Here is a 55669-nt window from a genome sequence, read left to right on the forward strand (position 1 = left end):
TCGTAGATCTCGTCGAAGTACCACTTGTTGAGCAGGAAGCGGTACAGCACGTCGTTCTGCTTGGCGATCGCCTTCGGCACGGCCGTGTTGGCGATGTACATCCAGTAGGCGACGATGAAACCGAGCGCCATCATCACCGTCGGCGCCCACTTCGCCCAGCCGGGGATGTGGTGCATCTCCTCGAGGATCTTGTTCTCCGGCCCCATGAAGATCGACTCGCGGAAGAAATGATCCACGTCCTGCCCCACGAAATAGGGGTACAGGATCATGCCCGCGAAGATCGCCCCGAGCGAAAGCAGGCCGAGCGGGATCAGCATCACCAGCGGCGATTCATGCGCGTGGTCGTAGGTGTGATGGTCCGCGCGGGTCTCGCCGTGGAAGGTCATGAACATCTGCCGCCAGGTGTAGAAGGCGGTCAACGCCGCGGCGGCCACGGTCAGCACCCAGGCATAGGTGGCAAACGGGCTGTGGCTCACGAAGGCGGTCTCGATGATCGCGTCCTTCGAGAAATAGCCGGCCGTGAAGGGGAAGCCCGTCAGCGCCAGGCCACCGATCATCATGGTGGCGTAGGTGAACGGGATCTTCCGCCACAGGCCGCCCATGTGCCGCATGTCCTGCTCATGGTGCATCGCGTGGATGACCGAGCCGGCGGCAAGGAACAGCAGCGCCTTGAAGAAACCGTGCGTCAGCAGGTGAAAGATGCCGACCGAATAGGCGCCGGTGCCGAGCGCGACAAACATGTAGCCGAGCTGCGAGCAGGTCGAATAGGCGATGACGCGCTTGATGTCGTTCTGCACGCAGCCGATGGTCGCAGCGAAGAAAGCGGTCGAGGCGCCGACGAACAGCACGACGTTGAGCGCCGTCTGCGACAGCTCGAACAATGGCGACAGGCGCGCCACCATGAATACGCCGGCGGTGACCATGGTCGCGGCGTGGATCAGCGCCGATACTGGAGTCGGGCCTTCCATCGCGTCCGGCAGCCAGGTGTGCAGACCGAGCTGGGCCGACTTGCCCATGGCGCCCACGAAGAGCAGCAGGCAGATGATGGTCGGCGCGTGCCACTCATAGCCGAGGAACAGGATGTTCTTGTCGAGCAGCGAGGGCGCCGAGGCAAAGATCTGCTCGAACGAGATCGAGCCGGTCATCATGAACACGGCGGCGATGCCGAGGATGAAGCCGAAGTCACCGACGCGGTTGACGATGAAGGCCTTCATCGCCGCCGCGCAGGCCGACGGCTTGTCGTACCAGAAGCCGATCAGCAGGTAGGAGGCGAGGCCGACGCCTTCCCAGCCGAAGAACATCTGCACCAGATTGTCGCTCGTCACCAGCATCAGCATGGCGAAGGTGAAGAGCGAGAGATAGGCGAAGAAGCGCGGGCGGCTGGGGTCCTCGTGCATGTACCCCATCGAATAGAGGTGCACGAGCGAGGAGACACTGGTCACGAGGATCAGCATCACCGAGGTGAGCGTGTCCACACGGATCGCCCAGCGCACGTCGAGCCCACCGGACGCCATCCAGGTGAACAGCTCGACCGTTCCGTCCTGGCCACCGAAGCCGGTCTGGAAGAAGACGATCCACGCGAAGAAGGCGGAGACGAAGAGAAGCCCGGTCGTGACCAGTTCCGAGGCGCGCGCGCCGATCAGCCGGCCGAACAGGCCGGCGATGAGGAAGCCGACGAGGGGGAGGAAGACAATCGCCTGGTACATGAATGCCCGCTCAGCCCTTCATGGTGTTGATGTCCTCGACGGCGATCGAACCGCGGTTGCGGTAGAACACCACGAGGATGGCGAGACCGATGGCGGCCTCGGCGGCGGCGACCGTCAGCACGAACAGCGCGAAGACCTGCCCGGTGATGTTGCCGAGGAAGACCGAGAAGGCGACGAGGTTGATATTCACCGCCAGCAGGATGAGCTCGACCGACATCAGGATGACGATGACGTTCTTCCGGTTGAGGAAGATGCCGAGCGTGCCGAGCGTGAACAGGATGGCCGCGACGGTCAGATAGTGCGGAAGGCCGATCGCCATGGCTCAGAGCCCCTTGCCGGAAGGCACCTTGACGACGTCGATCGCCATCGCCTTGGTGCGCGCGTTCTGGACCGGGATGCTCTGGCGCTTGACGTTCTCCTTGTGGCGAAGCGTCAGCACGATGGCGCCGATCATGGCGACCAGCAGGACGAGGCCGGCCGCCTGGAAGAAGTAGACGTAGTCCGTGTAGAGCACCCGGCCGATCTGCACCGCGTTCGACACGTCCGAAGAGGCCGCGACCGCGCCGGTCACGCCCTCGCCGAAGGTCCACGAGCCGACCACCAGCACCAGTTCGGCGAGGAAGACGAGGCCGACCAGAGCGCCGACCGGCAGGTACTGCAGGAAGCCCTGGCGGAGTTCGACGAAATCGACGTCGAGCATCATCACCACGAACAGGAACAGCACCGCGACCGCGCCGACATAGACGACGATCAGCAGCATCGCGATGTATTCGGCGCCAATCAGGATGAACAGGCCGGAGGCGTTCACGAAGGTCAGGATCAGGAACAGGACCGAGTGAACCGGGTTCCGCGAGGCGATGACCATGAAGGCCGAGGCGACGGCCACCCCGGCGAAGAGATAGAAGAACAGCGCGGCGAGGCTCATGCCCGGCACTCCCCAGTCATCACCGCGCGCGTCTTCCCGACGGCGGCGGCGCGAAGAGCCTTAGCGGCTCGTATCGTTACGGTCTTCACGTACACGACCCCTTGCCCAATCCCCTGCGCGCTCAACGGTACGGCGCGTCCAGCGCCATGTTGCGCGCGATCTCGCGCTCCCAGCGGTCGCCGTTCGCGAGCAGCTTGGCCTTGTCGTAGTAGAGTTCCTCGCGCGTCTCGGTGGCGAACTCGAAGTTCGGTCCCTCGACGATGGCATCCACCGGGCAGGCTTCCTGGCAGAAGCCGCAATAGATGCACTTCACCATGTCGATGTCGTAACGCGTCGTGCGGCGGGTGCCGTCATTACGGCGCGGGCCAGCCTCGATGGTGATGGCCTGCGCCGGGCAGATCGCCTCGCACAGCTTGCAGGCGATGCAGCGTTCCTCGCCGTTCGGGTAGCGCCGCAGCGCATGCTCGCCACGGAAGCGCGGCGACACCGGCCCCTTTTCGAAGGGGTAGTTCAGCGTCGCCTTCGGCTTGAAGAAATAGCGCATAGCCAGGAAGAACGCCGAGACGAACTCGGTGAGCAGCAACTGGCGTGCGGCCAGATCCAACCTCATGACGCTCTCCTCAGTCGGCCAAGGCCGCGGCGAGGCCGAAGCCCACCAGCGGCATCGAAACGGCGAAAACCCGAATAACGGTCTTCCACCATGAAATCACGCCCTCGAGCTGATCAGCGCTCAGCTTCCGGGCCTCCCGGGAACCGCGGATCGACGTTTCGACGACCCGTGGCAGAATGAACCATTCGAACGCACCAAACAGCGCGCCGGCGAGCGCCCCGACCCAACCGATGGCGGATGCCTCGGTAAGAGCCCCGAGCGCGCCTTCCATCTCAGCCTCCCCCGGCCGCCAGGCCGGTGAAGTGCAGCACGCTGGCCACGATCACCACCATCGCCAGCGAGATCGGCAGGAACACCTTCCAGCCGAGGCGCATGAGCTGATCGTAGCGGTAGCGGGGAACCATTGCCTTCACCATGGCGAACATGAAGAAGACCAGCAGAACCTTGAGCAGGAACCAGACGATGCCCGGCACCCAGGTAAAAGGCGCCACCGGCACCGGCGGCAGCCACCCGCCCATGAACAGGATGGTCATCAGCGCGCACATGGTCATGATCGCCACGTACTCGCCGAGCATGAACATCATGTACGGGGTGGAGCCATATTCCACCATGAAGCCGGCCACGAGCTCGGACTCCGCTTCGCCCAGATCGAAGGGCGGGCGGTTCGTCTCGGCAAGCGCCGAAATGAAGAAGATCACGAACATCGGGAACAGCGGCAGCCAGTACCAGCCGAGCAGGCCCCACTGGGTATTCTGGGCCTCGACGATGGCTGAGAGGTTCAGCGAGCCAGCGCAGAGCAGCACGGTGACGATGACGAAGCCGATGGAGACCTCGTAGGATACCATCTGCGCCGCCGCGCGCAGCGCCGACAGGAAGGGATACTTCGAGTTCGACGCCCAGCCGGCCATGATGGTGCCGTACACACCCAGCGACGAGATCGCGAAGATGTAAAGCACACCGACATTGATGTCCGCGACCACCCAGCCGGCATCGATCGGCACCACCGCCCAGGCGGCGAGCGCCAGCAGGCAGGTGACGAAGGGCGCCAGCAGAAACACGCCCTTGTTCGAGCCGTCCGGGATGACCGGCTCCTTGAGCACGAACTTGATCAGGTCCGCGAAAGACTGGAACAGGCCGAACGGCCCGACCACGTTGGGGCCGCGGCGCAGCTGCACCGCCGCCCAGATCTTGCGGTCGGCCAGCAGCACATAGGCGACGATGATCAGCAGCCCGACCAGCAGCGCGAGGCTCTGGGCGACAATGATGAGCACCTGAAGCAGCGTGTCGAACCAGGTCGTTTCGGTCATGTGCTCTCTCCCCTCACTCGGCCGCCGCCGCAAGGCGGCTATGGGCGAGCGCGGAGCATTCGGCCATCACGGCGGACGCGCGGGCGATCGGGTTGGTGAGATAGAACTCGGTGACGGCTGCCTTGAACGGCGCGCTCGCCGGCGTACCGCCGGCATTGGCAAGCGCGAGCACCGCCGCCGGATCGGCCGGCGCGACGTGCTCGATACGGGCCAGATGCGGATGCCCCTTGTAGAGCGCCGCCCTGAGCTCGGAAAGGCTGTCGAAGGGCAGCCGCTTGCCGATGACGTCCGAGAGCGCGCGCAGCACCGCCCAGTCCTCGCGGGCCTCGCCCGGCGGGAAGGCGGCGCGGTTGGCGAGCTGCGCCCGGCCTTCCGTGTTCACATAGGTGCCGGACTTCTCCGTATAGGCCGCGCCCGGCAGGATGATGTCGGCGCGGTGGGCGCCGCGGTCGCCATGGGTGCCGAGATAGACCACGAAGGCGCCGGGGGCGATGTCGATCTCGTCGGCGCCGAGCGCGAAGAGGACGTCGACGCCGCCCGGATTGGTCATCGCCACGGCGTCGAGACCGCCCTCACCCGGCACGGCGCCGAGATCGAGCGCGCCGACCCGCGAAGCCGCGGTGTGCAGCACGGAGAAGCCGTTCCAGCCATCCTTGACGGCACCGACCGCCACGGCCAGCCGCGCGGCGAGCGCCAGCACGGCGGCACCGTCGGGACGCGAAAGAGCGCCCTGCCCGATCAGGATCAGCGGATGCTGGGCGTTCTTCAGCGTTTCCGCGAAAGTGCCGCTGCCCACGAGATCGACCAGCGTGTCGGAACCGGCGCCGAGATAGTCATAGGGATAGGTCAGGTCGACATGCTCGCCGATCAGGCCGATCGGGAAATTGCCCTGCAGCCAGCGCTTGCGGATGCGGGCGTTGAGCACGCTCGCCTCACGGCGCGGATCGGAACCGATGATCAGCAGCGCGTCCGCCTGCTCGATGCCGGCGATGCCGGCGTTGAACAGGTAGCTGGCGCGACCGAGCGACGGGTCGAGCTTGGTGCCGTCCTGCCGGCAGTCGATGTTCGCCGATCCCAGCGCCGTCAGCAGCGACTTGAGGGCGAAGGTCTCCTCCACCGAGGCGAGGTCGCCGACCAGGCCGCCGATGCGGTTGCCGGGAACACCCTTCACCTTCTCGGCGATGGCGGCGAAAGCCTCCGGCCAGCTCGCAGGTTTCAACTTGCCGCCAACCCGCACATAGGCGCGGTCGAGACGCTGCGTCTTCAAACCGTCCCAGATGTAGCGGGTCTTGTCGGAGATCCACTCCTCGTTCACGTCCTCGTTGAGCCGCGGAAGGACGCGCATGACCTCGCGACCGCGCGTATCGACGCGAATGTTGGAGCCGACGGCATCCATCACATCGACGGACTCGGTCTTCACCAGTTCCCACGGACGGGCGTGGAAGGCATAAGGCCGCTGGGTAAGCGCGCCGACCGGGCAGAGGTCGGCGACGTTGCCCTGCAGCTCCGAGGAGAGCGCCGCCTCGAGATAGGTGGTGATCTCCATGTCCTCGCCGCGCCCGATGGCGCCGAGCTCGGCGACGCCCGCCACTTCCGTGGTGAAGCGCACGCAGCGGGTGCACTGGATGCACCGCGTCATGGAGGTCTTGATGAGCGGGCCGATATACTTGTCCTCGACCGCGCGCTTGTTCTCGGCATAGCGGGACGTATCCACGCCATAGGCCATGGCCTGGTCCTGCAGGTCGCACTCGCCGCCCTGGTCGCAGATCGGGCAGTCCAACGGGTGGTTGATGAGCAGGAACTCCATCACCCCTTCGCGCGCCTTCTTCACCATGGGGCTCTTGGTGAGCACCACGGGCGGCTCGCCATTGGGGCCGGGGCGCAGGTCGCGCACGTTCATGGCGCAGCTCGCCGTCGGCTTGGGCGGCCCGCCCTTCACCTCGACGAGGCACATGCGGCAGTTGCCGGCGATCGACAGGCGCTCATGGAAGCAGAAGCGCGGAATCTCCGCGCCGGCCGCCTCACAGGCCTGGAGGAGCGTGTATTCCGGCGGAACATCAAGCTCGATGTCGTCGACGATGATCTTGGCCATGATGCTTTCTCACTCCGCCGCGACCGGCACCGGGACCGGATCGGAATGCGGGTTCGCCGCGTACTGGTCGATCCGACGCTCGATCTCGCCGCGGAAATGCCGGATCAGGCCCTGCACCGGCCACGCCGCCGCGTCGCCGAGCGCGCAGATGGTGTGGCCCTCGACCTGCGTCGTGACCTGGAGCAGCAGGTCGATCTCGCGCTTCTGCGCGCGCCCCTCGACCATGCGGTCGAGCACGCGCCACATCCAGCCCGTGCCCTCGCGGCAGGGCGTGCACTGGCCGCAGCTCTCATGCCGGAAGAAGTACGAAATGCGGGAGATCGCCTTAACCACGTCCGTGGACTTGTCCATCACCAGCACGCCGGCGGTGCCGAAGCTCGACTTCACCGCACGGCAGCCGTCGAAGTCCATGATCAGGTCTTCGCACTGGTCCGCCGGGACGATCGGGCAGGACGCGCCGCCGGGGATGATGGCGAGCAGGTTGCCCCAGCCGCCGCGCACGCCGCCGCCATGCTTCTCGATCAGTTCCTTGAACGGGATGCCCATCGCGTCTTCGACGACGCAGGGCGTGTTCACATGGCCGGAGATGCCATAGAGCTTGGTGCCGACATTGTTGGGCCGGCCGATGGAGGAGAACCACGCCGCGCCGCGCCGCAGGATGGTCGGCGCGACAGCAATGGACTCGACGTTGTTCACCGTCGTCGGGCAGCCATAGAGGCCCACATTGGCCGGGAACGGCGGCTTCAGGCGCGGCTGGCCCTTCTTGCCTTCCAGGCTCTCCAGCAGCGCGGTCTCCTCGCCACAGATATAGGCGCCGGCGCCGTGGTGGACGTAGACGTCGAAGTCCCAGCCGTTAACGTTGTTCTTGCCGATCAGGCGCGCCTCATAGGCCTGATCGACCGCCGCCTGCAGGCGCTCGCGCTCGTGGATGAACTCGCCGCGAACATAGATGTAGGCGGCGTGGGCACCCATGGCGAAGCCGGCGATCAGGCAGCCTTCGACCAGATGATGGGGGTCGTGGCGCAGGATCTCGCGATCCTTGCAGGTGCCGGGCTCCGACTCGTCGGCGTTGACGACGAGATAGTGCGGCCGCCCGTCATTGTTCTTGGGCATGAACGACCACTTGAGGCCGGTCGGGAAGCCGGCGCCACCGCGCCCGCGCAGGCCCGAGGCCTTCATGTGTTCGATGATCCAGTCGCGGCCGGCTTCGAGAATGGTCTTGGTGCCATCCCACGAGCCGCGCTTCAGCGCGCCCTGCAGCCCCCAGTCGTGGTGGCCGTAGATGTTGGTGAAGATGCGATCCTTGTCAGCAAGCATGGTTCGCTCCTCAATCCGACGCCTTCTCGCCCGGCGGCGGAGCCACGGGCTTGGCGGGCTTCTCGCTGTCGGCGCTGCCGGCAGCCTCGACCGCCTTGGCCGGCGGCGGCGCGGCCGGAGCCGGATCGCTCTTGGGCGGCGCCGGGGGAGCCGCGGCGGCAGCGGCCGGCGGCGGAGCCGGAGGGGCCGTCTCGCCATTGGCGCGGGCGGCAATCGCCTCGCGGGCAAGCGCAAGGCCGGCCCCCTGCCCCACCATCGAGCCGTCATAGAGTTCCGGCGAGGTCAGCACGCGCAGCCCCGTGACCGGAGCCGAGGTAATACGGCCGTTCTGCGGGCCCGACGTCGGCTTCTCGCCGCGCTCGAACGCATCGAGGATCTTGTCCAAGTCTTCGGGCGTCAGGTCCTCGTAGACATCCTTCCAGACCTGAATCATGGGCGCATTGGTGCAGGTGCCGGCGCACTCCACCTCTTCCCACGAGAAATCGCCGTTCTCGGAGAGATGGAACGGCTCGGCGTTGATGCGCCGCTTGCAGACCTTCATCAGGTCGCCGGCGCCCTTCAGCATGCACGGCGTGGTGCCGCAGACCTGAATGTGCGCCTTCCTGCCGACCGGCTGAAGCTGGAACTGGGTGTAGAAGGTGGCGATCTCGTAGACGCGGATCGGCGCCATGCCGAGCATGTCGCCGACATACCGCATCGCCGGCTCCGAGACCCAGCCGCCCGCCTGCTCCTGCGCGCGCATCAACAGCGGAATGACCGCGCTGGCCTGCCGGCCGGCGGGATACTTCGCGATGGTCTTCTCGGCCCAAACAAGATTCTCGGCCGTGAACGCGAAGCTCTCGGGCTGAACCTCTTTTGGCGCAAGCCTACGGACAGACATGCCGTACCCTTCCGATCGAACCGCTGGCCGAACCCGGCTCAGCGGTCCACTTCACCGAACACGATGTCGAGCGACCCGAGGATCGCCGACACGTCCGCGAGCATGTAGCCGCGGCAAAGGAAATCCATCGCCTGGAGATGCGCGAAGCCGGGCGCGCGGATCTTGCAGCGATAGGGTTTGTTGGTGCCGTCGGCGACGAGATAGACGCCGAACTCGCCCTTGGGCGCTTCCACCGCGGCATAGACCTCGCCGGCGGGAACATGGAAGCCTTCCGTGTAGAGCTTGAAATGATGGATCAGCGCTTCCATCGAGCGCTTCATCTCGCCACGCTTGGGCGGAACGACCTTGTTGTCCACGGCCGAGACCGGGCCGGCTTCCTTGAGGAGACGCTCGCAGCACTGGCGCATGATGTACGCCGACTGCCGCATCTCCTCCATCCGGATACAGTAGCGATCGTAGTTGTCGCAGTTCTTGCCGACGGGAATGTCGAATTCCATCTCGTCGTAGCACTCGTAGGGCTGCGACTTGCGCAGGTCCCACGCCGCGCCCGAACCGCGCACCATCACGCCCGAGAACCCCCAGGCGAAGGCGTCCTCAAGGCTCACGATGCCGATGTCGACGTTGCGCTGCTTGAAGATGCGGTTGTCGGTCAGCAGCCCCTCGAGGTCGTCGCAGACCTTCAGGAAGTGCGGGATGAAATCGCGGATGTCCTCGACGAGCTTCTGCGGCAGGTCCTGATGCACGCCGCCGGGGCGGAAATAGGCCGCGTGCATGCGCGAACCGGAGGCGCGCTCGTAGAAGACCATCAGCTTCTCGCGTTCCTCGAAGCCCCACAGCGGCGGGGTGAGCGCGCCGACGTCCATCGCCTGCGTGGTCACGTTGAGCATGTGGGAGAGGATGCGGCCGATCTCGGAATAGAGCACGCGGATCAGCTGGCCGCGCTTCGGCACCTCGATGCCGAGCAGCCGCTCCACCGCCATGCAGAAGGCATGCTCCTGGTTCATCGGCGCGACGTAGTCGAGCCGATCGAAATAGGGCATGGCCTGCAGATAGGTCTTGGTCTCGAGCAGCTTCTCCGTGCCGCGGTGGAGCAGGCCGATATGCGGATCGACCCGCTCGATGATTTCACCGTCCAGCTCCAGAACGAGGCGCAAAACACCATGCGCTGCAGGATGTTGCGGTCCGAAGTTGATCTGGAAGTTGCGGACGTTCGGGTCGATCTTGCCGGGTGCGTTCATCGCTCGGACCTCACCTCAACCCGCCTTCGGGGCGGTTGCCTTCTCGTCACCCGGGAGCACGTATTCGGGCCCCTCCCACGGCGACAAGAAGTCAAAGTTACGGAACTCCTGGGCGAGTTTCACCGGCTCGTAGACCACACGCTTGCGCTCGTCGTCGTAACGCACCTCGACGAAGCCGGTGGTCGGGAAGTCCTTGCGCAGCGGATAGCCGTCGAAGCCGTAATCGGTCAGCAGGCGCCGCAGCTCGGGATGGCCCGAGAACAGGATGCCGTACATGTCGTAGGCTTCGCGCTCGAACCAGAACGCGCCCGGGAAGACGGCGGTCGCGGAGGGAACGGGCGTCGTCTCGTCGGTCTCGACACGCACGCGGATGCGCGCGTTCAGGGTCGGGGACAGCAGATGGTACACGACGTCGAAACGCTTCTCGCGCTTCGGCCAGTCCACGCCGCAGACATCGATGAAGCTGACGAAGCGGCAGGACGGATCATCGCGCAGGAAAGCGAGAACCTTCAACACCTCGGCCGCGGACGCAACGAGGGTGAGCTCGCCATAAGCGACGATTACCTCCCCGACGGCGTCGGGGAGGGCTTCCTGAACATGCGCGCCCAGCTCTTTCAGCGTCTCGTCCATTTCGCCTCGAACCCTCAGCGCTCGATCGTGCCCGTGCGGCGGATCTTCTTCTGCAGCAGCAGCACGCCGTACAGCAGGGCCTCTGCCGTGGGCGGGCAGCCCGGAACATAGATATCCACCGGCACGATGCGGTCGCAGCCGCGCACGACCGAATAGGAGTAGTGGTAGTAGCCGCCGCCATTGGCGCAGCTGCCCATGGAGATGACGTAACGCGGCTCCGGCATCTGGTCGTAGACCTTGCGGAGCGCGGGCGCCATCTTGTTGGTCAGCGTGCCGGCGACGATCATCACGTCCGACTGGCGCGGGGACGCGCGCGGAGCGAAGCCGAACCTCTCCACGTCATAACGCGGCATCGAGGTCTGCATCATCTCGACCGCGCAGCAGGCAAGGCCGAAGGTCATCCACATCAGCGAGCCGGTGCGCGCCCAGTTGATGAGCTCGTCCGTCGCGGTGACGAGGAAGCCCTTGTCGGCGAGCTCAGCATTGACCTCGACAAAGAACGGATCGGTCGCACCGATCGGCCTGCCGGTATTGGGGTCGATGATTCCCTTGGCCGCCGGGGCGACGAGAGGGCTATTCGCGCTCAATCCCATTCGAGCGCTCCCTTCTTCCACTCATAGACGAAACCGACGGTCAGCACGCCGAGGAACACCATCATCGACCAGAAGCCGAAGCTGCCGAGCTCCCCGAAGGTGATGGCCCACGGGAACAGGAACGCCACTTCGAGGTCGAAGATGATGAAGAGGATGGAGACCAGATAGAAGCGGACGTCGAACTTCATGCGCGCGTCGTCGAACGCATTGAAGCCACATTCATAGGCCGACATCTTCTCCGGATCCGGGCGGCTGAAGGCGACCAGAAACGGCGCCACCAGCAGGGCGATGCCGATCACCGCCGAGACGCCGATGAAGATGACAACGGGCAGATAATCCTGAAGCAGACTGCTCATGGATGGGATCCTCCCCGGCCAGCGTAGGTCATCGGTCGTGCCTATCGCAGTTGCGAAATATTCAAAGCACGCGGCAGGCTTATCTCACCGCCCTGACTGAGGCAAGGGCATCCGCAGCCAATCGCGCAGGTCTGGCATACAAGATTCACAGCCTGCACGCGAACATTGCCGCTGCGCGGCGCACCGGCCTGCCTGCGCGCGCAAAATATGGGCGGGACAGGGGATTTGGCGCGCGGCTTTCGCACGGCGTCGATCAGAAATTTTTCCGCGGCGACGCTAGCTGAGAGATCGTGACGGTATCGTGATCGGCGGGCAGGTCCGGCCTTCGGAAGCTGAACGCCCATCCGCCGCTGGCGGCTCACAAGCTATTCGACGAGATCCTGCGAGCCGCCCGAACTGGTTCACCCGCACCCGACTGACGTTGCGGCAGGATCGACAAAGCCGCATGCCGGCGCGAAAGTGACATTCGTTCAAGAATAGCAGGGTGCTGGCTCAAGACGTCCCGGAGGCACGTCGCGCATGACCTTTCCCGCCACGCTCGTCGACCTCGCCGGCTTCATCGCGCTGCTGCTCTGGGGCACCCATATGGTGCAGACCGGCGTGCAGCGCGCCTTTGGTCCGCGACTCAAATCGATCCTCGGCCATGCGATGGGCGACCGCTTCCGGGCGTTCCTGGCCGGCTTCGGCGTCACGACCCTTCTGCAAAGCAGCACCGCGACCGGGCTGATGGTGACGGGCTTCGCGGCCGAGGGGCTCGTCGACCTCGTTCCGGCACTGGCTGCCATGCTGGGTGCGAATGTCGGCACAACGCTGATCGTGCAGGTGTTCTCCCTCGACATCGCGGCGCTCGCCCCGGCGCTCGTCCTCGTTGGCGTGCTGATGTTCCGGCGCGATTCCTCTTCGCAGACCCACGATCTCGGCCGCGTGATGATCGGCCTCGGCCTGATGCTTCTCGCCCTGCACCAGTTGCTCGACCTCCTTCAGGATTACGAAGACGCGCCGAGCCTGCGCATCCTGCTCGGCAGCATCTCCACCCTCCCCCTGCTGGCCGTGCTGATCGGCGCCGGCCTGACCTGGGCGGCCCATTCCAGCGTCGCCGTGGTGCTATTGATCATGTCGCTGGCGGCGAATGGGGTCGTGCCGCCGAATTCCGCCTTCGCGCTGGTGCTCGGGGCCAATCTCGGCACCGCGATCAATCCGCTGCTGGAAGGGGCCTCCGGTGCCGATCCGGCCGCCAGGCGCGTGCCCCTCGGCAACCTGATCACCCGCCTCGCGGGGATCGCGATCGCCCTCGTGGCCCTGCAGCCGATAGGCCGCTTCATGGTGACGCTGCAGCCCGACAATGCGCTTGCGGTCGCCTATTTCCACACGCTGTTCAATGTGGCCACCGCGGCGCTGTTCTTTCCGGTCCTCGGGCCTCTGTCGCGGCTGCTGTGCCGCTTGCTGCCGGATCAGGCCGCGGCGGACGACCCCTCGCGCCCGCGCTATCTCGACCCGGCGGCCCGTGAAACGCCCATCGTGGCGCTGGGCGGAGCGGCCCGCGAGACGCTGAGACTGGCCGACGCGCTGGAGACGATGCTGTCCGGTGCCCGCGAAGGGTTGCAGAGTGGCGACCGCCGCCAGATGGCCGAAACGCGTCGTGGGGACGATGTGCTTGACCGGCTGAATCTGGCCATCAAGTCCTATCTGACGTCGATCGACCCGGATGAACTCGGACCCCACGACCATCGACGCATGAACGAGATTCTCGCCTTCGCGATGAATCTTGAACAGGCGGGCGACGTGATCGATCGCCAGTTGCTTCCCCACGCAGCAAAGCGGTTGAAGCGCGGACTGGCCCTTCAGCCCGCCCAGCAGGATGAGCTTCTCACGCTCATGGATCGCCTGATCGCCAATCTGCGCACCGCCGCCTCGCTCTTCATGACCGAGGATCCGCGCGCCGCGCGCCTGCTGGCCGATGAGAAGGTGGTCTTTCGCGATGCGGAGGCGAACGCGACGCAGCGGCATTTCGGCCGCCTGCGCACCAGCTCGCTGATCACCGCGCAGGCGAGCGCGCTCTATCTCGACCTGCTCCGCGACATGAAACAGATCAACAGCCACATCGTGGCGGCCGCTGCCTACCCCGTCCTCGAACGCAGCGGCGCCCTGTTGGCGAGCCGCGTGGCCGAAGGTCCGGCCTGAGGCGATAGGAGGCGCCCTTGGAGAGAGAGCCGGCGCTCAGGCCGCCCGCTCCCCGGCGCCGTCGACTTCCTCGACATCCACGACGACGACGCGGCTGGCGTCGGAAATGTCGGACTGCCAGTCGACGTCGAGCGCGGTGCCGTTGCGCACCTGGCTGCGCGCAATGCGTTCCGCCTCACCGAGATCGGCGGCATCCACAGTGACCTGACCGGTTTCACGCGTCGTGACGGTACGCTCGAGCGTGATGTTGAAAACGGACATGGCTGAAGCTCCGAAAAAGCGGTGCGGCGGATATGCGCCCATCCGGCGGGATGGTCTTCGCAATTCGCACGCGCCTTACCGACGCGCACCGCGCCAGACCGATCGGGATGCAGGAGGAAAATAGTGTCGCGAAGCCAGACCAGATGTCTCTTCGCGCCTGCTCGATCGATGTGGGCTTGTTGATGTGAGTGGCGGGAGTGACGGGGCTCGAACCCGCGACCTCCGGCGTGACAGGCCGGCGCTCTAACCAACTGAGCTACACCCCCAACGACGGGTCCGCGCTGGACCGCTCGTCGAGTGCGGCGGGTGTTAAGGCAGGCCCCAGCGGGTGTCAAGCGGGTGCGGGCAGCCTTCCCACGAATAGTGTCAGCCGGGCAGCTGCGGACGCCGCTTTGCGAGCACGCCATCCACAAGCGCCATCGCCGCGATCAGCAGCGGCACGGCAAGGAAGGTGCCCGCCGGTCCCCACAGCCACGTCCAGAACGCCATCGACAGGAAAACGGCGAACGGGTTGAGCGCAACGCGGCGTCCCACGATCAACGGCGTGAGGAACTGTCCCTCGATGCTGGTGATGACGAGAAAGGCCACGGCGGGAAGAAGCGCCGGCACGATGCCGGGAAAGGTGACGATGCCGGCCATGGCCAGAACCAGCGTCATCACCGCAGGGCCGACATAGGGGATGTAGTTCAGCACCCCGGCGAGCACGGCCCACAGCAGTGGATTGGGAAGGCCCAGCAGCCACGTCATCAGCCCCGTCGCGATACCGAGGCCGATATTGATGAAGGTCGCCGTCACCAGATAGGCGCCCAGCCGCCCCTCGATCTCGCGGAACACGCGCAACGCCGTCAGCCGCGTCGAACGCGGTGTCATCACCTGCACGACCCGCCGCTTGATCTGCACCCGGCCGGCAAGGAAGAACAGCAGCGAGCCGAGGAACAGGATGAACTCGCCGATCACCGGCGTGACCAGCGTGACCATGCTCTCCAGCATGCGCGAGTCGGCGATCTCGACCGCCATGGGCGGCTCGGAGACGCGGCCGATCGATTGGATCGATTCGATCATCGACGCGACGGTCCGCAGGCTCGGCTTCAGCGCGGCGAATCGTTCCTGCAGGATGGCGCCGATCTCCGGCGCCCGCGCCGTCCAGTCGGCCAGCGGTCCCGCCAGCGCCAGCGCCATGGCGTAGAACAGCCCGACGATGGCCAGAACCATGAGGACGGCGCCGAACGCGGTGGGAATGCCACGCCGCGCAAGCCCCTCGATGGCCGGGCCGATCACGCTGCCGATGATGGCCGCCGCGACGATGGGGATCAGCACCGCACGGGCCACGAACAGAGCCGCCGCGAGCACGACGATGGCGACGGCGATGATGGCCGTCTGGGTAAGGCGGCGCCACAGGCGCTCACGGCGGTTCTCGGTCGGCTCGCTCCACAGCGCGCCCGCCTCCTCCGCCGCGCTACGCCTCATTTCCATGACCGGCCTCGCTCATCCGCCCCTACCATTCGCGGCATCACAACGTGCGCCCGCCACGGGCGGTTCCCGGCGCGGTCTCCCCTGCCCTCCATTGCATCGCGGCCGATTGGCGCTTATTGACGCGCAGGCGTGGCCCTGGACGGCGCGCCGTCCGCTTCCCGGCGGACGGACGCCGCAAGCAAGGGAGTATGGCCTTGGGCATGGCCCAGTCGCAGAACACCCCCGTCACCGGCACGCCCCGCCGGGACGAAGCCTTGCGCGAGAGCGTGCGGCGTACCCTCGCCATCGAAGCCAAGGGCCTCGCCGCGCTGAGCGCGACGGTCGAGGGCGAGCTCGGCGATGCCATCGAGCGCGCCACCGGCCTCATCGAAGGCGCGCGCGGGCGCGTCATCGTCACCGGCATGGGCAAGAGCGGCCATATCGGCCGCAAGATCGCCGCTACCCTCGCCTCCACCGGCACCCCCGCCCTGTTCCTGCATGCCGCCGAAGCGAGCCATGGCGACCTCGGCATGGTGACGCCGGACGACGTACTGCTGGCCATCTCCTGGTCGGGCGAGACCGCCGAACTCGGCGACGTCGTGCATTACGCGCGGCGTTTTGACGTGCCGCTGCTCGCCATCACCTCGAATGCGGAGAGCACGCTCGGCCGCGCCGCCGATACCGTGCTGGTGCTGCCGCGCGTGGAAGAGGCCTGCCCGAACGGCCTCGCGCCGACCACCTCCACCCTCATGCAGCTCGCCATCGGCGACGCTCTGGCGGTGGCGCTGCTGGAGCGGCGTGGCTTCTCGGCCTCCGACTTCCGCGTCTTTCATCCCGGCGGCAAGCTGGGCGCGCGGCTGCTGAAGGTCTCCGACCTCATGCACCAAGGCCCCGAAATGCCGCTGGTGACATTCGGCACGCCGATGAGCGACGTCCTGATCGAGATCACCGGCAAGCGCTTCGGCTGCTGTGGCGTCGTCGACGGCACGGGAAAGCTGGCCGGCATCGTGACGGACGGCGACCTGCGCCGGCATATGGGCGGCGAGCTTCTGGCGCAGCCAGTCGAATCGGTGATGACGCGGTCTCCGCTGGTCGTCCAGCCCGATGTCCTGGCAAGCGCGGCGCTCGGCCTCATGAACCGGCGGCCGGTGACGGTCGTCTTCGCGGTCGCGGACGACGCGCCGGTCGGCATCCTCCACATTCACGACATTCTGCGCGCCGGCGTTGTCTGACGCCGCGCTTTCCTCTCCAAGGAACCTCACGATGAGCGGCCATACCGCCAATTCCGTCGTTTCCATCGGTGATGTGCGCTTCGGCAATGACCTGCCGCTGGCGTTGATCGCCGGCCCCTGCCAGATGGAAAGCCGCGAGCATGCGCTGGAATGCGCCGCCGCGATCAAGGAGATCGCGGTCCGTCGCGGCATCGGCGTCGTCTTCAAGACCTCCTTCGACAAGGCGAACCGCACCTCGATCAAGGGCACACGCGGCATGGGGCTCGAGGCGGCCCTGCCCGTCTTCGCCGAGATCCGCGAGCGCTACGGCATGCCGGTGCTGACCGACGTGCACGAGAACGACCAGTGCGCACCGGTCGCCGAGGTCGTCGACATTCTCCAGATCCCGGCCTTCCTGTGCCGGCAGACCGACCTTCTCATCGCCGCCGCCGCCACGGGGCGCACGGTGAACGTGAAGAAGGGGCAGTTCCTTGCGCCGTGGGACATGAAGAACGTCGTCGCCAAGCTCACCGAGAGCGGCAATCCGAACGTGCTCGTCACCGAGCGCGGCGTCTCCTTCGGCTACAACACGCTCGTCACCGACATGCGCGCCCTGCCGATCATGGCGGAGACGACCGGCGCTCCGGTGATCTTCGACGCCACCCATTCGGTGCAGCAGCCCGGCGGTCAGGGCACCTCGTCGGGCGGGCAGCGCGAATTTGTGCCGGTGCTGGCGCGCGCTGCCGTGGCGGTCGGCATTGCCGGCGTGTTCGTCGAGACCCATCCAGATCCCGACAAGGCGCCGTCCGACGGACCGAATATGGTGCCGTTGAACCAGTTCGAGGAATTGGTGGCGCGCCTGCAGGCGTTCGACCGGGTCGCCAAGGACCGCTCGAACTGACGGCGCCATCTCCGGGGCGGTGTCTAGTCCGCCTCGGTCGCCTTGCGCAGCGTGCGGGCACCCCTCCAGAGCCGCCACAGGCGGCTGAAGGCCGACGTGGCCGGTACGGCCACGAACGGGTCGTGCGGCCGCTCCATGCGGGCGAGATCGCCGGGAACCAGCGTCAGCGGCAGGAAGGCGGGGAGCTCGGCGGTATCAACGTCCCCAAGCGCCTCGATCGCCGCCTCGTAATGGCGCCGGGCCAGCACGCGCATCTCGGCCAGCGCGGCCCGCAGTCCGGGGCTTGCCGGGCCGGACACGGCATCCTCGCGGGTCAATCCGTGCCTCTTGAGCAGGTCCAGCGGCACATAGCACTGGCCACGCCGCGCATGGATGGGAAAGGCGCGCAGCAGACCCGTCACCGCATAGGCGACACCCGCATGGCCGGCAGCCTCGGCTGAGGCCCGGCCGGCCTCCCCCGAAAGAATCAGCGTTGCCAGCCGGATGAGGGCCGACGAGGTCTCGCCGGCATAGCCTTCGAGATCATTCACGGTCGGCATCGGATCGTCGTAGAGATCGAAGATGCGCGCGTCGAGAAGCGCGAAGAAGGTCTCGCGCGGCAGGCGATAGGTCTCAATGGCGTCCAGCAGCGCCGCAGCGACGGGGTTGGCGCGGACATCGCCGCGTGCCCCGCCGATCAGCGCCTCGCTCCACCATTGCAGCCTCACCTCCCCGGCCATGGGATTGGTGATCGCCTCGCGCACCCGCGCCACCTCGACATTGAAGGCATGGAGCGCGAACAGCGCTCCTCGCCGCCCGGCGGGCGCGAACAGATCCGCGACATAGCGGTCGCGATCGAGTTCACGAACGAGACGCGCGCAATAGTCGGCGTCCGAAATCACGCCCGGCCCGTTCATGATCCGGGCTCCCAGGGGAACACGCGCATCGCCCTGCTCATGGCAGCGCCAGCAGCGCGGCGGCAACCGCGCGGCCTTCCGCCAGAAGCACGTTGTAGGTGGAAGCGGCCGCGCGCGTCGGCATGGCATCGACCGATATGCCGACATCCCTCAACCGCCAGCGCAACGCATCGGGCACTGGCCAGGGATCCGGCCCGGTACCGATCAGCAGCAGCTCGATGCCTGCCGATTGCACGATGACGGGAGCGAGCGCCGCCGCGTCGACATCGGCCGGCACGCGCGCTGCCCAGGCGTGGATGCCGGACGGCAGGGCGAGAATGGAGCCTTCCGACGCCATGCCGGCGAAATGGAAGGACCAGCGGCCATAGCCATCGATCGGCACCTGGCGCGGCAGATGGGCGTCGGGTGTCGCCATGGGCCTTCCGTCAGATGGGTCTCACCCCGCCGGGGATATCCCGGTCAGGGCGTGACGCGCTCCGCCTTGGCATTGGTCTCCTTCGTCTCCGCCTTCTCGGCCAGCGTGCGTGTGGTCACACCGAGATAGATCAGCAGCGGCGAGGCGATGAAGATCGAGGTGTAGGTGCCGACCAGCACCACGCCGAACATCATCGTCACCGAGAAGCTGTGGATCGCCCGGCCGCCGAAGAGCACGAGAGCCAGCAGCGCCAGCGTGACGGTCACGTGGGTGATGACCGAACGCGACAGCGTGGAGTTGATGGAGGCGTTGAGCAGCTCGTCCGTCGGCATCTTCTTGTAACGACGCAGCATCTCGCGGATGCGGTCGTAGATGACGATCGTGTCGTTCAGCGAATAGCCGAGGATGGTCAGCAGCGCGGCGACGCTCGTCAGATCGAAGTCGATCTGGAAGATCGCCATGAAGCCGATGGTCAGCACGATATCGTGGAAGTTCGCGATCGAGGCACCGAGCGCGAACTGCCATTCGAAGCGGAACCACAGGTAGATGAGAATCGCGAACACCGCGAGCATCAGCCCGACGATGCCGTAGCTGAGCAGTTCCTGGGACACGCGCGGACCGACCACCTCGACGCGGCGGTATTCGACGCCGTCGCCGAGCGCGGCCCGCACCTTGCCGACGACCGCCTGCTGGGCGCTTTCGCCGCCCGGCTGCTGGGCGACGCGGATCAGCACCTCGCCATCGGTGCCGATCTCCTGGATCTGCACCTCGCCGAGCTCAAGCGACTCGAGCTTGGAGCGCACATCGGCGATGTTCAGCGTGTTGTTCGGGTAGCGAACCTCAAGCAGCGTGCCGCCCTTGAAGTCGATGCCGAAGTTCAGGCCGAGGGTCAGGAAGGCGACGAGTGCCACGATCGACATCAGCGCCGAGATCGGGAAGCTGATGCGCCGGAAGCGCATGAAGTCGAAATGGGTGTCGTCCGGGACGATGCGGAGCAGACGCATGGGGCTCTCGCCTTTCTCAGATCGGCACGTGCTGGGGACGGCGCCAGCGCACCCACATCGCCACCATGAGCCGCGTCAGCGTGAAGGCGGTGAACACGGTGGTGATGATGCCGATGCCGAAGGTGATGGCGAAGCCGCGCACCGGGCCGGAGCCGATGTAGAACAGCACCGCCGCCGCGATGAAGGTGGTGATATTCGAATCGAGGATGGTCGCCAGCGCGCGCGAGAAGCCGGCGTCGATCGCCGAGATCGCCGAACGCCCGGCCCGCGCTTCCTCACGGATGCGCTCGTAGATGAGCACGTTGGAGTCCACGGCGATGCCGACGGTGAGCACCACGCCGGCGATGCCCGGCAGGGTGAGCGTGGCCCCGAGCATGGCGAGCACGCCGAAGATCAGGCCGACGTTCACCGCCACGGCAAGCACGGCGATGATACCGAACAGGCCGTAGGTCGCGATCATGAACAGGGCGACGGCGGTGGCGCCGACGATCGACGCCACGAGGCCCGCCCGGATCGAATCCGCGCCGAGGCCCGGACCGACGGTACGCTCCTCGACCACCTGCAGCGGCACCGGCAGGGCGCCGGCGCGCAGCAGGATGGCGAGATCGTTCGCTTCCTGAACCGTGAAACTGCCGCTGATCTGGCCCGAACCGCCGAGGATCGGCTCACGGATGACCGGAGCCGAAATCACCTTGTTGTCGAGCACGATGGCGAAGGGCCGCCCGACATTGGCCTGCGTCGCCTCGGCGAAGCGGCGCGCGCCGTTGGTGTTGAAGCGGAAGGTGACGACCGGTTCGCGGGTGGTGGGATCGAAGCTCGGCTGGGCGTCGGTGAGATCTTCACCCGCTACCAGTACGCGCTGCTCGATGAGATAGGGGACCGGCGGCTCGCTCTGCGAATAGAGCACTTCCGTGCCCGCCGGCGGACGGCCCTGCAACGCCTGCTGTGCGCTCATCGTGGTGTCGACGAGACGGAAGGTCAGCTTGGCGGTCTGGCCGAGCAGTGCCTTGAGGCGCGACGGGTCCTGAAGACCGGGGACCTGAACCTGAATGCGGTCGGCGCCCTGGCGCTGGATCGACGGCTCGGTGGTGCCGAGCTGGTCGATACGCTTGCGGATGATCTCGATGGACTGCGACACCGCCTGAATGGTGCGCGCCTGCACGCCCGTCGCGGTGGGCGACAGGGTGATCAGGTTGCCGTTGCGCGTCACGTCAGTATCGAGCTGCCCGGTCGCGGACATCGCGCCGCCGATCGGCTGCGCCAGCGTACGCAGCTGCGTATAGGCAGCGTCCGCATCCTGACCGTCGCGGATGCGTACCTGCACCTGATCGCCCTGGATGTTCAGGCCGGTATAGCCGACCTTGGCATCGCGCAGCACGCGGCGGGCATCGTCGCGCAGCTGCTCGAGCCGCACCTTGCGCACCTCGGCAGCATCCACCTGAAGGACGATGTAGGAGCCGCCCTGCAGATCGAGGCCAAGCACGATCTTGCGCTGCAGGAAACTGGGCAGGCGTTCATAGGCCGTCTGCGACAGCAGGCTCGGCACCACCATCAGACAGATGATGGCCGAGAACGCCACGATCGCGAGGGCCTTCCATTTCGAGAAGTGGAGCATGTCTTTCCTTCCGGCCGCCTACCGAGAGACGGCCGCAAGAGGTCAGCGTCAGGACTCGGCTTCTTCCTTGGCAGGCTCGCCCTTCGAGCGAACCTCGGAAATCATCCCGCGCAACTGGCGGATCTTCACGCCCTCGGCGAGCTGAAGCTCGATCTCGCTGTCGTCGATCACCCGCGAAACCTTGCCAATCACTCCACCGGAGGTCACCACGGTGTCGCCGCGACGGACGTTCTTCACCATCTCCTGGTGCGCCTTCACCTTCTTCTGCTGCGGGCGCAGGATGAGGAAGTACATGATCACGAAGATCAGCACGAAGGGCAGCAGCGACATCAGCATGTCGGTACCACCCGCGGCGGGGGCACCCTGCGCAAAGGCGGGCGTGATGAACATCTCGGTTCCTTGTCCGTCGATCAAAGGCGGGCGAAAGGCCCGGCGAAGCGGCGCGGACTATACTGACGCGCCCGCCGATTGCAAACGCCGTCCGTTCGACGCTGTGTCACGTCTGCGACAGGGAGTAACACGCGTTACGGTCGGGCTTGTGCCAGCGTCTCGTGATGGCTATTCCGGCTCTGCCAAGGAGCCTCACGATGACCCATATACCGGACGATCTCGGCGCCGTTCTGACCCGCATCGCCGAAGCACTGGAGCGCATCGCGCCCACGCGTGCCGCCACCGTCGACTTCACCGAGGCCGACGCCTTCGTCTGGCATGCCGAGGAGCGCCGGCTTGAGCCTGTGCCACGCGTCAGCCGCGTCGACATGGGGCTCCTCAAGGGGATCGACCGTACCCGCGACATGCTGGTCGACAATACGCTGCGCTTTGCTCGCGGCCTGCCGGCCAATAATGCCCTGCTCTGGGGCGCGCGCGGCATGGGTAAGAGCTCGCTGGTGAAGGCCTCGCACGCCGAGGTGAACGAGGAAATGGCCCGCGAGGGCAAGCTGCCGATCAAGCTCGTCGAGATTCACCGCGAGGACATCGAGACGCTGCCGGCGCTGATGAGCCTCACACGCGCCTCGCAGTACCGATTCGTCATCTTCTGCGACGACCTTTCCTTCGACGCGGACGACACCTCCTACAAGTCGCTCAAGGCGGTTCTCGAAGGCGGCATCGAAGGACGGCCGGAAAACGTCATTTTCTACGCCACCTCCAACCGTCGCCACATCCTGGCGCGGGAGATGGTCGAGAACGAGCGCTCGACCGCGATCAATCCGGGCGAGGCCGTGGAGGAGAAGGTGTCCCTGTCGGACCGCTTCGGTCTGTGGCTCGGTTTCCATAAATGCAGCCAGGACGAATATCTCGCCATGGTCGAAGGCTACATCGCCCATTTCCAGGTGCCGATCGATCCCGAAACACTGCGTCGCGAAGCGCTGGAATGGTCGACCACGCGCGGCGCGCGTTCCGGCCGTACGGCCTGGCAATATGTGCAGGATGTCGCGGGGCGGCTGGGCGTTTCGTTGTCCGAGCCGCCGGCCGCCCCGCGCTGACCGGCGCCAAGGTCCAAGAGTCGCGCCGGTAAAACGTGCGAGGCCCCTGACGGTCGGATTGGACGGTCAGGGGCCTTGCTTGTCAGGCAAATCGAACGGTCAGAGACCGGCGAGGTACTGGGACGGATCGACCGGCTGCGAACCCTTGCGGATCTCGAAATGCAGCTGGGGCGAGGTGACGCTGCCGGTCTGGCCGGCCTTGGCGATCACCTGACCACGCTTGACCGTGTCGCCCTTCTTCACATCCAGCGCACTGTTGTGTGCATAGGCGGTGACGTAGCCGTTCGAGTGCTTGATCAGCACGAGGTTACCGTAGCCCTTGAGCTCGCTTCCTGCGTAGGCGACGACGCCATCCTCGGCCGCCTTGACCGAGGTGCCTTCCGGCACCGAGACGTTGATGCCTTCATTCTGCTGCCCACCGGGCTTCGGCCCGAAGCCGGAGATGACGCGGCCACGCACCGGCCAGCGGAACTGCGAGCCACCGTCCGAGCGCGCGTCGTCCGGCGTTTCGGACGGCTTCACGGCAGCGATGGTCTGCGGCTTCTCGGCCTGCGCCGCCGGAGCGGCGGCGACCGAAGCGGGTTTGGCGGCTGCGGCCGCCGGCGCAGCCGCGACAACGGGGGTTGTGGCGGCCTGCTTGGCGGCCACGGGAGTCAACGCGGGAGCGGCCGCCGGCGTCGTCGGCTTCGGGGCAGCGGCAACCATCGTGGAACCGGCACCCGGAATGGTCAGCTTCCGGCCGATCTGCACCTGCGCGTTGGGATCGAGACCATTGGCAGCGGCGAGAGCGCTGCGCGAGAGGCCGTAATTGCGGGCGATCGAGCTCAGAGTCTGGCCGGAGGTGACGACATGCGAGCCCCCGCCCGTCGCGGCAGCCGCAACCTGCGGAGCGGGCTTCGGTGCGGCAAGAGCCTGCGGCTGGGAACCATAGAGCGGCTGCGTGCCGCCATAATTCGACGAAGCGGAAGGCGGCGCGTAGGTCGGCGCAGCGCTGGCCACACGCGGCGCGCTGTAGGGCGCAGTGGCGACGGCCGGCGTACCGTAGGGCGCCGAAGAACCGTAGGTCGAGGGGTACGCAGCGGCGACCGGCTGGCTGGAAATCGGCGCCCGCTGCACTGTCCCCGTGGGAGCGGACGCCACTGACCCCGTATAGGCCGGCGAACCTGAAAAGGGATTGGCATTGGGGTCGTTGAAGCGGCTCACGTCGGAGCTACAGGCGGCTGCCCCGCTCGCAACGAGGGCAACGATGGAAAGCCGCACCAGTGGACCGGAACCGGACGCCGACAAAAGATTACGCATCGCACCACACCCGAACGCTAGACTTGAGGATGATTAATGCGGCGTACAGGTAAACGTCGGCTTAAGTCCGACGCATCAAAGCAGGAAAAATGACGGATTCGCGGCGACTTCAGAGCACGGCCGCGACGCCGCTCAGCATCGGGACGAAGCGCACCAACCCGAGCTCGCGCTGCTCCAGCCCCTCCGGCCCGCGACGGTAGCGCATGAGCGCCTGCGTCCCCTCCGGCGGACCGACGGGCGCGACGAGGATGCCGTTGGGAGCGAGCTGGTCGAACAGGGCGGACGGCACTTCTTCCACAGCTGCTCCCAGCACAATGCGGTCGAAGGGCGCGCGGGCGCGATAGCCGAGCCTGCCATCGGCAAGGAACACCTCGACATTGGCGAGGCCGAGCGATCCGATCCGCCGCGCCGCCGCCTCGGCCAGCGTCCGGAAGCGCTCCAGCGTGACCACATGGCCGGCGATGTGTCCGAGAATGGCCGCGTAGTACCCGGTCCCGGTCCCGATCTCGAGCACGGTATGCGTGCCTTCGAGTTCCAGCGCCGTCGTCATCAGCGCGAGCACGGTGGGCTGGCTGATGGTCTGGCCGCAATCGACCGGCAGCGCCTGGTCGTTCCAGGCGAGGTTGCGGAAGACCGGCTCGACGAAACGCTCGCGGGGCACCTGCTCGAAGGCGCGCATGACCAGCCGGTCGCGTATGCCGCGCTTGCGCAACGCCAGCAGCAGCTCGGCGCGCTCGACAGCTTCGTCCTTGTCGGGTCCGGTCAAGGGCCGTCTTCCTCCCCGTCGCTTTTACCGCAGGGGTATCAGCGGGAGAATAGCTGCGCGAGCCGCGTCATCATCGGCTCGTCGGTCATGTCGAGCCGCAGCGGCGTGACCGAGATGCAGCCCTGATCGAGCGCATGGAGGTCCGAGCCGTTCACGGTATCGAAGATGCGTTTCTCGAAGGCGATCCAGAAATAGGGATTGCCGCGCCCATCCGCCCGCTCGTCGATGCGCAGCAGGTCCTGATTGCGCCGCCCCTGCGCCGTGACCGCGATGCCCTTCACCTCGTCGACGGGACGGTTGGGGAAGTTCACGTTGACGAGGATGCCCTCCGGAATCCCTTCGTCCAGCAGCGTGCGCACGACCTTCGGGCCCCAGTGCTCCGCCACGTGATAGGGAGGCGCCTTCCGCGTCTCGAGGCCATAGGCTTGCGACAGCGCGATGGAAGGAATGCCGAGCACCGTGCCTTCCATGGCGCCGGCGACGGTGCCGGAATAGCCCACATCCTCGGCGACGTTCTGGCCGCGATTGATGCCCGAGAGCACGAGGTCGGGCTTGGCGTCCTTCAATATGTGCCGGACGGCCATGATCACGCAGTCAGTCGGTGTCCCTTTCACGGCGAAGCGCCGCTCCTCCACCTGACGCAGGCGCAGCGGATCGGAGAGCGAGAGGGAGTGCGACACGCCCGACTGATCGAACTCGGGCGCCACCACCCACACATCGTCCGACAGCGCGCGCGCGATCCGCGCGCAGGCGTCGAGCCCCGGAGCATGGATGCCGTCGTCGTTCGTGACCAGGATGCGCATCGCCCGTTCCGTCCCCTTCTCGCTCTACCGCTCGATCTTCGTCAGCCCGCCCATATAGGGCACCAGCACGTCCGGCACCGTCACCGAGCCGTCCTCGTTCTGGTAGTTCTCGAGGATCGCCACCATGGCGCGCCCCACCGCCACGCCCGAACCGTTGAGCGTGTGGACGAAGCGCGGGGACTTCGCGTCCTTCGGACGGTAGCGCGCGTTCATGCGGCGCGCCTGGAAATCGGAGCAGGTCGAGACCGACGAAATCTCGCGATAGGCGTCCTGCCCCGGCAGCCACACCTCGATGTCGAAGGTACGGGCCGAGGCGAAGCCCATGTCGCCGGTGCACAGCGTCACCACCCGGTGGTGCAGGTCGAGCTTCTTCAGCACCGCCTGCGCGCAGGCGAGCATGCGCTCCTGCTCCTCCAGCGATTTCTCGGGTGTGGTGATGGAGACCATCTCCACCTTGTTGAACTGGTGCTGGCGGATCATCCCGCGCGTATCGCGCCCCGCCGCACCGGCCTCGGCGCGGAAACAGGGGGTGAGTGCGGTGAGGCGCAGCGGCAGCTCCTCCTCCGAGAGAATGGACTGGGCCACAAGGTTGGTCAGCGGCACCTCGGCGGTGGGAATGAGCCAGAAGCCCTCGCCCGCCGGAAACTGGTCCTCGCGAAACTTCGGAAGCTGCGCGGTTCCGAACATCGCCTCGTCCCGCACGAGCACGGGCGGTGCGACCTCGGTATAGCCATGCTCGGTCGTGTGCGTGTCGATGAAGAACTGGCCGATGGCGCGCTCCAGCCGCGCCAGCCTGTTCTTCAGGACGACGAAGCGGGCGCCGGAGAGCTTTGCCGCGGCTTCGAAATCCATCTGGCCGAGCGCCTCGCCGATCTCGAAATGCTGCTTCGGCGTGAAGGCATAGGCGCGCTTCTCGCCGAAGCGCGTGAACTCGACATTGTCGTGCTCGTCTTTGCCGAAAGGAACCTCGGCCAGCGGCGCGTTCGGGATGGCGGAGAGCTTTTCGAACAGCTCGGCCTCGGCCGCCTTCACGTCCTCTTCCAGCGCGGGAATGTCGGTCTTGAGCGCGGCGACCTCGGCCATCAGCGCCTCGGCGCGGTCGTTCTGGCCGTCCTTCTTGGCGGCGCCGATCTCCTTGGAGGCGGCGTTGCGACGGGCCTGTAGCTCTTCCAGCTTGCCGATGCCGCTCCGGCGGCGCTCGTCGAGCGCGATCAGGCCATCGACCAGCGCCTGCGCCTCGGCCTCGATCGTGCCGCGCCGCACCAGCGCGTCGACAAGACCGCGCGGCTCCTCGCGGATCCACTTGATGTCATGCATGGAAGTCCGTCCTTCAGAACCATCCGCCTCAGGCGGCGGAACTCTCCGTCGCCTCTGCCGCCGAGCGCTTCTTCTCGATGACGCGCACGAGGTAGACCGAGACCTCGTAGAGAAGCAAGGTCGGGATGGCCAGAGCGAACTGGCTGACCACATCCGGCGGCGTCAGCACCGCCGCCAGGACGAACACGCCGACGATGGCGTAGCGGCGGAACTTCTTGAGCTGGTCGGAGGTGACGATGCCGATCCGCGCCAGAAGGGTCAGGACCACCGGCAGCTGGAAGCAGATGCCGAAGGCGAAGATCAGCGTCATGATCAGCGACAGATATTCGCTGACCTGCGGCAGCATGGAGATTTCCGCCGAGCCGGGCCCCGCCATCTGCTGCATGGAGAGGAAGTAGGTCATCGCCAGCGGCATGGCGACGAAATAGACGAAGCCCGCCCCGATGAGGAAGCACACCGGCGTCGCGATGAGATAGGGCCGGAAGGCGTTACGCTCGTGGCTGTAGAGGCCCGGCGCCACGAACATGTAGATCTGCGTCGCCACGATGGGGAAGGAGATGAACGCCGCCCCGAACATGCCGAGCTTGATCTGCGTGAACAGGAATTCCTGCGGCGCCGTGTAAATGAGCTTCACGTGCTCCGTCCCGCCGGCCGCAAACTCATAGGGCCAGAGCAGGATGTTGTAGATGAACTTGCCCAGCATGAAGCAGGCAATGAAGGCGATGAAGAAGGCGATCAGCGACTTGATCAGCCGCGCGCGCAGCTCGATCAGGTGTTCGATCAGCGGAGCCTTGGAGGCGTCGATGTCATCCTGGCTCATGCGGCCGGCCCTTCATTGCCGGTATCAGGCTTCGCCTTGGCGCGCGGCTTCGCCGCCACCTTGCCGATCGCCTTCGGTTCGGCCTTCGAGGCCGGCTTGCGCGCGGGTGCCGGCGCGTCGAGATCAGCGACGGCAGCCGACACTTCGGGCTCGACGGTAGCGCTCTTGCGCGGCGCGCGCCGGACGGCAGGTTTCTTCGGCGTCGCTTCGGCCGATGCCGCAACCTTCGCCGGCGGCTTGGCGGCAATCCGACTACGCTTCGGCTTAGCGTCCGCCGCGGCCTGCGCGACGGCCGGCTCCGTCTTTGCGGCCGCGGTCTTGCCCTCGGTCCCGGCGGGCTCGCTCTTGGCGGCTTCCGCTTTGACCGGCTCGGTCTTCGCCGGCTCCAGCTGAGCGGCAGCGGTGCGCACCTCTTCTTCGATGGTCTCGAAGGGGTGCGGCTCCAGATCGCCCGGGGGCGGAAGCTGGTCCGCCACCGCATCCGATGCCGACGCGGTGCCTGCCACCGGCAGATCGGCGCGTTCCACGCTGCCGGTCGGTGCCTTCAGCTCCGTCTCGATATCCTGCAGGGGGTTGGTCGGAATCGCGTTCGAGATGGAGTTGCGTGCATCCGCGGCGAGGCCGGAAAGATCGTTCTTGAGCGCGCTGACATTATCCTTGAGGTCGGACAGCTCCGCCTCGCGCAGCGCCTCGTTGAACTGGCCCTGGAACTCGCCCGCCATGCGCCGCAGCTTGGCGACGCCCTGCCCGACGGTGCGCAGGACGCGCGGCAATTCCTTCGGCCCGATCACCACGAGGGCGACGACGCCGATCACCAGAAGCTCGGACCAGCCGATATCAAACATGCGTTAAGCCGGGGCCGCGATCCGCGGCCCTCCCCGATCCGTGAGGCCGACAGGCTGAAATCAGCTGACCTTGGTCTGCTCGGCTTCCACCTTGGACGGATGCTCGATCGAACGCACCGGCTCCGCCGGCTTCGCCGGCGTCTCTTCGTCGTCAGCCATGCCCTTCTTGAAAGCCTTGATGCCCTTGGCGGCATCACCCATCAGCTCGGACAGCTTGCCGCGACCGAAGAGGAGGAGCACCACCACCAGCACGATGATCCAATGCCAGATGCTCAACGAACCCATAACACCAACTCCCTGTCCGAAACGCCGCAGGCCCCTCGCGGCCGCGCATCGCAATTGAACCCGGACACTAGGGCCGGCCCGTGGCGAAGACAAGGACCTCCGCCGGCTCGATGTTCACTCCGACGTCATGCCCACGCAATAGGCCCGCCTTGGTGCGACGTCTTGCGACCAAAGGGCGATCCAGCCCCGCCACGGCCACCTCGTAGAGGTCGAGTTCACCGAGAAAACGGTGATTGACGATTCGACCCGGCACGCCCGAGCCGGGGGCCATGAGCTCGATCCCCTGCGGCCGGATGGCGGCAACCGCCGGCGTACCCTCGGCGAGGCCGGGTGCGGCGAAAGACCCGAGCGGGGTCACGACGTGGCCACCGGTGACGTCTCCCTCCACCTCGTTGGTTTCACAGAAGAAACGGGCGACATCGAGGTCCACCGGGTGGAGGTAGAGATCCTCCGGCGTGCCCACCTGAACCAGCACGCCCTTGCGCATCAGCGCGATACGGTCGCCCAGCCGCATGGCTTCCTCGGGGTCGTGCGTGACAATGATGCAGGTCGCGCGGGCGTCGCGCAGCACCTTGAGCGTTTCGGTGCGCACACTGCTCCGGAGCCGACTGTCGAGCCCGGAGAACGGCTCGTCCATAAGGAGAATGCCGGGGCGCGGCACGAGCGCGCGGGCCAGGGCGACGCGCTGCTGCTCGCCGCCGGAAAGAGCATGTGGATAGTCGCCCGCGTGCTCCTCCAGCCGCACTCTCTGAAGCGCGCGGACCGCCTCGTCATGCGCCTCCGCCGGCTTCAGCGCCCGCAGACCGAAGGCGACGTTCTGCACGTTGGTGAGATGGGGAAACAGCGCATAGTCCTGGAAGACGAGGCCGATATTGCGCTTCTCCGGCGGCACGAAGATGCCCGGTCCGGCCACCACCTGCTTGTCGAGCAGGATACGCCCGCTCGACGGGCGCTCAATACCGGCGATCAGCCGCAGCAGCGTGGTCTTTCCGCAACCGGACTGACCGAGCAAGCAGATGATCTCACCCGGCTCGATGGTGAGGGAGACACCGCGCACGGCCTCCACCTCGTCATAGCCATGACGCACGTCTTCGAGCGTCAGGCGGCTGGCGAGGGAGACCGGGGTGCGGGCCAGCGCGTGATACATGCGGGTTCTCCTGTCGCTGGCGAGGATTGGAAGGCGTCAGCCTTCCTCGTCCTCGCCCCCGTACTCTTCGCCCTCGTCCGGCTCGGGCGCGAAGGACAGGTCGAATTCCGGCTCCAGCGGATCCTCATCGTCCTTCAGCGCCGGATCGTCGCTCGGCAAGGGCACCGTTAGGCCCGCGGAGACCCGCGCGTCAATCAGGCCGGTGCCGCGCAGTTCATCGAGGCCCGGCAAGTCGCCGATGCTGTCCAGCCCGTAGTGAACGAGAAAGGTCTCCGTCGTCCCGTAGGTCACCGGCCGTCCGGGGCTGCGGCGGCGGCCGCGCAACCGGATCCAGCCGGACGCGAGGAGCACGTCGAGCGTGCCCTTGTTGGTCGAGACACCACGGATTTCCTCGATCTCCGCGCGCGTCACCGGCTGGTGATAGGCGATGATCGCCAGCGTCTCGAGCGCCGCACGCGACAGGCGGCGCGGCTCCGGTTTGTCGCGCGCCAGCAGGAAGCCGAGATCGGGCGCGGTGCGCAGCATCCACTTCCCGGCCACGCGAACGAGATTAAATCCCCGGTCGGCATAATCGGCCGAAAGGTCGGCGAGCAGCCCGCGCACATCCGCGCCTTCCGGCAGCCGCGCAGCGATAGTCGCCTCGTCGAGCGGCTCGCCGGCGGCGAACAGCATGGCCTCGAGCAGGCGCAATGCCGGATCGCGCCCCGGCCGCGACACCACAGCCGGCGCTTCCTGCTCAACATCTTCATGTGCCGGGCGAACGGAACGGGCGGCCTCCGCGCTCATGCCCCCTCCTCCGGCCCGGCGTCGCCTCGGCTCCGGATCCAGATCGGCGCGAAAGCGTCATCCTGCTGCACCTCGATCAGCCCCTCGCGCACCATTTCCAAAGTCGCAGAGAAACCCGAAGCGAGCGCCGTCGCCCGCATCTTGGGATCGGCGATCCAGTTCAGCAGGAAGCCGTCGAGGCGCGCCCATTCGCCGTGCAGCGCCAGACGGCCGAGCAGCCGCTCCAGCCGCTCGCGCGCATCGGCCAGCGAGATGACGTTGCGGGGCGCGAAGCGCACATGGGAAAGCGCCATCTTCTGGCGCTGGGCCCCGTACGCGGCGAGCAGGTCATAAAGCGTCGCCTCGTAGACCACCGGGCCGGAAGGCACCAGCGGCTCCGGGGCGCCACGCGGGAAGACCTCGTGGCCGATACGGTCGCGGGTGGCGAGATGGGCGGCGGCGGCGCGGATGCGCTCCAGCCGGCGCAGCCGCTCGGCGAGATCAGCCGCGAGTTCGGAAGCGCTCGGCCCCTCCTCCTTCGGAGGGTCCGGCAACAGCAGGCGCGATTTCAGATAGGCGAGCCAGGCCGCCATGACGAGGTAGTCGGCAGCGAGTTCCAGCCTTATGCGTCGCGCCTCGTCGACGAAGTGCAGATACTGCTCGGCAAGTTCGAGGATGGATATCCGCGAGAGGTCCACCTTCTGCGTGCGCGCCAGCGCCAGCAGCAGGTCCAGCGGCCCTTCGAAGCCGTCGACGTCGACCACCAGCGCGGGATCGCCCGCCTGGCGCACGGCATCCGCTTCGAACGAGAACTGGCTTTGAACCATGGCAGACCGCGGCTGGCGTTCACGACGCCGCGATCATATCCGAAAAACGCGCGCGTGCCTCGCTCAGCACCATTTCCTCGACCGGCGCGATCCGCGCGAGGGCCGCAGCGCAGCGTCGTGCCGCCTCCCCCTCCAGTACCGGCGAGCGCGACGCCACTTCGCGCATCTCGTCGATGCGGCCATTGCAGTGCAGAGCCAGGTCGCAGCCGGCGGCAAAGGAGGCCTCGGCCCGGCTGGCCAGCGAGCCGGCAAGGGCGCCCATGGAGAGGTCGTCGCTCATCAGCGCGCCATCGAAACCGATATGGCCGCGGATGATCTCGTCGATCACGCGCTTCGACGTCGTCGCCGGACGGTCCGGGTCTATCGCCGTGTAGACGACATGCGCCGTCATGCCGAGCGGCAGGTCCGCCAGCAGGCGGAACGGCTCGAAGTCCGTGGCCTCCAGTTCCGCCCGCGACGTCTCGACGACCGGCAGGCTCTCATGACTGTCGGCACGCGCCCGGCCATGGCCGGGAATGTGCTTGAGAACCGGCAGGACACCACCGCTCATCAGCCCTTCCGCCGCCGCACGGGCGAGCGCCGCGACCTGCACGGGCGTCGAACCATAGGCCCGGTCTCCGATGATGCCATGGCCCTCCGGCAGGCGGAGATCGGCACAGGGAACGCAATCCACATTGATGCCGACGGCCGCGAGGTCGGTCGCCATCAGCCGCGCGCCGAGCCGCGCCGCGGTCGCCGCAGCCTGCGGATCGCCATCCTCGGCGCGGCGGGCGAACACTTCCGCCGGCGGGTAGACCGGCCAGTGCGGCGGCCCGAGGCGCTGCACCCGCCCGCCTTCCTGATCGATCAGCACCGGCGCATCCTCGCGCCCGACGATGGCGCGGAAGGCATTGACCAGCGCGGCTACCTGCGCCGGCGCCTCGACATTGCGGCGGAACAGGATCAGCCCCCAGGGGGCGGCTTCCCGCAGGAAGTCGACCTCGTCGGGCGTGAAGAAGGTGCCGGCGCACCCGGTAATGAAGGCGCGCGGCGCCGTGGACTGGCTCATGTCGGGAAACGCCGCCGGATCAGTTACGCTGAACCATGCAGTCGCCGCCCTGCGCACGCAGCGCCTCGCAGAGAGCCACCGCACCGTCACGCGAGGAGAACGAGCCCACCTGGGCGCGATAATAGACGCCACGGTCGCCGAGATCGGCGCGACGGACGGCAAAGGGCTGGTTGCCGAGAATGCCGGGATACTTCGACTGCATCGAGCGCCAGGTCGACTGGGCCTCCGCCTCCGAACGCACCGACGCGATCTGGACGACATAGTTGCCGGCCGGAGCCGGCGCAGAGGCCGCTGCCGGAGCCGGAGCCGCCGCCACACGCGCCGGCTGCGTATTGGCCGAAACATTGTCGACAATGGACGGCGTGGAGGCGAGCGGCGTCGGATCGGTGGACACCGGCTCACCCGTGCCCGAGTTCAGCGGGATCGGCGCCGAAACCGTCGGCTGCGCGGAAGACTGGACCGGAGCGGCGGCGACGGGAGTCGGGGCGGAATCGGTGCCGTCCTCCACGATGGTTCCGTCCGCCCGGACGGTGAGCGTACGCACGCGCTTCGGCTCGGCGGCGTTGGCGGGAGCAGCCGAGGACGGCGCGGCCGCGGGCGGCGCCGTCTGGATCACGCGCGGCTGCGGCTGGGCAGCCTGCGAGACATCGACCGGCTGCTCCTCGCTGGAGACCACCTGCTCGTTGCCCGTCGTCGGGCTGCCGCCCACGCGATCATAGATGAGCTTCTGACCGTCGCTCGTCGGCTCCTGAACCGGCTGGCTCGGCACGACCTTGTTCGGCCCCTGGTCGGCCCGGATCACCGGCGGCTCACCGCTCGCCACCTGCGTGCCCTTCGGCCCGGACAGGAACATGATGGCACCGGCGCCGGCGGCGACGAGGGCAATGACGGCCACACCGACCAGAAGCAGCCGGCGACGCCCGCGCCGCGGCAGGTCTTCGTCGACCTCGTAAACCTCGTAGGAATCCGGCTCGCCCGCGTCGCCGTCATCGTAATCAGCGGCGGAGCGTCCATAATCATAGGCGTCCTCGTCCGGCTCGAAGGCCTGACCGGGGCGCGGCGCCTGCCCTCGGGCAGTGGCCGAGGGGGCGGAGGCCGGCGCCTCGGCCGCACGCGCGGCAGCGGCGGAACGGGCCATCCAGGACGGAAGACGCGCCTCGGGCGGAGCGCCCTCTTCAGCTTCGCCCCGCGCGGCAGCCGCACGGGGCGCATCCTCGACCCGGGGTGTCTCGGCACGAGGCGCTTCAGCGCGCGGGGCATCGGGACGCGGGGTTTCGGCGCGAGCCTGCGAACGCGGCGACGGCGCCGCCGGATCGAAAGGCTGGCCCAGAGCGCGCGAGACCGCGTCGGCGATGTTGTCGGAGAACTGCTCGCTGTCGAACGATGCCGAAGGCGCGGGACGGCGCGGCTCGGTCGGCTGCGGACGCGGCGGCACATAGGGCGCACGAGGCTCGGCGGGACGCGGTTCCGGGGCACGAGCCAGCGGCGCACGCGGCTCGGCGGGACGCTCCGCGACGGGGCGCTCGGGCGGACGCGGCGGCGGGGATGCCGGGCGATGGGTGCCCTCGCTATAGACTTCGGCGGCAAGCGCGGCGAACGAGCCCGGCGCCGGACGTCTGGCTTCAGCAGGCGCGCGCGGAGCAACGGGGCGCGGCGGAGGCGCAGCCGGCTGCGGCGCACGGGACGCGGGAGTCGCCGGACGGCGCGCCGCCTGAGACTGGCGCAGCAGATCGGCGAACTCGTCTTCCTGCCCCATCATACGGGCAAGTTCGGCGAGCGGATCCTCGGCCGGAACTTCCTGCCGATTGCGCATGGTGTCGTTGCCCATTTCACAGAACCTGTTCGCAGCGCGTTATCGATAACCGCCCGGAGGGCGGCCTAGCGGCGGCGGCAGGTCGAACGATCCGTCGCGCGACGCGCTCACCGCATTTCTTTGGGAGCATCGACCCCAAGAACGGAAAGTCCCGAAGCGATGATCAGCGCGACTGCGTGCACAAGCGCCAGCCGCGCGTAGGTTGACTTTCGATCATCTTCGATAATGAAGCGTAAATGTGGCAGGTCTTTCCCGCGATTCCACTGTGCATGCAGGGCGCTGGCGAGCTCATAGAGGTAGAAGGCCAGCCGGTGCGGCTCGCGGGCGACCGCCGCCTGCTCGATGATCCGCGGATAGCTGGCGATCTGCTTGATGAGGGTGATCTCCCCCTCGTCGCTCAGCAGCGTCAGGTCCTCGCCGGCGAAGGCGGATGCCGCGTCCGGCAGGTCCGCGAAAGCCTCCTTCGCGTTGCGCAGGATCGAGCTCGCCCGGGCATGGGCGTACTGGACGTAGAAGACCGGGTTGTCGCGCGTCTGCTCGATCACCTTGGCGAGATCGAAGTCGAGCACCGCATCGTTCTTGCGGTTGATCATCATGAAGCGCACCGCGTCGCGGCCCACCTCGTCGACCACATCGCGCAGGGTCACGAAGTCCCCCGCCCGCTTCGACATCTTCACCGGCTCGCCGTTCCGCAACAGCCGCACGAGCTGGCACAGCTCGACGTCGAGGCTGCCCTCGCCGTTCGTGGCCGCCTTCACCGCCGCCTGCATGCGCTTGACGTAGCCGCCATGATCGGCGCCCCAGACGTCGATCATGCGCTTGAAACCGCGATCGAACTTGTCCTTGTGATAGGCGATATCGGCCGCGAAATAGGTGTAGGCGCCATCCGACTTCATCAGCGGACGGTCGACGTCGTCGCCGAACTGCATAGCGCGGAACAGCGTCTGCTCGCGGTCCTCCCAGTCCTCGACGGGCTGGCCCTTCGGCGGCGGCAGGCGGCCTTCATAAACGAGATCGCGGGCGCGCAGGCTCTCCAGCATGCGGTCGATGATGCTCGGCGCGCCGTTCGGCCGGGCGTGCAGCGTGCGCTCGGAGAAGAAAACCTCGTGATGGATGTTGAGCGCGGCAAGGTCGCCGCGGATCATCGCCATCATTGCGTCGATCGAAACGTCGCGCACCAGCGGCAGCCATTCGTTCTCGGGCTTGTCGAGCAGGGTGCGGCCGTACTTCGTCACCAGCGCCTTGCCGACCGGAACGAGATAGTCGCCGGGATAGAGCCCCTCGGGAATCGAGATCGCCTCCCCCAGCGCCTCGCGGTAGCGCAGGAAGGCCGAACGGGCGAGCACGTCGACCTGCGCACCGGCATCGTTGATGTAGTACTCGCGCGTCACCTTCCAGCCGGCGAAAGCCAGAAGGTTCGCCAGCGCATCACCGAACACGGCGCCCCGGCAATGGCCGACATGCATGGGCCCGGTCGGGTTCGCGGAGACATATTCCACATTGATCGCTTGTCCGGCGCCAGCATCCGTGCGGCCATAGCCGCTCCCCGCCTCGAGCACGGCGGCGACCACGCGCGGCCAATAGGACGCATCGAGCGCGATGTTGATGAAGCCGGGGCCGGCGACATCCACCTTCGCCACGCCGGGCAGGGTCACCAGCCGGGCGACGAGCTTCTCGGCGAGATCGCGCGGCTTCAGGCCCGCATCCTTGGCCAGCACCATCGCCGCGTTGGTGGCGAGGTCGCCATGGCTGGGATCGCGCGGCGGCTCGACCACCACGCGCGCCGTATCGATGCCGGCGGGCACGGCGCCCTCGGCGATAAGCTGGCCGACGGCATCGCGGACGTGATCGGCGAAGATCGCGAACAGGTTCATTCTGGAAAACTCCCGGCACGGCAGGCCCGACAAGGGGTGGCTGGCGCTACCGCAGTTCCGCTGCCCTGTCAAAGAGACGGGCATGCTCGGCGAGCGCATAGCGGTCGGTCTGCCCGGCCAGAAAATCGGCGATACGACGCGCCCGCGCCGCCTCCGTCCGGCCTTCGACGCTGGCACGCCACTCCGGCGGCAGCGCATCGGTGTCCGCCATGTAGCGCTCGAACAGCTCGCGCACGACATCACCGGCCGCTTCCATGGTCCGCACCACACGCGGATGACGATACATCCGGGGAAACAGGAAGGACTTGATGGCCCTCTCCGCCTCGGCCGTCCCGGCCGAGAAGCCGACCATCGGCCGGCCGAGTCGGCGAATATCATCCGCACTCGAAGGACCGGCCGCAGAAATGCGCCGGTGCGCCTCGCCCACCACGTCGGCGATGAGCGCCGTGATCATGCGGCGCCCGAGCTCATGGATGAAACGCGAGCGGTCGAGGCCCGGCCAGCGCTCCTCGATACCGGCGATGATGGCGCCGACCAGTGGCAGGTCCTTCAGCTCATCGATCCCGAACAGGTCGGCACGCAGCCCGTCGTCGAGATCGTGCACGTCATAGGCGATGTCGTCGGCGATGGCGGCGACCTGCGCCTCGGCCGATGGCCAGCTCCACAGCCACAGGTCCTGCCGCTCGGCATGCACCTCGATGGCGTGCGGCAACGGCGCCTGCTGCGGGCCGTTGTGCTTCACGATGCCCTCGTGAACCTCCCAGGAGAGGTTCAGCCCGTCGAAATCGGGATAGCGGTTTTCCAGCCGGGTCACGACGCGCAGCGACTGGGCATTGTGATCGAAGCCGCCATAGGCACGCATGCAGGCATCAAGAACGCGCTCGCCGGCATGGGCGAAGGGGGGATGACCGAGATCATGCGCCAGCGCCAGCGCCTCGCTCAGATCCTCGTCGAGGCCCAGCGCACGGGCGATGGAGCGGGCGACCTGCACCACCTCCAGCGTATGGGTCAGGCGCGTGCGGTAATGGTCTCCCTCGTGATAGGAGAAGACCTGCGTCTTGTAGGCGAGACGGCGGAAGGCACTGGAATGAATGATGCGATCGGCGTCGCGCCGAAAAGCACTGCGCGCATCGGCGCCCGGCTCCGGATAAAGCCGGCCACGACTATCCTCCGCCCTCGACGCCCATGGCGCGCGCGGCTCCGCCCCGGCCACCGCCATGCGCGATCTCCCTGCCAAACCCTCGTGAAGCCCCTTTGACTCGGGGGCGGCAGCACTTAACTATTCGGACAGGTCATATTCAACCCGAAGTACGCGACATGAGCGCAAACCCTTCGACAGACAACGCTTCTCCCGAAGTCGCCGCCGTTTCGGTCGGCGTCACCGCCAGCGCAGCGCGGCGTATCGCGGAGATTCTCAGTGCCGAGCCGCCTCAAAGCATGCTGCGCGTCAGCGTGGAAGGCGGTGGCTGCTCCGGCTTCCAGTACAAGTTCGACATTACCCGCGAGCGCGAGGCGGACGACATCGTCATCGCCGAAGGCAAGGCGACAGTGGTGATCGATCCCGTCTCGCTGGAATTCATGTCCGGCTCGAACATCGATTTCGTCGACGATCTGATTGGCGCCTCGTTCCGCATCGAGAATCCCCACGCCACGGCCTCCTGCGGCTGCGGCACCAGCTTCGCCCTGTGATGGGGCCGGTCGCCGTTCTCTGCGCCATTCCGCAGGAATTCGCCTTCCTCGCCGACAATCTGACCGGCGCCGAGGTTACCGAGCGCGCCGGCATGGTCTTCCATGCCGGCCGGCTCGACGGTCATGCGGTGGTGCTGGCGCGGGCCGGCATGGGCAAAGTGAACGCTGCGGTCGCCGCCACGCTGCTGATCGAGCGTTTCGATTGCCGCGTCCTGCTGTTTTCCGGCATCGCCGGCGGTCTCGATCCGGAACTCGCCATCGGCGACGTGGTGATCGCCGATCACGTCGTGCAGCATGACGCCGGCTATACCGCCGAGGATGGCTTCGTCGTCTATCAGGCGGGCCACCAGCCCTTCTTCAACCCTCACGACGAACTCGGCCATGCCGCCGATGGCGACCTGATCGCCCGTGTGCGTGCCGCTCTGGAAGAACTCAGCCTTGCCCCGCTCTCGGCCGGCGGCGGCAAAAAGCCGCCACGCCTGCACTATGGACGCATCCTCACCGGCGACCAGTTCGTGAATTCCGAGACGCTGCGCGAGCGCCTGTTCCGCGAACTCGGCGGCGCGGCGGTGGAGATGGAGGGCGCGGCGATGGCACAGGTCTGCGTCGCCTTCGGGGTGCCGTGGCTGGTGGTGCGCGCGCTCTCGGATCTCGCCGGCAGCCAGTCCCATTTCGATTTCCGCCAGTTCGTGGACGAGGTCGCCCTCTCCTCCGCGCTGATCGTGCGCCGGCTGCTGCCGGTGCTGTAGACTGGCGGCCCGATTCACCGCCCCGCACGAGGTCCCGATGCGCATCGCCACCTGGAACGTCAACTCGATCAAGCAGCGGCAGGAACACGCCGTCGCCTGGTTGCAGGAGACGAAGCCGGACGTCGTCTGCCTGCAGGAAATCAAGTGCGTCGACGAGGCGTTCCCCCGCGAGGCCTTCGAAGCCCTCGGCTACAATGTCGCGGTGCACGGGCAGAAGGGCTTCAACGGCGTCGCGGTGCTCTCGCGCCTGCCCTTCGACGAGGTGACCTCCGGCCTGCCGGGCGACGATGACGACGTGCAGTCGCGCTTCATCGAGGTCGTGGTGTCGACGAGCGAGGGCGTGCTGCGCGTTTGCGGCATCTACCTGCCGAACGGCAACCCCGTCGACACTGAGAAATACCCGTACAAGCTCGGCTGGATGAAGCGGCTGAAGGCGCACATCGCAAGCCGCCTCAGCTATGAGGAGCCACTGATCGTCTGCGGCGACTACAACGTCATTCCCGGCCCGGAGGATGCCGCTCATCCTGAGGCGTGGGTGAACGATGCGCTTTTCCTGCCGCAAACCCGCGCGGCCTTCCGCGAGATTCTCAATCTCGGCATGACGGATGCGCTGCGGACGACAACCGACGCGCCCGGGCTCTACAGCTTCTGGGATTATCAGGCCGGAGCCTGGCAGCGGAACAATGGCATCCGCATCGACCACCTGCTGCTGTCGCCGCAGGCTACCGACCGGCTAAGGGCGGTCGGTATCGACAAGGACGTGCGCGGCTGGGAAAAGCCGTCCGATCACGTGCCCGTCTGGGCGGAGCTGGCGCTCAAGGCCTGAGCCCCTCGGCGAGGCCTAAACCGCTCAGCGGTCGGCCTTCATGTATTGTTCGAGATAGACCAGCGCCATGGCGCGCTCGTCGGACGAGGCATTGGCGAAGGCGTCCTCGTAGAGTTCCACCACCCATTTGTCGTCCGGGCCGGCGGCCGCGTCGCGCGCCAGGGTCAGCCACATCAGGCCGCGCGCCGCCTGACGCGGTATCCCGTCATCGCCCTTGAACAGCAGCCCACCGAGCGCCGCCTGCGCCTGGTACTGGCCCTTATGGGCGGCAAGCCCGAGCCAGCGGGCCGCGAAGCGCGGATCGCGGTCAACGCCGTCGCCGTCGATATAGAGGCGCGCGAGATGGTACTGCGCGGCCGGGTCACCGAAATAGGAGGCGGCGTAGGCGAACATGTCCCGCGCGCGGGTCGTGTCGCGGCGCACCTTGCTGTTGGGGATGCCTACCAGATAGTAGGCGCCGAGCGCGACGAAGGCGTCCGCCGCGAAGCGGGCTTCCGGCGCCGCCGGGTTGTCGTCGGCGTGCATGTTGGCGATCTGGCTGAAATATTCGAACGCCTTGATGTCGTTGCGCTCGACGCCCTCGCCTTCCGCATACATACGGCCGAGCTTCCACTGCGCGCCCGCATGGCCCTGATCGGCCGCGTAGCGCAGCGAGTCGATGCCCTTCTCGGTCTCGCCCGAGCGCAGCGCCTGCGCGCCAAGACGGACGATCTCCTCCACCGTGCGCGGCTTGCCGGCCACGCCGGACTTCACCGGCCCGCCGTCGCTGCCCGGCGTGCCGTCAAAGGCCGAGGCCAGCGACGGCGCCAGCGCGACGGCGATCACAACGAGGAATGGCCTGAGGGCCGAACGGTCAAATATCCGCATAGCACGTTGTCTCGGCCGCGCCGCCGGGATGGGTGACCGCGCCCTCACGGGCGGGCCCCACGGCCTGCGCGAACTTCCAGATGGCCCCCGAGCCGACGGGCGAAGGACGGGGCTTCCACTCCGCCTTGCGGGCGGCGAGTTCCTCGTCCGAGAGCGCCACGTCCAGCGTGCCCTCGATTGCGTCGATAGTGATGATATCGCCGTCGCGGATCAGCCCGATCGGGCCGCCGACGGCCGCCTCCGGCCCGACATGGCCGATGCAGAAGCCGCGCGTGGCGCCCGAGAAGCGTCCGTCCGTGATCAGCGCCACCTTGTCGCCCTTGCCCTGTCCATAGAGCGCGGCGGTGGTGGACAGCATTTCCCGCATGCCGGGACCACCCTTGGGCCCCTCATAACGGATGACCAGAACCTCACCGTCCTCATAGGCACGGTTGGTCACGGCCTCGAAGCAGGCCTCCTCGCCATCGAAGCAGCGCGCCGGGCCGGTGAACCTCAGATTCTTCAGCCCCGCCACCTTCACGATGGCTCCATCCGGAGCGAGATTGCCCTGAAGGCCAACCACGCCGCCGGTGGCGGTGATGGGATCGTTCGCCGGGCGCACCACGTCCTGGTGCGGGTTCCACTTCACCGAGGCGAGGTTCTCCGCGATGGTGCGACCGGTCACGGTGAGGCAATCGCCGTGCAGGAATCCGTGTTCCAGCAGCGTCTTCATCAGCAGCGGGATGCCGCCGGCCTCGAACATGTCCTTGGCGACATAGCGTCCGCCCGGCTTGAGGTCGGCGATATAGGGCGTGCGCTTGAAGATCTCGGCGACGTCGAACAGGTCGAACTTGATGCCGGCTTCGTGCGCCATAGCCGGCAAATGCAGCGCGGCGTTGGTGGAACCGCCCGAGGCGGCGACCACGGTCGCGGCATTCTCCAGTGCCTTGCGGGTCACGATCTCGCGCGGGCGGATGTTGCGGGCGACCAGGTCCATCACCTGTTCGCCGGCCGCCATGCAGAACTTGTCGCGGATCTCGTAGGGCGCGGGTGCGCCGGCCGAATAGGGCAGCGCGAGGCCGATCGCCTCGGAAACGGTTGCCATCGTGTTGGCGGTGAACTGGGCGCCGCAGGCGCCGGCCGACGGGCAGGCCACCTGCTCCAGCTCGTCGAGATCGTCGTCCGACATGGCGCCGACCGAGTGCTTGCCGACCGCCTCGAACAGATCCTGCACCGTCACCGGCTGGCCCCGGTAGGAGCCGGGCAGGATCGAGCCGCCATAGATGAAGATCGACGGCACGTTGAGGCGCAGCATCGCCATCATCATGCCGGGAAGAGACTTGTCGCAGCCGGCGAGGCCGATCAGCGCGTCATAGGCGTGGCCGCGCATGGTCAGCTCGACCGAGTCGGCGATGACCTCCCGCGACGCCAGCGAGGCCTTCATGCCCTCGTGGCCCATGGCGATGCCGTCGGTGACGGTGATGGTGCAGAACTCGCGCGGCGTACCGTTGGCCGCCGCGACGCCCTTCTTCACCGCCTGCGCCTGGCGCATCAGCGAGATGTTGCACGGCGCGGCTTCGTTCCAGCAGGAAGCGACCCCTACCAGCGGCTGATGAATCTGCTCGCGGGTCAGGCCCATGGCATAGAGATAGGAGCGGTGCGGGGCACGCGCCGGACCTTCCGTCACATGACGGCTCGGCAAGTTCCGCTTGTCGATGATGGTCCTGACGTTCATGTCTACTTCACGCATCCCGGCGCGGAGGTTCACTCGGGTAACTGCACCCGGACACTACTATCCTCCGTCTATCAGTCGGATTTCGTGCCGGTTTGTGGCGGCTTCGCGGCGCCTCGGCGTTCGGCTCGGGTTATGGTTGCGAATGCGTGACACTGTTGCAGCTTCGACACGGCTGCGGAACGCCCTTGCACGCTTCCCGCCCGCGACACAGCGCCGTCAATGCCGCACTCGGAAATCCCCATAAATCACTGTTTTATAATAAAATCTCTTTCGAGATACCCATCTCCCGCGCGCTGTCGGCGGCAGCGCTTTCCTTCAAGTAATCGCCCCGAGGCTTGTCAGGCAGACACGGCTCGCGCCCTCGGCCTCACTCCCGATCGCCGGCGGACGATCCGGCGTCATTGTTCCGTCATATGGGGCCGAGGCGGGTATGTTATGCCCCGTGGACCGCGCGCCGATGCGCGGCTGCAAAGGGAGGAAGAACCACATGTCGAGCGGCAACATCGTCGAGCGGCTGAGGGCCATGGCGGCGGACCTCGAACGGTTTCCGCGCGACAAGGTCGAGGATGAACTGTCCGAAGCGGCGGATGTGATCGAGCGCCTGCGCGCCGAGCTCGACCGGCTGCTGCCCCCGGCTTCCACAGATGCCTCACATCCTCCGGTGCCGCCGAACCCGCAGGCGAGCTGAAATGCTCCCTCGTTAGTCGGAACTGCTCCGCGTCCAGTCGCCCGACGCCACACCGGGTAAAGTCCGCAGCTTCGCCACCACGGCGTCAAGCTCGGCCGAGCGTAGCGAGGTATTGACCAGCGTGGCGCGCACCTCGCTCTCGCCGGATGGCCGGTCGGTGATCTCCACCTCGTCCACCGGCAGCCGCGCGGCCTCCAGCTGGGATATCAGCCGGGCGCGGGCATCGGAGGCCTGCGCCGCCGGCACGCGGATGCCAATCTCGTAGACCGCCTCGGTTGCCTCGTCGTCGCGCGGAAGGCGCTCAAGGGCCGTTACCAGCGGACGCAGCATCGTGTTGCCCGCCAGCACGAACAAGGTGAGCAGAACCGCCTGCGCCAGCAGGTCGGCCCCCGCGCAGGCGCCGACCGCTGCCGAACACCAGAGCGTCGCCGCCGTGTTCAGGCCGCGAATATTGGTGCCTTCCTTCATGATCACGCCGGCACCGAGGAAGCCGATGCCGGAGACCACATAGGCCACCACCCGCACCGCTCCGTCCGGGCCGGCGAGATGCATGGCCATGTCGACGAACTGGCAGGCGCCGACCGCCACCAGCACGTTCGTGCGCAGGCCGGCCGTCCGCTGGCGGTACTGCCGCTCGGCCCCGATCAGCGTCCCCATCGCGAAGGCAACGAGGAGGCTGATGATGGTCGAGGCGAAGTCGCTCGCCTCGAAAGCCTCGATGAACGCCATTGCGGCCCCGGCCCCCGTCCGCAGTCCGCCGTCAGGCGGCCTTGCCCAGACGGACGAGCGCCTCGCGAATCTTGGCCGCCCGCGCCTCGGCACTTTCGCGCCGCTCGCGCTGCTCCTCGATCACCTCTTCCGGCGCCCGTCGGATGAAGTCGGCATTGCCGAGCTTGGCATCGACCTTGGCGATATCGTCGGCAGCCTTGGCGAGCTCCTTCGAAAGCCGCGCCGCTTCCGCATCCATGTCGATAATGCCGGCAAGCGGCAGCGCCGCCGTCTCGCCACGCACGACGACTTGTACCGACCCAGCCGGCGCTTCCGGCTCGAAGGCGATGGCGGACAGGCGGGCGAGCCGGACCAGAGCATCCTGCCAGGCGCCCACCCGGTCGATGGTGAGGGCGTTCGCTCCCACGAGCACCAGCGGAATCTGGGCTCCGGCCGGCACGTTCATCTCGGCACGGACGGAGCGGATCTCGGTGACCAGATCGACCAGCCAGCCGATCTCAGCCTCCGCCTCGGGGGCTTCCATCCCGTCGAGCTTCGACCAGGCAGCAAGCGCCAGAAGGCTCGCGCGGGCAGCGCCGCCCTCGGCGGTGCGCGCCCAGAGCTCCTCGGTGAGGAACGGCATGAACGGGTGCAGCAGCTTGAGAATCTCGTCGAGCACGAAGGCCGTCGTCGCCCGCGTCTCGGCCTTCCACTGCGCGTCACCGCCGGTGAAGACGGGCTTGGCGAGCTCCAGATACCAGTCGCAGAAGATATTCCACACGAAACGATAGGCGGCGCCCGCCGCCTCGTTGAACTTGTAGGCCTCCAGTGCCTCGGTGATCTCCAGCCCGGCCCGCTGGGTCTCGCCGAGAATCCAGCGGTTCAGGGTCGTCTCGACCTTGTACGGATCGAAAGCCGGATCCCGCCCACACCCGTTCATCTCGGCAAAGCGCGCGGCGTTCCAGAGCTTGGTCGCGAAGTTGCGATAGCCCTCGACGCGGCTGGTCGCCAGCTTGATGTCGCGCCCCTGCGCGGCCATGGCCGCGAGCGTGAAGCGCAGCGCGTCGGCACCGTACTTGCCCACGAGATCGAGCGGATCGATCACATTGCCCTTGGACTTCGACATCTTGGCGCCCTTCTCGTCGCGGACGAGGGCGTGGATGTAGATGTCCTTGAACGGCACTTCGCCGTCCATGAAATGCAGGCCCATCATCATCATCCGGGCGACCCAGAAGAAGATGATGTCGAAGCCGGTGATCAGCACCGAGGTCGGGTAGTAGCGCTTCAATTCCGGCGTCTCGTCGGGCCAGCCAAGCGTCGAGAACGGCCACAGCGCGGAGGAGAACCACGTGTCGAGCACATCCTCGTCGCGGGTGATCAAGTTCGCGCGCTTGTCGGCGTCGACGGCCAGTTCCTTGGCCTCGGCGTCGGTGATGATGCCGGCCTGCACGCAATGGGCGAGCGCGGCGGCGACGGCCTCCTCCTCCGTCTCCTCGACGAAGACCGTCCCGTCCGGCCCATACCAGGCCGGGATCTGGTGGCCCCACCAGAGCTGGCGCGAGACGCACCAGGGCTGGATGTTCTCCAGCCACTCGAAATAGGTCTTCTCCCAGTTCTTTGGTACGAAACCCGCGCGACCCTCGCGCACGGCGGCGAGCGCCGGCTGGGCGAGCGTATGGGCATCGACGTACCACTGGTCGGTGAGCCACGGCTCGATGACCACGTTGGAACGGTCGCCATGGGGAACCATGTTGGTGTGCGGCTCGATCCGGTCGAGCAGCCCGCGCTCCTCCATCAGGGAGACGATGGCCTTGCGCGCCGCCTCGCGGCTCTGACCTTCCAGCGCCAGCACGGCGTCGAGATCGGCGCCCGTCACGGCGTCATCGAGAAAGTCGGCGTTGCCGGCCAGAGTCAGGCGCGCCTCGGCGTCGAGCACGTTGATCATCGGCAGGTCGTGCCGCCGGCCGACCTCGAAGTCGTTGAAGTCGTGCGCCGGGGTGATCTTCACCGCGCCCGTGCCCTTGGTCGGGTCGGAGTATTCATCCGCGACGATCGGGATCAGCCGGCCGACCAGCGGCAGCCGCACCTTCGCGTCGGCGGCGACGAGGCCCTGATAGCGTGGGTCCTCCGGATGGACCGCAACCGCGGTGTCGCCCAGCATGGTCTCAGGTCGCGTGGTGGCGACGACGATGTAGTCGCGCGTCTCGAACTCGGTCGGCTGGCCGTTCTCGTCGAAGGCGACCGGGTGCGGATAGGTGACGCCGTCGGCCAGCGGATAGCGGAAATGCCAGAGATGGCCCTTCACCTCGACCTGAAGCACCTCCAGATCGGAGATGGCCGACTGGAACTTCGGGTCCCAGTTGACCAGCCGCTTGTCCTTGTAGATCAGCCCTTCCTTGTAGAGCTGCACGAACACCTTGAGGACGGCGCGCGACAGGCCCTCGTCCATGGTGAAGCGTTCGCGCGACCAGTCACAGGACGCGCCGAGCTTCTTGAGCTGGTTGATGATGGTGCCGCCGGATTCTTCCTTCCACTTCCAGACGCGCTCGACGAAGGCCTCGCGGCCCAGTTCGCGGCGTCCGGGAAGCTGGCGTTCGGCGAGCTGGCGCTCGACCACCATCTGCGTGGCGATGCCGGCGTGGTCGGTGCCGACCTGCCAGAGCACGTCCTTGCCGCGCATGCGCTCGAAACGGCAGAGAATGTCCTGCAACGTGTTGTTGAGCGCGTGCCCCATATGGAGCGAGCCGGTCACGTTCGGCGGCGGAATGACGATGCAGTAGGGATCGGCCCCTGCCCGCTCGGGACGCCCGGCCTTGAACGCATCGGCATCCAGCCAAGTCTGGTAGATGCGGTCTTCGACTGCGGCGGGATCGAACCTGTTGTCGAGCATTTTGGCTCCGGCACCTCGAATGAAGAGGGTGCGAGAGAAAGCGGAGCCGATGGCTCAAGTCAACACGCCAAAGGACAGGTGGCGTGTGGAAGAGGCGGAATCAGCCCCGCCTCTCCTTCATGTTTCACTGGCCCTGACGGGCGACGCGCTCGATCTCGGCACGCACCAGACGCTCGACCAGCGTCGGGAGGTTCTCGTCGAGCCAAGCCTTGAGCATCGGCCGGATCGCTTCGGTCACGAGATCGTCAACCGTGCGAGAGTTCGACGTCACCGTCCGCTGCAGCGAGCCGAAAGCCGCCGAAACAGCGTTGCTGGCCGAGCCGGAAACAAGCCGCTCGCGGGTCGCCTCGGTAGCCGCCGGCTCCGTGCTGGTGGCCGGACGGCTGGCGGCGCCGAAGCGCGGTTCGACGGGACGCGTCTCCAGACGCGACGGCGCCGTCGTCCGCGGGGGGAAAGGCACCGGCGTCTCCCGCGTGGGAGTGGTGGCGATCACTTCCGCCTCGTCCAGGACGGACCGCGCGGCTGCTTCGGACTTGGCCTGCATCTCGATGGTCTCCTCTACGAGGGTCGAACCGACCGGCACGGCGAGGGCCGCCGCGTCGGCATCGGCAACTGGAGCGGCCGTCTCGGCACCGCGCGGCGGCAGCGGGGAAAACCGGGACGCGGCCGCTTCGGCGGAAACATGCGCCAGCTCCGCCTGAACCGCCTGCTCCACCAGGGCCAGATCGAACAAGGCCGAACCGAGCGGCGTGTCGAGATCGTCGCTCTCCGGCACGGAAGGGAAAGCTTCAACGGGGGGCGTCACGCGCGCGACCCGCGTCACCGCATGCAACGCGGGCGCGGCAGAAGCGCTTCGCGCCCGCGGCGCGAAAGGGTCGACGGCCGGCGCACTATCCGGCCTGACGAAGCCGGTCGTCTCCGACCGATCCTGGGCCGGAGCGGGTGAGAAAGGCGCCGACACGAGGGGCAGCGGCACAGAGGTAAGCGGCATCGCCGGGCGCATCGACGAGATCGGCGCCGGAGCGCTCCGCACAGGGCGCGGCGGGGGCGAGAACGCGGGCTCACTCACCGGCGACCGGACCGCAACTGGCGCGAAAAGTCGCGTCGATGGATCCGGAGCACCGATCCCCGACGATTCACGGCCCGATGTGGAAGACCGGCCGGCCAGCGGCTCCCGCGGGGCGAAGGCATCGCGCGGGGCGGAGCGGGGCTCGGGCTGGGCCGGGCTGGGCTGGGGCGATGCTGGCTCGACGGCGACCTCGTCGGAAATGATCCGCCGGATGGAGGCCAGAATCTCCTCCATGGACGGCTCGTTGGCCCTCGCACTTACCGACATGCGCTTCTTTCCGATCGCTCAGACGACGCCGCGCGCGGACAGTGCGGCCGCGCATCGCGCGAATCACCCGTTAAGACTTTGTAAACCGTGCACCGACCGAAGCTGCGCGCCAAGCCATGACAATCTGATGGCTGTGGATTTTGTCCGGCGCGCGCTTCGTCTCATGCCGCTTACTGGCCGCCGGGCGTGCGCACGCCAATCCAGGCATCACGCACCTGATTGTAGTGCACCTGCGGATTGTAGATCGGAACCTTGAGGCCGAGGCGGGTCGCCCCCAGCTCGCCGCTGGCCGACAGAACTGCGTACGAGGCGACCACGCGGTCGCGCTGGGCGATAACGAGGCTGGCGCGGGCGTCGAACAGCGCGGTCTGCGCGTTCAGCACATCGAGCGTGGTACGCTGGCCGACGCGCCACTCCTCGCGCACGCCGCGCAGCGCGATCTCGTTCGCCGCCACGGAAGCCTGCGCCGATTCGATTGCCGCCTTGGCCGCTTCCAGAGCGCCCCAGTACTGCACGACGTTGGCGCGAACCTGCTCGCGGTTCACGTCCACCTCGATGCGCAGCTGGCCAAGGGTTTCCTTGCTCTGACGGATCGTCGCGTATTCCGCGCCGCCCTGATAGATCGGCACGGTGAGGTTCAGCGTGGCCGAAGCGGCGGTCTGCCGCTCGACGCTGTTGGCGCTGTTGTAGTCGGACGAGGCGGTGCCGTTGAGGGTGAGCGTGGGCGACAAGGCCGCCTCCGCCACCTTCACGTTGGAGAAGCCGGCATCGACGGCAAATTCGGCCGCCTTCACCGCCGGGTGTCGCGTCAGACCGAACTCGACCGCCGTATTGAGGCTCTTCGGCAGCAGCCGGTCAATCGGCCGGCCGGGCGACAGCTTGGTCGGACGCAGGCCGATCACCTGGAAGAAGACCGCGTTGGCGGTATTCAGGTTCGAGTTTGCCAATGCCAGATCGCTCTGCGCGGTCGCCACGCTCGCCTCGGCCTGCGCGACGTCGGTGCGGGTGATCTCGCCGACGGAGAAGCGGTCGCGCGCCGCGCGCAGCTCTTCCTGCAGCGCTTCGAGATTCTGCTTCTGCAGATCCACCAGCGCCGTGTTCTGCAGCACGTTCATGTAGGCGGTGGCGGCGTCGAGCAGCACAAGCTGCTCGGTGTTACGGAGCAGCTCGCGTTGGCCCTTCACCTGCGACTCGGCGCTGCGCACCGAATTGGCGGTCCTCAGCCCGTCATAGATGGTCTGGCTGATGGTGACGCCGAAGCCGGAAGGATTGGTCTTCCGGTTGCTCATCGTGCCAGTGCCCTGAAGGGCCGCCACGTTCGAATCGATGCGGGTCTCCGCCCACTGCATGCCGACATAGGCACTGCCCATGACCTGCGGTCGATACCCCGACAGGGCAATCGGCACATACTCGTCCGTCGCGCGCGTCGCCGCGCGCTGGGAGTTGAGGGTGGGATTGTTCCGATAAGCGGCCACCAGGGCCTGATCGAGGGTCTGCGCTTTAGCCGGTGCGGCGAATCCTACAACACAAGCGACCGCCGCGAACGCGACAACCTTCCCCCCGGTAGCCGACAGCCACATGGTCCAACCTCTGCGAACGCTTCACTGATCGGAGCCACCTGCCCCCAGGGCGACTCTCTTTGCATGAAACAGCAGAATAGGTGCTCGAAGAAGGGCTGTGAACTGGTCGGTTTGATCAGCGGACGATTTAAATCGCACACGCGGCAGATCAGCCACAGAGCGGCTGCCAGCCGTTAGAAAACAAAGCCCGGACGCGCCTCGAAGCCCGGCAGGGTGGGCACCGCCGCATCGAAAACGATGCGCGAACCGATACCGCCGGTGGTGTTGGTGAAGACGCTCGCGCGACCCGCGCGCCCGTGTCCGACTACGGCGACGAGTCGCCCGCCGGGCTTGAGCTGGGCCAGCAGCGCCTCGGGAACCGAATCGACCGAACCATTCAGCAGAATCACGTCATAGGGCGCTTCCGACGGCCAACCAGCGGTCAGCGGCCCCTGAACATAGGCGGCGTTGAGCAGCCCGAGCTCGACTAGGAGGGAAGAGCCCTGCCCCGCCAGCTCGGCGTCTTCCTCTAGAGCGACCACCTGCCCCGCCAGCTTCGCCAGCACGGCGGTGGAATAGCCGCTCGCCGCGCCGACATCGAGGACAAGCGCATCCGGCCCGATTTCCGCCGCCTGCAGCAGCTTGGCGAGCACCATCGGCTCCATCAGGTAGCGAGCCGGAGCGCCTTCCTTCACCAGCAGGTCGTCATCGATATAGGCAAAGTTGCGCAGCGGAGCTGGCACAAAACGCTCGCGCGGCGTCTCCAGCATGGCGGCAACGATACGCAGGTCGGTGACGTCGTTGGCCCGCACCTGGGCATCGACCATGGCGCGGCGCATCTCGGCGAAATCGATCATTCGGCGACAACCTCGAAACGAAACGGGCGACGGTCCGTTCAGATACCGCCGCAGGAAGCCGGCGCCAGAATTGCGGCACGCGCGCTCCCAATGCAAGCATTCTCCACGCCTTGGCTTGAAGATTTCAAGTCTGCAACCCGGCGACTGCGCAGAAAACGGGCCGTACCCGCGTGCGGAACCGCCGTGCGGCGCAGCGCCGCTGTCCACTGTCGCGATCGACTGTGTGCCACCGCCGACGCCTCCCCGCGTTGCTCATCGGCGAGAGCTCTGTTATGAGGCGCGCCGGTCCATCGGGCGATGTCCTGCATCCCCGGTCGGCCACGTGGCGGAGTGGTTACGCAGCGGACTGCAAATCCGTGCACCCCGGTTCGATTCCGGGCGTGGCCTCCAGTTCACGCACGTGCCGCCGGCCCGAAAGGTGTCGGCGGCACGTGTCGCGACAGCACCCGGGAGACGCCGTGAGGCGCACCATACGGCACATGCATATGTCGGCCGCGACAGCCGCCTCCCATTGTTTGACAATGACTGGGGATCGTCGTTGATGATCCCGTCGTGCCGCCCTGCGCGTCCGAACGTGCCGGGAAGGCACCCTTCGGCCGGGCAAGGCCGCTGCGTAAAGGAAGCTGCCTGATGTTGCCACCCAAGTTGGCCAACGCGTTTCGTAACATGATCAGCCCCGAGACCCGGGATACGGTCGGCAGGCTGTTCCTGACGGACGGTCGCCGCCACTGGAAGGGCTATGCGATCTCCTTCGTCTTCATGGGCATCATGGCCGCTACGACGTCGGGCCTCGCCTATCTCATGGGCGATGTGATCAACCGCATCTTCGTCGAGCAGAGTTCCTCGGCCATCTGGATCCTGTCAGCCGCGGTGCTGGCACTCAGCATCACCAAGGGCTTCGCGGCCTACGGTCAGGCCGTGGCACTGGCGCGCGTCGGCAACCGCATCGTCGCCGACAACCAGAAGCGCGTACTCGACCGCCTGTTCGCCCAGGACGTGGCCTACTTCTCCGGCAGCCACACCGCCGAGATCATGCTGCGCTTCAATACCGGCGCCCAGGCCGCGCGCAACGTGCTCAACCTGATCATCACCAGCCTGGGGCGCGACCTCCTGTCGGTCATCGGCCTCACCGCCGTGATGATCATCCAGGACCCGTTCATGGCCTGTATCGGCCTCGTCGTCATGCCGATCGCCGTCGGCGGCGTACGCGCCCTGATCCGCAAGGTTCAGAAGATCTTCAGCCGCGAGTTCCACGCGGCGATCAAGATCATGACCGAGTCGATCGAGGCGTTTCAGGGCATCCGCACCATCAAGTCCTTCACCATGGAGGATGACCAGCGTGCCAAGATCTACGAGCGCATCGACCGGATGGAGAAAGCCTCCAACCGCATGATGCGGGCGCAGTCGCAGTCCGGCCCGCTCATGGAGGCGCTGGGTGGCGTCGCCATCGGCCTGGTCGTGATGTACGCCGGCTGGGGCGTCCTGCACGGCGGGCGTACACCGGGCGAGTTCTTCTCGGTCATCACCGCGCTGCTGCTAAGCTACGAGCCGGCCAAACGCCTCGCCCGCCTGAACATCGACCTCACCACCCACCTGCTCGGCGCCCGCATGCTGTTCGAAATCCTCGACCGTCCGGCGGTCGAGGCAGATGCACCCGGCACGCCGGATCTCGTGGTCGAGAGCGGCAAGATCGAGTTCGATGACGTGTTCTTCGGCTATCGCGAAAACGAGCCGGTGCTGCGCGGACTGAGCTTCGTCGCCGAAGCGGGCCAGACTACCGCCCTCGTCGGCCCCTCGGGCGGCGGCAAGAGCACGGTGATGAACCTGCTGGAGCGCTTCTACGAGATCAAGTCCGGCACGATCGCCATCGACGGGCAGAAGATCAATCAGGTCACCCGCAAGTCGCTGCGCCGGTCCATCGGCTTCGTCAGCCAGGACGTCTTCCTGTTCTCAGGCTCGATCCGCGAGAACATCGCCGCCGGGCGCCCCTCGGCGAGCGAGGAGGAGATCGTCGCGGCGGCGCGCGCGGCGCATGCCCACGACTTCATCATGGGCTTCGAGAACGGCTATGACAGCTTTGTCGGCGAGCATGGCGCGCAGCTGTCCGGTGGCCAGCGCCAGCGCATCGCCATCGCCCGCGCCTTCCTGAAGGACGCCCCTATCCTCCTGCTCGACGAGGCGACCGCCGCGCTCGACAGCGAATCCGAGGCGGAAGTGCAGAAGGCGCTCCACGAATTGCAGCGCAACCGCACGACGCTGGTGATCGCCCACCGCCTGCAGACGGTGATCAACGCCGACCGCATCTGCGTGGTCGAGAAGGGCCGTGTAGTGGAAAGCGGACGCCACGACGAGCTCGTCGCCAAGCGCGGGCGCTACTTCACGCTGCACCAGCTCCAGTTCGCCGGGCAGCAGGAACGCCTCAGCGCCTGACGACATATCCACATGGGATGCGGGTTCCGACTTCACAAACGGATCCCGCATTGCTATATCGCCGGCCTCCGCGACGCTTCGCGCGTCCCCGGTCCCTGATAGCTCAGTTGGTAGAGCGTTCGACTGTTAATCGAATGGTCGCAGGTTCGAGTCCTGCTCAGGGAGCCACTATTTTCTTTCAAAGCCTTGATATCGTTGAATTTTGTCGGCTGGCGATTTTGTCGCCCCCACTGCGTTCGCGGCCTTGAAGCGGCCCTAAGGGCCAGAATCGGCGCCCAAGGGAGAGCAGGACGCCTCCTATGCGTCGACAACGTACTCAAGCGTTCCGGCAGCAACAGGGCACTGGATTGCGCCTCTTACTTGTGCTCCCGTCGAATGGGGTAACGTTGCGGGCGTCGACATGTCGCCCTCTGGATGGTCGATGCGCACCGGGATCACGGTTGGACAAGGGCCTCTCCTGACCCAAGATACCGCCGGCGAAACATCGGATGTCGCGGGATACGACGCCCTATGCCGAGTCGCGCGTGCCCTGCTGGGGGTACATGCCGCGTCCGTGGTTCTCGCAAGGAATGCCGGCCATTGGATCGATGCCGATCCGCGCGCCGTGCCGCGCGACTGGATATTTCCAAAAACCATAGAGGAGTTCGGGGGCCTCGGTGAGGACTTGAAGGCAATAGCCGACTTCAGTTCCGATACGGCCGACACGAAGTCCGCCTGGACCCGCCGAATGCCGGGGCTCAGGTTCTTTGCGAGCATCCCCTTAGGATCGTCTGCCGAGGGGCGCCTATGCCTTTTTGATACCCGACCTCGAACAATCGAAGACACGGGGGACGATCACCTACGAGATCTCGGCCGCATCGCGCACGAGATTCTGCGTCTCCACCGTGAACTGCAGGCGGCGAAGCAGCAAGAAGCTGATTTCCGCCTGTTGGCGGAGAGTTCGACCGACACCATCGTGCGGGGCGACCTTGAAGGGGTGCGGCTCTATGTATCGCCCTCCGTCAATACGTTGCTCGGCTATGAGCCGGAAGAACTGATCGGGCGCCAAGCTGCGGACATCGTGCACCCTGACGATGCTCCTCGCTTTCGCGAGATGATGCAGCGAATTCGTGAGGGCAATTTCGATGTTGGCGAGAGCGAGATACGCCAGCGCCACAAGAATGGATCATGGGTCTGGATGGAAGCCTCAATCCGCCTGACCTACGATCGCACCACAGGCGAGCCAAACGGCTATGTCGCCTCGGTACGTGGCATGGACCGTCGCAAAAAGCTCGAAGCGCGGCTCACGCGTCAGGCTACGCATGATGTGCTGACAGGCTTGGCCAATCGGGCATTGCTCGAAGAGCATTTGAACGAGGCAGTCGCACGAAACAGGTCTACCGGTCAGCGTTTCGCGCTCTTCTATCTGGATGTCGACCATTTCAAGCGCGTGAACGACACGCTTGGCCATCAGGCCGGAGACGCCGTGTTGCGCGAGGTGGCAATACGCCTTCGAGGTGGGATGCGTCCTCAGGACATTGTAGCGCGGGTCGGGGGCGATGAGTTTGCAGCGCTGCTGGAAGTCAGCACGAACCCACGCGAGGTTGACCGTGTGGCCGAGCGTCTCATTCACGCCCTGGGCATCCCCGTGGAATATGGCGGTCATTCCATTAACCTCGGCATCAGCATCGGCATCGCCCGTGTGCCTGAGTGCGGACTTGCCCCCGCAGCGTTGCAAGCTGCGGCGGACGGCGCTCTCTATGAGGCCAAGCAAGCTGGGCGTGGCTGTTATCACTATGCGGCGTGCCGACCGAATGAAAACGGATCTGCCCAAGGCTAGCGCGGCATGTCACCTTTCACGACTTCCTAGCCTCTACCAAGCTAGCGACCTTGGCCCGATGGCAGCGCCGATCCCGCCGACGGTGCCATCACCACCATGCACCACAGGACGAAGAAAGCAGCACCGTCGTTCACGCAGGCGCTCGTGTAGGCCAACGCACCGATAGCCCCCGCGAGAAGCCCAGCGAAGAAGCACGGAGAAAAGGCGGGCGAACCAGGTCATCGTCCGCCGCGGTCGGCCCCGCATGATCGTCTCTCCGGCAACGGCATCGAGCTGGTCAGCCGGCCGATCCTAGGCTTCTGCGAAGAAATCGCTTGAATGGCACGACAACACCATCCGCCCCCATATGGGCCTCGGTGGTCTATCGTTTCCTCCGGCACTCCGGCCCCGGCCTGATGCTTCGCCAGAGCTATCGAGCGCTGTATCCGCCGTCAGCCATCAGGATCTGCCCGGTCACAAAGGATGCCGCCGGGCCTGACAGATAGAAGATCGCATCGGCAATCTCCTTCGGTTCGGCCCAGCGGCCCAGCGGATGAGCACTTTTGATCGCCGCCTCGCCGGCAGCAGGATCTTCGAGACCTTCGAGGTAGCGCGTGAGGAACGGAGTATTGATCGAACCTGCGCCGACGGCGTTCACCCGAATCCCGCGCGACGCATAGTCGACCGCCATCTGGCGAACGAGTTGCAGCAGCGCGCCCTTAGCTGCGCAGTAGGCGGCCTGTTCCGGCAGACCGACGACGCTTGAAATGGAGCCGGTGGCGACGATCGAGCCTGTGCGCCGCTGCAGCATTGCCGGCAGCGCGCGCTTCGACATCAGGAAGAAGGATTTGGCATTCGCGTTCATGACGCTATCC

General features: G+C 66.7%; 52 protein-coding genes, 3 tRNA genes and 1 pseudogene (2 of these 56 cut by a window edge). 12 read left to right on the forward strand and 44 right to left on the reverse strand.

The genetic code is table 11. From position 1 onward, the window contains the following. From nuoL to STARVERO_RS07270, 13 genes are all read right to left on the reverse strand, one after another. Positions 1-1706: the 5' portion of an NADH-quinone oxidoreductase subunit L gene (gene nuoL, locus STARVERO_RS07210; RefSeq protein ID WP_144343435.1), read on the reverse strand. 226 nt of this gene lie to the left of the window's left edge; 1706 of the gene's 1932 nt are visible here — the first part of the coding sequence; it begins with the start codon at positions 1704-1706; its stop codon lies beyond the left edge, outside the window. Between the two features lie 10 nt (positions 1707-1716). Further along, positions 1717-2025, reverse strand: a complete 309-nt coding sequence (gene nuoK / locus STARVERO_RS07215) for an NADH-quinone oxidoreductase subunit NuoK (protein WP_144343434.1) — start codon at positions 2023-2025, stop codon at positions 1717-1719. Positions 2026-2028: 3 nt separating this feature from the next. Beyond that, positions 2029-2631: an NADH-quinone oxidoreductase subunit J gene (locus STARVERO_RS07220; RefSeq protein WP_159598370.1), complete on the reverse strand. Its 603-nt coding sequence runs from the start codon at positions 2629-2631 to the stop codon at positions 2029-2031. A gap of 121 nt (positions 2632-2752) precedes the next feature. Then, positions 2753-3241 (reverse strand): NADH-quinone oxidoreductase subunit NuoI, encoded by a 489-nt coding sequence (gene nuoI, locus STARVERO_RS07225; RefSeq protein ID WP_013166662.1) that lies wholly within the window; start codon positions 3239-3241, stop codon positions 2753-2755. A 10-nt stretch (positions 3242-3251) separates the two neighbouring features. Further along, positions 3252-3512, reverse strand: a complete 261-nt coding sequence (locus tag STARVERO_RS07230; protein WP_159598371.1) for a hypothetical protein — start codon at positions 3510-3512, stop codon at positions 3252-3254. A gap of 1 nt (position 3513) precedes the next feature. Next, on the reverse strand, positions 3514-4548 hold the full coding sequence (gene nuoH, locus STARVERO_RS07235) for an NADH-quinone oxidoreductase subunit NuoH (protein ID WP_159598372.1): 1035 nt from the start codon (positions 4546-4548) through the stop codon (positions 3514-3516). A 13-nt stretch (positions 4549-4561) separates the two neighbouring features. After that, positions 4562-6640, reverse strand: a complete 2079-nt coding sequence (nuoG, locus tag STARVERO_RS07240) for an NADH-quinone oxidoreductase subunit NuoG (RefSeq protein WP_159598373.1) — start codon at positions 6638-6640, stop codon at positions 4562-4564. Positions 6641-6649: 9 nt separating this feature from the next. Then, positions 6650-7957: an NADH-quinone oxidoreductase subunit NuoF gene (gene nuoF, locus STARVERO_RS07245; RefSeq protein ID WP_159598374.1), complete on the reverse strand. Its 1308-nt coding sequence runs from the start codon at positions 7955-7957 to the stop codon at positions 6650-6652. Between the two features lie 10 nt (positions 7958-7967). Beyond that, positions 7968-8837 (reverse strand): NADH-quinone oxidoreductase subunit NuoE, encoded by an 870-nt coding sequence (gene nuoE, locus STARVERO_RS07250; protein ID WP_159598375.1) that lies wholly within the window; start codon positions 8835-8837, stop codon positions 7968-7970. Positions 8838-8875: 38 nt separating this feature from the next. After that, positions 8876-10075, reverse strand: coding sequence for an NADH-quinone oxidoreductase subunit D (locus STARVERO_RS07255; RefSeq protein WP_144343427.1), 1200 nt, complete (start codon positions 10073-10075; stop codon positions 8876-8878). A gap of 15 nt (positions 10076-10090) precedes the next feature. Next, positions 10091-10705: an NADH-quinone oxidoreductase subunit C gene (locus tag STARVERO_RS07260; protein ID WP_144343426.1), complete on the reverse strand. Its 615-nt coding sequence runs from the start codon at positions 10703-10705 to the stop codon at positions 10091-10093. Between the two features lie 14 nt (positions 10706-10719). After that, positions 10720-11298: a NuoB/complex I 20 kDa subunit family protein gene (locus STARVERO_RS07265; protein ID WP_144343425.1), complete on the reverse strand. Its 579-nt coding sequence runs from the start codon at positions 11296-11298 to the stop codon at positions 10720-10722. Beyond that, positions 11289-11654 carry an NADH-quinone oxidoreductase subunit A gene (locus STARVERO_RS07270; RefSeq protein ID WP_144343424.1) on the reverse strand — a complete coding sequence of 122 codons (366 nt, stop codon included), beginning with the start codon at positions 11652-11654 and terminating at the stop codon, positions 11289-11291. Before STARVERO_RS07270 ends, STARVERO_RS07265 begins: the two co-directional genes overlap by 10 nt. 519 nt (positions 11655-12173) lie before the next feature. Between STARVERO_RS07270 and STARVERO_RS07275 the strand changes: the two genes are divergently transcribed. After that, the gene (locus STARVERO_RS07275) at positions 12174-13835 is read left to right on the forward strand and encodes a Na/Pi cotransporter family protein (RefSeq protein WP_159598376.1); all 1662 of its coding nucleotides are present in this window, start codon (positions 12174-12176) and stop codon (positions 13833-13835) included. A gap of 36 nt (positions 13836-13871) precedes the next feature. Here STARVERO_RS07275 and STARVERO_RS07280 read toward each other — a convergent pair whose 3' ends face one another. The 3 genes from STARVERO_RS07280 to STARVERO_RS07290 form a co-directional block, all read right to left on the reverse strand. Further along, complete coding sequence (locus STARVERO_RS07280) at positions 13872-14096, reverse strand: hypothetical protein (protein ID WP_159598377.1); 225 nt, start codon at positions 14094-14096, stop codon at positions 13872-13874. Positions 14097-14285: 189 nt separating this feature from the next. After that, positions 14286-14362, reverse strand: a tRNA-Asp gene (locus STARVERO_RS07285). 100 nt (positions 14363-14462) lie between these two features. Continuing rightward, the gene (locus STARVERO_RS07290; protein WP_159598378.1) at positions 14463-15569 is read right to left on the reverse strand and encodes an AI-2E family transporter; all 1107 of its coding nucleotides are present in this window, start codon (positions 15567-15569) and stop codon (positions 14463-14465) included. Between the two features lie 200 nt (positions 15570-15769). Here STARVERO_RS07290 and STARVERO_RS07295 point away from each other — a divergent pair, with 200 nt between their 5' ends. Beyond that, positions 15770-16780, forward strand: a complete 1011-nt coding sequence (locus STARVERO_RS07295) for a KpsF/GutQ family sugar-phosphate isomerase (protein WP_159598379.1) — start codon at positions 15770-15772, stop codon at positions 16778-16780. A 31-nt stretch (positions 16781-16811) separates the two neighbouring features. Further along, positions 16812-17660, forward strand: a complete 849-nt coding sequence (gene kdsA / locus STARVERO_RS07300) for a 3-deoxy-8-phosphooctulonate synthase (protein WP_159598380.1) — start codon at positions 16812-16814, stop codon at positions 17658-17660. Positions 17661-17683: 23 nt separating this feature from the next. Here the strand turns inward: kdsA and STARVERO_RS07305 are convergent, their stop codons facing one another. Genes STARVERO_RS07305 through yajC form a run of 5 tightly spaced genes read right to left on the reverse strand, consistent with a single transcriptional unit; the run spans position 17684 to position 21980 of the window. After that, positions 17684-18556, reverse strand: a complete 873-nt coding sequence (locus tag STARVERO_RS07305) for a phytoene/squalene synthase family protein (RefSeq protein ID WP_159598381.1) — start codon at positions 18554-18556, stop codon at positions 17684-17686. Positions 18557-18593: 37 nt separating this feature from the next. Beyond that, positions 18594-18971 (reverse strand): Mth938-like domain-containing protein, encoded by a 378-nt coding sequence (locus tag STARVERO_RS07310; protein WP_144343417.1) that lies wholly within the window; start codon positions 18969-18971, stop codon positions 18594-18596. A gap of 44 nt (positions 18972-19015) precedes the next feature. Beyond that, the gene (gene secF, locus STARVERO_RS07315) at positions 19016-19975 is read right to left on the reverse strand and encodes a protein translocase subunit SecF (protein WP_159598382.1); all 960 of its coding nucleotides are present in this window, start codon (positions 19973-19975) and stop codon (positions 19016-19018) included. Between the two features lie 16 nt (positions 19976-19991). Beyond that, a complete protein-coding gene (gene secD, locus STARVERO_RS07320) occupies positions 19992-21590 on the reverse strand; it encodes a protein translocase subunit SecD (protein ID WP_159598383.1) in 1599 nt (532 codons plus the stop codon). Positions 21591-21638: 48 nt separating this feature from the next. Then, positions 21639-21980, reverse strand: a complete 342-nt coding sequence (gene yajC / locus STARVERO_RS07325) for a preprotein translocase subunit YajC (RefSeq protein WP_144343414.1) — start codon at positions 21978-21980, stop codon at positions 21639-21641. Positions 21981-22177: 197 nt separating this feature from the next. On the opposite strand from yajC, the gene STARVERO_RS07330 reads away from it, so the two are divergent. Further along, positions 22178-23074 carry an ATP-binding protein gene (locus tag STARVERO_RS07330; protein WP_159598384.1) on the forward strand — a complete coding sequence of 299 codons (897 nt, stop codon included), beginning with the start codon at positions 22178-22180 and terminating at the stop codon, positions 23072-23074. 99 nt (positions 23075-23173) lie between these two features. On the opposite strand, the gene STARVERO_RS07335 is transcribed toward STARVERO_RS07330, so the two are convergent. The 14 genes from STARVERO_RS07335 to STARVERO_RS07400 form a co-directional block, all read right to left on the reverse strand. Then, a complete protein-coding gene (locus STARVERO_RS07335; RefSeq protein WP_422802131.1) occupies positions 23174-24277 on the reverse strand; it encodes a peptidoglycan DD-metalloendopeptidase family protein in 1104 nt (367 codons plus the stop codon). Between the two features lie 205 nt (positions 24278-24482). Then, positions 24483-25139 carry a protein-L-isoaspartate(D-aspartate) O-methyltransferase gene (locus STARVERO_RS07340; RefSeq protein ID WP_159598386.1) on the reverse strand — a complete coding sequence of 219 codons (657 nt, stop codon included), beginning with the start codon at positions 25137-25139 and terminating at the stop codon, positions 24483-24485. 38 nt (positions 25140-25177) lie between these two features. After that, positions 25178-25942, reverse strand: a complete 765-nt coding sequence (surE, locus tag STARVERO_RS07345) for a 5'/3'-nucleotidase SurE (RefSeq protein WP_144343410.1) — start codon at positions 25940-25942, stop codon at positions 25178-25180. A gap of 24 nt (positions 25943-25966) precedes the next feature. Then, positions 25967-27259: a serine--tRNA ligase gene (gene serS, locus STARVERO_RS07350; protein ID WP_159598387.1), complete on the reverse strand. Its 1293-nt coding sequence runs from the start codon at positions 27257-27259 to the stop codon at positions 25967-25969. A 28-nt stretch (positions 27260-27287) separates the two neighbouring features. Further along, entirely contained in the window at positions 27288-28079 is a 792-nt protein-coding gene (gene tatC / locus STARVERO_RS07355; RefSeq protein WP_144343408.1) for a twin-arginine translocase subunit TatC, read from the reverse strand. Beyond that, the gene (gene tatB, locus STARVERO_RS07360) at positions 28076-28924 is read right to left on the reverse strand and encodes a Sec-independent protein translocase protein TatB (RefSeq protein ID WP_159598388.1); all 849 of its coding nucleotides are present in this window, start codon (positions 28922-28924) and stop codon (positions 28076-28078) included. The genes tatC and tatB overlap by 4 nt, the downstream gene beginning before the upstream one ends. Before the next feature lie 60 nt (positions 28925-28984). Beyond that, on the reverse strand, positions 28985-29209 hold the full coding sequence (locus STARVERO_RS07365; protein WP_144343406.1) for a twin-arginine translocase TatA/TatE family subunit: 225 nt from the start codon (positions 29207-29209) through the stop codon (positions 28985-28987). Positions 29210-29276: 67 nt separating this feature from the next. Beyond that, positions 29277-30356 (reverse strand): ABC transporter ATP-binding protein, encoded by a 1080-nt coding sequence (locus STARVERO_RS07370; RefSeq protein ID WP_159598389.1) that lies wholly within the window; start codon positions 30354-30356, stop codon positions 29277-29279. A gap of 36 nt (positions 30357-30392) precedes the next feature. Continuing rightward, a complete protein-coding gene (gene scpB, locus STARVERO_RS07375) occupies positions 30393-31142 on the reverse strand; it encodes an SMC-Scp complex subunit ScpB (RefSeq protein WP_159598390.1) in 750 nt (249 codons plus the stop codon). Continuing rightward, positions 31139-31948, reverse strand: a complete 810-nt coding sequence (locus tag STARVERO_RS07380; RefSeq protein WP_159598391.1) for a segregation and condensation protein A — start codon at positions 31946-31948, stop codon at positions 31139-31141. Before STARVERO_RS07380 ends, scpB begins: the two co-directional genes overlap by 4 nt. 19 nt (positions 31949-31967) lie before the next feature. Further along, positions 31968-32996, reverse strand: a complete 1029-nt coding sequence (nagZ, locus tag STARVERO_RS07385) for a beta-N-acetylhexosaminidase (protein ID WP_159598392.1) — start codon at positions 32994-32996, stop codon at positions 31968-31970. Positions 32997-33015: 19 nt separating this feature from the next. Beyond that, entirely contained in the window at positions 33016-34824 is a 1809-nt protein-coding gene (locus STARVERO_RS07390; RefSeq protein ID WP_159598393.1) for an SPOR domain-containing protein, read from the reverse strand. A gap of 92 nt (positions 34825-34916) precedes the next feature. Then, complete coding sequence (argS, locus tag STARVERO_RS07395; RefSeq protein ID WP_159598394.1) at positions 34917-36683, reverse strand: arginine--tRNA ligase; 1767 nt, start codon at positions 36681-36683, stop codon at positions 34917-34919. Between the two features lie 46 nt (positions 36684-36729). Continuing rightward, complete coding sequence (locus STARVERO_RS07400) at positions 36730-37902, reverse strand: deoxyguanosinetriphosphate triphosphohydrolase (protein ID WP_159598395.1); 1173 nt, start codon at positions 37900-37902, stop codon at positions 36730-36732. Between the two features lie 98 nt (positions 37903-38000). Between STARVERO_RS07400 and STARVERO_RS07405 the strand changes: the two genes are divergently transcribed. Genes STARVERO_RS07405 through xth form a run of 3 tightly spaced genes read left to right on the forward strand, consistent with a single transcriptional unit; the run spans position 38001 to position 39947 of the window. Beyond that, positions 38001-38372: a HesB/IscA family protein gene (locus STARVERO_RS07405; RefSeq protein WP_159598396.1), complete on the forward strand. Its 372-nt coding sequence runs from the start codon at positions 38001-38003 to the stop codon at positions 38370-38372. Continuing rightward, the gene (locus tag STARVERO_RS07410; RefSeq protein ID WP_144343397.1) at positions 38372-39121 is read left to right on the forward strand and encodes a 5'-methylthioadenosine/adenosylhomocysteine nucleosidase; all 750 of its coding nucleotides are present in this window, start codon (positions 38372-38374) and stop codon (positions 39119-39121) included. The genes STARVERO_RS07405 and STARVERO_RS07410 overlap by 1 nt, the downstream gene beginning before the upstream one ends. Positions 39122-39158: 37 nt before the next feature. Beyond that, complete coding sequence (gene xth / locus STARVERO_RS07415) at positions 39159-39947, forward strand: exodeoxyribonuclease III (RefSeq protein WP_159598397.1); 789 nt, start codon at positions 39159-39161, stop codon at positions 39945-39947. A 24-nt stretch (positions 39948-39971) separates the two neighbouring features. Here xth and STARVERO_RS07420 read toward each other — a convergent pair whose 3' ends face one another. After that, complete coding sequence (locus tag STARVERO_RS07420; RefSeq protein WP_418655054.1) at positions 39972-40814, reverse strand: tetratricopeptide repeat protein; 843 nt, start codon at positions 40812-40814, stop codon at positions 39972-39974. Beyond that, positions 40801-42528 (reverse strand): dihydroxy-acid dehydratase, encoded by a 1728-nt coding sequence (ilvD, locus tag STARVERO_RS07425; protein WP_159598398.1) that lies wholly within the window; start codon positions 42526-42528, stop codon positions 40801-40803. Before ilvD ends, STARVERO_RS07420 begins: the two co-directional genes overlap by 14 nt. A 487-nt stretch (positions 42529-43015) precedes the next feature. Between ilvD and STARVERO_RS07430 the strand changes: the two genes are divergently transcribed. Then, positions 43016-43216: a hypothetical protein gene (locus tag STARVERO_RS07430; RefSeq protein WP_144343394.1), complete on the forward strand. Its 201-nt coding sequence runs from the start codon at positions 43016-43018 to the stop codon at positions 43214-43216. 12 nt (positions 43217-43228) lie between these two features. Here the strand turns inward: STARVERO_RS07430 and STARVERO_RS07435 are convergent, their stop codons facing one another. The 5 genes from STARVERO_RS07435 to STARVERO_RS07455 all read right to left on the reverse strand — a co-directional run bounded on the left by STARVERO_RS07435 (position 43229) and on the right by STARVERO_RS07455 (position 50566). Continuing rightward, the gene (locus tag STARVERO_RS07435; RefSeq protein WP_144343393.1) at positions 43229-43945 is read right to left on the reverse strand and encodes an MgtC/SapB family protein; all 717 of its coding nucleotides are present in this window, start codon (positions 43943-43945) and stop codon (positions 43229-43231) included. A 31-nt stretch (positions 43946-43976) separates the two neighbouring features. Continuing rightward, complete coding sequence (locus STARVERO_RS07440; RefSeq protein ID WP_159598399.1) at positions 43977-46814, reverse strand: valine--tRNA ligase; 2838 nt, start codon at positions 46812-46814, stop codon at positions 43977-43979. Between the two features lie 124 nt (positions 46815-46938). Beyond that, on the reverse strand, positions 46939-48117 hold the full coding sequence (locus STARVERO_RS07445) for a DUF2497 domain-containing protein (protein WP_159598400.1): 1179 nt from the start codon (positions 48115-48117) through the stop codon (positions 46939-46941). A 203-nt stretch (positions 48118-48320) separates the two neighbouring features. Then, positions 48321-49730, reverse strand: a complete 1410-nt coding sequence (locus STARVERO_RS07450) for a TolC family outer membrane protein (RefSeq protein WP_144343390.1) — start codon at positions 49728-49730, stop codon at positions 48321-48323. Between the two features lie 173 nt (positions 49731-49903). Continuing rightward, on the reverse strand, positions 49904-50566 hold the full coding sequence (locus STARVERO_RS07455; RefSeq protein ID WP_159598401.1) for a protein-L-isoaspartate O-methyltransferase family protein: 663 nt from the start codon (positions 50564-50566) through the stop codon (positions 49904-49906). A gap of 316 nt (positions 50567-50882) precedes the next feature. Between STARVERO_RS07455 and STARVERO_RS07460 the strand changes: the two genes are divergently transcribed. From STARVERO_RS07460 to STARVERO_RS07475, 4 genes are all read left to right on the forward strand, one after another. Further along, positions 50883-50956 (forward strand) — tRNA-Cys (locus STARVERO_RS07460). 240 nt (positions 50957-51196) lie between these two features. After that, on the forward strand, positions 51197-52996 hold the full coding sequence (locus tag STARVERO_RS07465) for an ABC transporter ATP-binding protein (RefSeq protein WP_144343388.1): 1800 nt from the start codon (positions 51197-51199) through the stop codon (positions 52994-52996). A 92-nt stretch (positions 52997-53088) separates the two neighbouring features. Beyond that, positions 53089-53164: transfer RNA gene (locus STARVERO_RS07470), tRNA-Asn, on the forward strand. Positions 53165-53417: 253 nt separating this feature from the next. Beyond that, positions 53418-54815 (forward strand): diguanylate cyclase domain-containing protein, encoded by a 1398-nt coding sequence (locus STARVERO_RS07475; RefSeq protein ID WP_159598402.1) that lies wholly within the window; start codon positions 53418-53420, stop codon positions 54813-54815. A gap of 41 nt (positions 54816-54856) precedes the next feature. Here STARVERO_RS07475 and STARVERO_RS23820 read toward each other — a convergent pair. Then, a pseudogene (locus tag STARVERO_RS23820) lies at positions 54857-54994 on the reverse strand (hypothetical protein); the annotation flags it as partial. Between the two features lie 230 nt (positions 54995-55224). After that, positions 55225-55669, reverse strand: partial view of an SDR family NAD(P)-dependent oxidoreductase gene (locus tag STARVERO_RS07485; RefSeq protein ID WP_159598404.1) — the 3' portion only. It continues 311 nt past the right edge of the window; only the last 445 of its 756 coding nucleotides appear in the window; the start codon falls outside the window, past its right edge — the gene reads right to left on this strand; the stop codon is at positions 55225-55227.

The sequence above is a fragment of the Starkeya nomas genome, assembly GCF_902703545.1.
GTDB classification, from domain to species: Bacteria; Pseudomonadota; Alphaproteobacteria; order Rhizobiales; family Xanthobacteraceae; genus Ancylobacter; species Ancylobacter moscoviensis.

Excerpts from the sequence above, each read along its gene's own strand:
- nuoK (WP_144343434.1), bottom strand. The coding sequence starts at position 2,025 with ATGGCGATCGGCCTTCCGCACTATCTGACCGTCGCGGCCATCCTGTTC.
- STARVERO_RS07220 (WP_159598370.1), bottom strand. The coding sequence starts at position 2,631 with ATGAGCCTCGCCGCGCTGTTCTTCTATCTCTTCGCCGGGGTGGCCGTC.
- nuoI (WP_013166662.1), bottom strand. The coding sequence starts at position 3,241 with ATGAGGTTGGATCTGGCCGCACGCCAGTTGCTGCTCACCGAGTTCGTC.
- STARVERO_RS07230 (WP_159598371.1), bottom strand. The coding sequence starts at position 3,512 with ATGGAAGGCGCGCTCGGGGCTCTTACCGAGGCATCCGCCATCGGTTGG.
- nuoH (WP_159598372.1), bottom strand. The coding sequence starts at position 4,548 with ATGACCGAAACGACCTGGTTCGACACGCTGCTTCAGGTGCTCATCATT.
- nuoG (WP_159598373.1), bottom strand. The coding sequence starts at position 6,640 with ATGGCCAAGATCATCGTCGACGACATCGAGCTTGATGTTCCGCCGGAA.
- nuoF (WP_159598374.1), bottom strand. The coding sequence starts at position 7,957 with ATGCTTGCTGACAAGGATCGCATCTTCACCAACATCTACGGCCACCAC.
- nuoE (WP_159598375.1), bottom strand. The coding sequence starts at position 8,837 with ATGTCTGTCCGTAGGCTTGCGCCAAAAGAGGTTCAGCCCGAGAGCTTC.
- STARVERO_RS07255 (WP_144343427.1), bottom strand. The coding sequence starts at position 10,075 with ATGAACGCACCCGGCAAGATCGACCCGAACGTCCGCAACTTCCAGATC.
- STARVERO_RS07260 (WP_144343426.1), bottom strand. The coding sequence starts at position 10,705 with ATGGACGAGACGCTGAAAGAGCTGGGCGCGCATGTTCAGGAAGCCCTC.
- STARVERO_RS07265 (WP_144343425.1), bottom strand. The coding sequence starts at position 11,298 with ATGGGATTGAGCGCGAATAGCCCTCTCGTCGCCCCGGCGGCCAAGGGA.
- STARVERO_RS07270 (WP_144343424.1), bottom strand. The coding sequence starts at position 11,654 with ATGAGCAGTCTGCTTCAGGATTATCTGCCCGTTGTCATCTTCATCGGC.
- STARVERO_RS07275 (WP_159598376.1), top strand. The coding sequence starts at position 12,174 with ATGACCTTTCCCGCCACGCTCGTCGACCTCGCCGGCTTCATCGCGCTG.
- STARVERO_RS07280 (WP_159598377.1), bottom strand. The coding sequence starts at position 14,096 with ATGTCCGTTTTCAACATCACGCTCGAGCGTACCGTCACGACGCGTGAA.
- STARVERO_RS07290 (WP_159598378.1), bottom strand. The coding sequence starts at position 15,569 with ATGGAAATGAGGCGTAGCGCGGCGGAGGAGGCGGGCGCGCTGTGGAGC.
- STARVERO_RS07295 (WP_159598379.1), top strand. The coding sequence starts at position 15,770 with ATGGCCCAGTCGCAGAACACCCCCGTCACCGGCACGCCCCGCCGGGAC.
- kdsA (WP_159598380.1), top strand. The coding sequence starts at position 16,812 with ATGAGCGGCCATACCGCCAATTCCGTCGTTTCCATCGGTGATGTGCGC.
- STARVERO_RS07305 (WP_159598381.1), bottom strand. The coding sequence starts at position 18,556 with ATGAACGGGCCGGGCGTGATTTCGGACGCCGACTATTGCGCGCGTCTC.
- STARVERO_RS07310 (WP_144343417.1), bottom strand. The coding sequence starts at position 18,971 with ATGGCGACACCCGACGCCCATCTGCCGCGCCAGGTGCCGATCGATGGC.
- secF (WP_159598382.1), bottom strand. The coding sequence starts at position 19,975 with ATGCGTCTGCTCCGCATCGTCCCGGACGACACCCATTTCGACTTCATG.
- secD (WP_159598383.1), bottom strand. The coding sequence starts at position 21,590 with ATGCTCCACTTCTCGAAATGGAAGGCCCTCGCGATCGTGGCGTTCTCG.
- yajC (WP_144343414.1), bottom strand. The coding sequence starts at position 21,980 with ATGTTCATCACGCCCGCCTTTGCGCAGGGTGCCCCCGCCGCGGGTGGT.
- STARVERO_RS07330 (WP_159598384.1), top strand. The coding sequence starts at position 22,178 with ATGACCCATATACCGGACGATCTCGGCGCCGTTCTGACCCGCATCGCC.
- surE (WP_144343410.1), bottom strand. The coding sequence starts at position 25,942 with ATGCGCATCCTGGTCACGAACGACGACGGCATCCATGCTCCGGGGCTC.
- serS (WP_159598387.1), bottom strand. The coding sequence starts at position 27,259 with ATGCATGACATCAAGTGGATCCGCGAGGAGCCGCGCGGTCTTGTCGAC.
- tatC (WP_144343408.1), bottom strand. The coding sequence starts at position 28,079 with ATGAGCCAGGATGACATCGACGCCTCCAAGGCTCCGCTGATCGAACAC.
- tatB (WP_159598388.1), bottom strand. The coding sequence starts at position 28,924 with ATGTTTGATATCGGCTGGTCCGAGCTTCTGGTGATCGGCGTCGTCGCC.
- STARVERO_RS07365 (WP_144343406.1), bottom strand. The coding sequence starts at position 29,209 with ATGGGTTCGTTGAGCATCTGGCATTGGATCATCGTGCTGGTGGTGGTG.
- STARVERO_RS07370 (WP_159598389.1), bottom strand. The coding sequence starts at position 30,356 with ATGTATCACGCGCTGGCCCGCACCCCGGTCTCCCTCGCCAGCCGCCTG.
- scpB (WP_159598390.1), bottom strand. The coding sequence starts at position 31,142 with ATGAGCGCGGAGGCCGCCCGTTCCGTTCGCCCGGCACATGAAGATGTT.
- STARVERO_RS07380 (WP_159598391.1), bottom strand. The coding sequence starts at position 31,948 with ATGGTTCAAAGCCAGTTCTCGTTCGAAGCGGATGCCGTGCGCCAGGCG.
- nagZ (WP_159598392.1), bottom strand. The coding sequence starts at position 32,996 with ATGAGCCAGTCCACGGCGCCGCGCGCCTTCATTACCGGGTGCGCCGGC.
- STARVERO_RS07390 (WP_159598393.1), bottom strand. The coding sequence starts at position 34,824 with ATGGGCAACGACACCATGCGCAATCGGCAGGAAGTTCCGGCCGAGGAT.
- argS (WP_159598394.1), bottom strand. The coding sequence starts at position 36,683 with ATGAACCTGTTCGCGATCTTCGCCGATCACGTCCGCGATGCCGTCGGC.
- STARVERO_RS07400 (WP_159598395.1), bottom strand. The coding sequence starts at position 37,902 with ATGGCGGTGGCCGGGGCGGAGCCGCGCGCGCCATGGGCGTCGAGGGCG.
- STARVERO_RS07405 (WP_159598396.1), top strand. The coding sequence starts at position 38,001 with ATGAGCGCAAACCCTTCGACAGACAACGCTTCTCCCGAAGTCGCCGCC.
- STARVERO_RS07410 (WP_144343397.1), top strand. The coding sequence starts at position 38,372 with ATGGGGCCGGTCGCCGTTCTCTGCGCCATTCCGCAGGAATTCGCCTTC.
- xth (WP_159598397.1), top strand. The coding sequence starts at position 39,159 with ATGCGCATCGCCACCTGGAACGTCAACTCGATCAAGCAGCGGCAGGAA.
- STARVERO_RS07420 (WP_418655054.1), bottom strand. The coding sequence starts at position 40,814 with ATGCGGATATTTGACCGTTCGGCCCTCAGGCCATTCCTCGTTGTGATC.
- ilvD (WP_159598398.1), bottom strand. The coding sequence starts at position 42,528 with ATGAACGTCAGGACCATCATCGACAAGCGGAACTTGCCGAGCCGTCAT.
- STARVERO_RS07430 (WP_144343394.1), top strand. The coding sequence starts at position 43,016 with ATGTCGAGCGGCAACATCGTCGAGCGGCTGAGGGCCATGGCGGCGGAC.
- STARVERO_RS07435 (WP_144343393.1), bottom strand. The coding sequence starts at position 43,945 with ATGGCGTTCATCGAGGCTTTCGAGGCGAGCGACTTCGCCTCGACCATC.
- STARVERO_RS07440 (WP_159598399.1), bottom strand. The coding sequence starts at position 46,814 with ATGCTCGACAACAGGTTCGATCCCGCCGCAGTCGAAGACCGCATCTAC.
- STARVERO_RS07445 (WP_159598400.1), bottom strand. The coding sequence starts at position 48,117 with ATGGAGGAGATTCTGGCCTCCATCCGGCGGATCATTTCCGACGAGGTC.
- STARVERO_RS07450 (WP_144343390.1), bottom strand. The coding sequence starts at position 49,730 with ATGTGGCTGTCGGCTACCGGGGGGAAGGTTGTCGCGTTCGCGGCGGTC.
- STARVERO_RS07455 (WP_159598401.1), bottom strand. The coding sequence starts at position 50,566 with ATGATCGATTTCGCCGAGATGCGCCGCGCCATGGTCGATGCCCAGGTG.
- STARVERO_RS07465 (WP_144343388.1), top strand. The coding sequence starts at position 51,197 with ATGTTGCCACCCAAGTTGGCCAACGCGTTTCGTAACATGATCAGCCCC.
- STARVERO_RS07475 (WP_159598402.1), top strand. The coding sequence starts at position 53,418 with ATGCGCACCGGGATCACGGTTGGACAAGGGCCTCTCCTGACCCAAGAT.